The sequence below is a fragment of the Bhargavaea massiliensis genome (assembly GCF_018390575.1).
In the GTDB taxonomy this organism is placed as follows: Bacteria; Bacillota; Bacilli; order Bacillales_A; family Planococcaceae; genus Bhargavaea; species Bhargavaea massiliensis.
Genome location: NZ_JAHBCJ010000004.1, coordinates 188,899 through 246,264 on the forward strand (window position 1 = coordinate 188,899; position 57,366 = coordinate 246,264).

Here is a 57,366-nt window from a genome sequence, read left to right on the forward strand (position 1 = left end):
GATTCCGGCAAATGACCGGAATCGCCTTTTGTCGTCCCCGGGAAACGCCAAGAGAAAGGGCCGGCATGTTTGCCGGCCCTTTGCGGGAATCAGTGAAGTTTTGGCGGGTAGCCCTGGAATGTAATGGTCAGGACGACAAATGCCCCAAATACGACGAATGCAGCCAGATTAAAGAGGATGCTCAAGATATTCCGTTCCTTGAAAGCCTGGACTGTTCCGATTGCTGCGAAAATCGCGATCAGCCCAAAAATAACCATCAATAAGTTCATCGGTGACACTCCTTCTGACAATGAGTCCGATAATGATACAGATCACGTATAAACTCCTCTTCTATTGTAATGAAAGCACCCACATTTGTCGAGCGTTATTCGTGTCGAATATTTGAACACCGGCCCGTTCGGCTGCTCATGCTATAATGGGCACGGGGTGATTCGACATATGATCAAATTCCATACTTATCCGCTCGGCCCGCTTCAGACGAACTGCTATATCGCTGAGGCGGACAATGGCGATTGCCTGATTTTTGATCCCGGAGAGGAAGCCGGGAAGGTGATTGGCGAAATCGAGAAGTTGCAATTGCGTCCAGCCGCAATTTATCTGACCCATGCCCACTTCGACCATATCGGTGCAGTGGAGGCGATCCGGACCCGCTACGGGATTCCCGTCCACCTTCATCTGGAAGAGCAGGAATGGCTCGGAGATCCGATGCTGAACGGTTCCGGCCGGTACGCGGATCTTCCGGATATCCGGACAACAAAGCCGGATAGGCTGATCCGTGAAGACGGCGACCGGAAGGAAGGACCCTTCCGATTCAAAATGCTTCATGTACCCGGTCATTCTCCGGGCAGTGTCGCTTTTTATTTCGAGCAGGAAGGGACCGTGATAGGCGGCGATGCCCTATTCCGTATGAGCATCGGCAGGACTGACCTGCCGGGCGGTGACCATGAAACGCTGCTGAACTCAATCCGGGAAAAGCTGCTTGCCCTGCCTGACAAAACCACCGTGCTGCCTGGCCATATGGGACCAACTACAATCGGTGATGAAAAGGGGATGAACCCGTTTCTGTCCGGGATGTAGCCGCCTCCATTCAAAAGCACATAAAAAAACAGCCGTAGCGGCTGTTTTTTTATGTAGCGATTTTAATTAATGTCCTGCTCCTGGTACGTAAATGAAGTTGGTATAGTAGCTGAACCCTACCATGAAGACCATCAAGTAAGCGCCGAAAAGATATAAGTACATGCGTTCAGTTAACTTCAGGTAACCGAAAAGAATGAAAAATCCGGTGCTGGCCAGCATGAGCAGCGATGGTGTCATCATGTCTCCGATATAGAACATGACCGCGAAAATTCCTGTCCAGAAGCCGCAAAGCTTGAACATATTATCCACGCGTGTTCCCTCCTTTGCAACGGTGCCATAATCATCTCCCATTCATTATATAGTGTTTGTCTGCAGGGTGCAAACTGAATCCGCATCGGTGATTGTGACAAAAACTTGTCCATATTAATCCGGCAAAATCGGATTTTGGCGCTTTCCGGCGTGCAATTTTCAAAAATGACATCGGAAAATGGCCCATTTTGCAAAGTCTGCGAGTTGACTATCATAGGGATTCACTCCGTCCTATACTCGAGAGGACAGGGAAGTGCGGTCCTTTCCTGTCAATCCACTTGGCAGGGAGGCGGCAAAACGGTGGAAAACCTCATCGAACAAAAAGCCGTGGAACTCCTTGGCCGGGCGCTCGGGGAGGGAGCGACGGACCTTCATCTGAACCCATCCGGCCAGAAATATGAAATCCAGCACCGAAAAGGAAGGGGGATCATCACGGCAGCGGAGATCCCGATCGAGCTTGGTGAACGGATCATCTCATTTTATAAATATCTATCATCGCTCGACATCGGAGAACGCAGAAAGCCTCAGAGCGGAGCTTTTTCGCTTGATTTTGGAAGTGCCCGTTACTCGTTCAGAATTTCGACGCTGCCATCCGTAAATCTGAAGGAAAGCGCTGCAATCCGGTTCCAGCCGCATGAGGAGGCGCTGCCTGTCCGCAATTTGACCGATGACCGGCAGGCGGCTTCCCTGCTGTTGGAAGCGGCCGGTATGCGGCAGGGCATGGTCTTTTTCACAGGGCCGACAGGAAGCGGCAAAACAACGACCATGTATTCAGTTACCAGGCACTGTGCGGAGGAACTGGGCAGGCATGTGATCTCCCTTGAGGATCCGGTTGAGCATAGCCAGCGGCACCTGCTCCAGATCCAGGTGAATGAGCGGGCCGGAATCACCTATTCCGCAGGGTTGAAAGCGATTTTGCGTCATTCACCGGATGTGATCATGATCGGGGAAATCAGGGATTCGGATACAGCAAAGGTTGCGGTCCAGGCAGCGCTCACCGGGCACCTCGTCGTCGCAACGGTGCACTCGCGGGATACGGCTGGCAGCCTGTTCAGGATGACGGAATTCGGCATCCAGCTGGAAGAGTTGAGACAGACGGTGTCCATGATCTGTGCGCAGAGGCTGAAGGACGGAGCCGGCGGCCGAAAAGCACTTTTCGAAATCCTGCACGGGGAACTTCTTGCGGAGGCTTTCCGGGCAATCAGGGAAGGACAGCCATTTAACATGCCTGAAAATCTGACCCTTGACCGGAAGGAGGAAATGCAACATGGCGCTGCTCTTTACGCTGCGGCGGGCGAAACGCCGGCTTCACCAGCCGGAACGGTTCCTTTCCCGGGCCGCAGGACTGATGGATGAAGGGTATACGTTTCATGATTCAGTACGCATGCTGCTGCCCCACCATCTTGATGACCCGGACGGGGCCGAACAGGTTTTGGAGCAAAATCTCCGTTCGGGGGAGGGACCTGATGAGATTCTTGAAAATATCGGGTTCTCGCCCGCTCTCCTTATTCCGGTCGGAATCGCAGTCAGCCATGGCAATCTGCCCGAAGCTATCCGGACGGTGTCAGACCGGCTCAAACGCAGGGGAAAAACGTTGGAGAAGCTTCGGAAGGCGACATTGTATCCGGCCGTCCTTTTCGGTTTCATCGCGCTTCTTTTCGTTCTGTTCAGGACCCTGTTCATGCCGAATATGGAGAAAATGCTGGCCGGAAGGGGCGGTGAGGGTGAAGCAATGGCACTGTCTGCATTTTTGCTGAGGATTCCCGATTTCCTCATGGGAGCCGCAGGTGTAATGTCGGCAGGTGCAGTTATCGCTTACCTGGCATGGACCCGGCAGTCCGCGGAAGTAAAACTGCGGGCCGTTCACTCTGTTCCCGTCCTTTCCAGATGGATCCGGATGGGGCACACTTCGGTTTTTGCGCGGGAGATGGGCACGCTTCTGGGTGGAGGAATCCCCCTTCAGCAGGCCATCTCGATTCTTGCAGAGCAGGATGAGCGATCTATGCTCGCTTTTATGACCAGGACGACGGGTCAACGGATACTCATGGGAGACCCGCTCCATGAAGCAGTGCGTCATGCCGGGGGTTTTATGCCGGATTTTCCGTCCTTTATCCGCCACGGAGAAGAGGGCGGCCATCTTCCGAGGGAAATGCTTGTCTACAGTGAATTGATCGACGAGAAAATCGGAGAGGAATCGGAAAAGCTGATTGCCGTCATCCAGCCTGTGCTGTTCGGCATTCTTGCGGTATGCATCATGGGTGCCTACCTTGCCCTGATGCTGCCTGTCTACAGTATGGTCGAATTACAATGAAGGGGGCACCTATGCAAAAGAGACTAAATAACCAATCCGGCTTCACGCTCATTGAAATGATGATCGTCCTTCTCGTAATCTCGGTTCTGATTCTTCTGGCAATCCCGAATGTGACCAAACGGGCCGCCGAGATTGATGAAACGGGATGCGAGGCATTGGAACAGATGGTCGAGGGGCAAGTGCAGGCATACAAACTGAAGCACAAACAGAATCCCGCCACGGCTGCGGCTTTGATGCCGGACTATCTTGAGAGCGAGGATGATCTTAAATGCTCGGACGGGAGGACGATCGTTGTAAACAATGGCGCGGTCAGCATTTCAAACCCTTAATCTGTCCCGCGGGTTCACTTTCACAGAAATGCTTCTTGTCCTGGCGGTAGCGATGGCCGTGACGGGTGTCGGATACGCCGCCGCCACTTCCAAAGCCCTTCAGTTCACAGAGCCGATTCCATTCCAGGACCAGCTAAAACTGGATATCCAGGCCGTTCAGATGCATGCCGTCGTGCACGGGGAATATTCGAAAATCGTTTTTCTTTCTGATGGCACATACGTGGCTTCGGGCGCAGGTTCGGCCGTCCTGTTCAGCCGCCGGTTGCCGAAGGGGGTGTACCTGTCGGAATTCAGTACGCTCAAACAGGTGGAATTCACAAAACTGGGGTCTGCAAGGGCTTTTGGCACCCTGCACTTCCATACTCCGGAAGGCGATATCAGGGTGATTGTCCATATCGGGAAAGGGAGGGTGACGATTGTCCGGTGAGCGGGGTTTTTCATTTCCCGAGTCCCTCCTGTCTCTGCTGATCGTGTATGTGATTTTTACGTCTCTATTCCCATTGACTGACCGGATGATGATGAATCTCGAAGAGCAGAAACTTTCTGTACAGGCCGCTTCTGTCGCATCCGATGCGGTGGACGGGCATTACCTGACCGGAGCCGTTGAAGGCTCACGAACGATTGGAAGTGCGGTATTCGATTGGAGGATGCAGGGAGGGGGAATCTGTGTTTCATATAAGGCAGCCTCCGGCTGGCAGTCGCGCTGCTATGAGCCGGGCGGGTGAGGGGGGATACACATTTATCGAAGCTTTGCTTCACCTGGTCATCCTCTCGGCGTTTTTTATCTTGTTCGCCGGATTCTTCCGGTATTCTGCAGGCATGGCCCACCACATCGGCGATCCATCCTCGGTGGAATGGGAATTGTTCAGGTATGAGCTGGCTGAATATCTGAAGGGCGTGGACGGTGTGCAGGTGGGTGAACAGGGAAATTTGCTAAAGGTGATCCATAAAGACAAAGTAACCGAAATCGGCCATTACCCTGTACAGTCCATGATCCGCAAGCGGGTGAACGCAGAGGGGCATGAGCCGATGCTGACCGGTGTGAGGTCGGTCAACATCTCCGTATCGGAAAACGTACTGTCCATCCGTGCCGTCTTTAACGATGGAACCGAGAGGGGGACGATGCATCATCTTCTTCCGGCTGAAGAATGAAGCAGGAGGGATTCTGCCCGCCGCGCTTCTCCTCCTATTTCTTGTTTCCGGCTTGGTACTTTTCGTTACAAATGCTTATTTGGCACAAATGCAGGCTTATACTTTATTGGAATCTTCCCACGCTCGTGATACGATTAGAAAAATCGAGTCGTATTTTAGCGAAGCGGAACCGCTTTTAGGCAGGTGGGAAGATGAAAAGGGTATACCTGATCGGCTACATGGGATCCGGGAAGTCAGCGATCGGGAAGCGGCTGAGCTACGCGCTGCGCCTTCCGTATTACGATATGGACAGGGAGATCGAGAAGCAGGCTGGCATGAAAATTCCGCAGATTTTTGAGCAATACGGAGAAGAGCATTTCCGCCAGATGGAAACAGACTTTCTGCGGAATTTCCGGGATGAGTGGTGCATCATCTCAACGGGCGGCGGGACACCGATGCGTCCGGAAAACCGGAAACTTCTCCGGCAGACCGGGCTTGTCCTGTTTCTCAATGCCCCGTTTTTCGAAATCTGGAGGCGGATCAGGACCGACAAAAACCGCCCGATCGTCCAGCGTTCGACACGTGAGGATCTTCAGAGGATCTACAACGAGCGCAAAAAGGTCTACAAAAGGACTGCGCATATCACCATCAATACAAAGGGGCGCAGCCTCCGCCAAGCCACAGATTATGCCGCCAGGCAGGTCAGACGGCTGAAAGGCAGAGAAAAGCGCTGAAAAATCACCGGAATCCGAACTTTATCGGGTTCCGGTTTTTATTTCGTTCGTTTTTGATTCTAGTTTTGAAAAGATATTGCCTTTCTCAAAATTCAATGTTAGGATATAGGCAAAGCGACAGAACTTTCGCTTGACTCACAGCTGAATAACCGGCATCTGCCGGGCGGATGAATGTACGGGGAGAGAACGCACAATTGCGTCGCCGAAGGAGCAAGTAACGGGTGTTATGAATCTCTCAGGCAAAAAGACTCGTACAGGACGCATCTCTGGAGAGCGCCGGACCAGCCGGCCACCAACGAGGAAAACCGAGCAGGAAAACTTTCAGGTGACAGGACAGAGGACCCGATTCAAACGGGTCTCTCTGTCCTTTTTTACATCTGGACGAAACGGAGGAGAAGTGCAATGGCGGAAACCACCTTGCAGCGCACCCCGCTCTATGACTTGTACGCCGGTCACGGGGGTAAAACAATCGACTTTGGCGGATGGGATCTTCCCGTCCAGTTTTCCGGCATCAAGTCGGAACATGAAGCGGTACGGACAAGTGCGGGCCTTTTCGATGTTTCCCACATGGGAGAGGTTCTTGTCGAAGGAAAGGACAGCACCGATTTTCTTCAGAAACTCATGACCAACGATGTTTCGAAGCTTACTGCCGGACGCGCACAATATACGATCATGTGCAACGAGCAGGGCGGCACAATCGATGACCTGCTAATCTACAAAATGTCCGATGACAAGTATTTTCTTGTCGTCAACGCTGCCAACACGGAAAAAGATGTGGAGTGGATGAAGAAGCATGTCGACGGTGATGTCACAGTCACTGATGTGTCGGCGGAATATGCACTTTTGGCACTGCAGGGACCGAAAGCGGAGGAAGTTCTGTCCAGGCTGACGGATGAGCCCCTTGCGGACATCAAGTTTTTCCGCTTTAAAGAGAATGTTGGCATCTCCGGCCACCAGGCACTTGTTTCGCGCACCGGATACACCGGAGAAGACGGCTTTGAAATCTACACGTCGCCGGATTCCGCCCATGCACTTTGGGAAGAGATCCTGAAGGAAGGCGAACAAGACGGAATCGTGCCTGCTGGTCTCGGCGCACGCGACACGCTCCGCTTTGAGGCAGGACTGCCGCTGTATGGGCAGGAAATGGATGAGGATATTTCTCCTCTCGAGGCCGGTCTCGGATTTGCCGTAAAGCTCGGTAAGGAAGCCGACTTCATCGGCAAGGATGCACTCGTCCGCCAAAAAGAAGAAGGCGTGCCGCGCAAGCTTGCCGGAATCCGCATGATTGACAAAGGCATCCCGCGTACGGGCTATGCCGTCTATAAAGGTGAGGAAAAGATCGGCGAAGTCACGACCGGCACCCAGTCCCCGACACTCGGGCTGAACATCGGAAACATCCTCGTCGGTACCGAACACGCTGTTTTGGGTGATGAAGTCGAAGTGGAAGTGCGCAAGAAACGCCTCAAGGCTGAAATTGTCGAAACCCCATTTTACAAGCGGGCTAAATCCTAAATCAGAAAGAGGTCCAGAATGATGAAGCACCGTTATTTGCCGATGACCGAATCGGACAAGAAACAAATGCTTGACGCAATCGGCGTCAAATCCATCGATGAACTGTTCAGTGACATTCCAGAGAAAGTCCGTTTTGACCGTCAATATGACCTGAAGCCGGCTCTTTCCGAGACTACTTTGGTGAAGGAACTTTCAGGCCTTGCGGGACGGAACGCCGACAGCAACTCCCATGCGTCTTTTTTGGGAGCGGGTGTCTATGACCACTACAAGCCGATCATCGTCGACCACGTTATTTCTCGCTCCGAGTTTTACACGGCTTATACGCCGTACCAGCCTGAATTCTCACAAGGGGAACTCCAGGCGATCTTTGAGTTCCAATCGATGATCTGCGAACTGACCGGCATGGATATTGCCAACTCTTCCATGTATGACGGAGGCACATCCCTTGCTGAGGCAGGAATGCTCGCTGCCGGCCATACACGGCGGAAAAAGCTTCTGATCTCGGAAGCTGTCCACCCGGAATACCGAGATGTCGTAAAGACATATGCCCTCGGACAGTCGATTGACGTCGTAGAGATTCCGCTGAAGGATGGGCGGACGGATTACGATGCACTCCGCAGCATGATCGACGGTGATACGGCCGGAGTCATGGTCCAGTACCCGAACTTCTTCGGCCAGATTGAAAACATCCAGGAAGCGGCGGATATCGCCCACGAGAACAAGTCGCTGTTTATCGTATCCTCGAACCCGCTCGCCCTTGCGGTTCTTACTCCTCCGGGCAAGCTCGGTGCGGACATTACTGTCGGGGACGCACAGCCGTTTGGGATTCCTGAAGCATTCGGCGGTCCGCATTGCGGCTATTTCGCCGTCACCAAGAAATTGATGCGCAAGGTTCCGGGACGCCTAGTCGGAGAAACAAATGATGAGGAAGGCCGCCGTGGCTACGTACTGACGCTCCAGGCCCGTGAGCAGCACATCCGCCGCGACAAGGCGACGTCCAATATCTGTTCGAACCAGGCACTTAATGCCCTTGCCGCATCCGTCGCGATGTCAGGACTCGGCAAGCAGGGGGTCCGCGAGATGGCCCTGCAGAACATCTCGAAAACGCAGTATGCCATCCGGTCATTTAAAGAAGCCGGCTACGAGGTTCTGTTCGGCGGCCCAAGCTTCAATGAATTCGTCGTGAAGTGCAAGGAGCCGGTCGCCGAACTGAACCGGCGCCTGCTCGACGCCGGAATCATCGGCGGGTATCATCTCGGACTGACGTACCCTGAACTGGAAGGCCACATGCTCATCGCAGTGACCGAACAGCGGACAAAGGAAGAAATCGATGCACTTGTGCAGGAAATGGAGGCCATCCATGCATAAAGAGAATCAGCCGCTCATTTTTGAAATCAGCAAAGAAGGCCGAATCGGATACAGCCTTCCGGAACTCGATGTTCCGGAAACCGACCTTTCCGGCCTGCTTCCGGAAGGTCTTGTCCGTGAAGAACCGGCAGAGCTTCCGGAAGTATCGGAACTGGATATCATGCGCCATTACACGGCACTTTCAACACGGAACCACGGCGTAGACTCCGGCTTCTACCCGCTCGGCTCATGCACGATGAAGTACAATCCAAAAGTCAACGAAGCTGTGGCCCGCCTGTCCGGCTTTGCGAATGTCCACCCGCTCCAGGAAGAGTCTTCCGTCCAGGGCGCAATGGAACTGATGTACGACCTTCAGGAGCATCTGGTCGAGATCACGGGAATGGATGAAGTAACGCTTCAATCCGCAGCGGGAGCGCACGGGGAATGGACGGCACTGATGATGATCCGTGCCTTCCATGAGGCGAACGGTGACTACAACCGGACGAAGGTCATCATTCCGGACTCCGCACACGGAACCAACCCGGCTTCCGCGACTGTGGCCGGCCTTGAGACAATCACGGTCAAATCTGATGAAAACGGACTGGTCGATATCGAGGATCTGAAGCGCGTGGCCGGGGAAGATACGGCCGCCCTCATGCTGACCAACCCGAACACGCTCGGCCTGTTTGAGGAAAACATCCTCGAAATGGCGGAAATCGTCCATGGCGTAGGCGGCAAGCTTTATTATGACGGCGCCAACCTTAATGCCATCATGAGCAAGGTCCGCCCAGGGGATATGGGCTTCGATGCCGTCCACCTGAACCTTCACAAAACGTTCACCGGTCCTCACGGCGGCGGCGGTCCGGGCTCCGGCCCTGTCGGCGTCAAAAAGGAACTCGTCCCGTTCCTGCCAAAGCCGGTCCTTGTGAAAAAAGATGATGTATTCACATTTGACTACGACCGTCCGAAGGCGATCGGCCGGATCAAGCCATTCTACGGGAACTTCGGCATCAACGTGCGCGCGTATGCGTATATCCGCTCTATGGGAGCGGAAGGCCTGAAGCTTGTGTCGGAATATGCCGTGCTGAATGCGAACTACATGATGCGCCGCCTTGCGCCGTACTTCGATCTGCCGTATGACCGCCACTGCAAGCATGAATTCGTACTGAGCGGCCGCCGCCAGAAGCAGCTCGGCGTCCGTACGCTCGATATCGCCAAGCGTCTGCTTGACTTTGGCTTCCATCCGCCGACCATCTACTTCCCGCTTAACGTCGAGGAAGGCATGATGATCGAGCCGACCGAAACGGAATCCAAGGAAACACTGGATGCGTTCATCGATGCGATGATCCAGATCGCCCGCGAGGCGGAAGAGAATCCTGAAATCGTCCAGGAAGCGCCTCACACGACCGTCGTGAGCCGTCTTGACGAGACTCAGGCTGCCCGGAAGCCTGTACTGAAGTACAGCCGTCCTGAAACGGCGGAACCGGTTGCTGTAAACTGACAAGTGCATATCAAAGAAGGCCCGCAATGGTTGCGGGCCTTCCGGCTGCAGACAAAGGGAGCGGTGACTTCTTTGTCTGCAGTTTTTTTCTGTTGCCGGGGAAAATCGTGCCGCTTGGGTGGGCAGCCTGCGGATTCAGCCGGTTTCATCATTGGCCCTGTTTGTTTCGTCATTGGAGCGGCCAATTTCGTCATTGGTCCCGCCGGTTTCGTCATTCATCCGCGAATGCCGAAACCGGGAGCGTGAATGACGAAACCGAACATCTGAATGACGAAACTTAACACCTGAATGCCGAAACCGACACTATTCCCATATGCCCGTCCCGAAATCAAACGCCGCCGTGCAGGAATCCTTGCACGGCGGCGCGATGATTTTACTTTTTCGTCTTGACCTTTCCGGTCCACTGGCGGAAGCCACCCGTCAACATGTAGAGTTGCCCATAGCCGCGTTTTTTAAGGTAAAGTGCGGCACGGCCGCTCCGGGAGCCGTTCTGGTCGTACAGGTAAACCGGCTTGTCCGGACGGATCTCCTTGTAGCGCTGGGAGAATTGCGTAAACGGGATGTTGCGGGCGCCGAGGATATGTCCCGCGTCAAAGTCCTTTTGTTCGCGCACATCGATCAGCTGGGCTTTCCGGTAGCCGGCGATAAACTCCTCCTGACTGAGGGCTGTCACCGCCTTGCGGGTCCTTAGCACGGTCACGAGCAGGTAGATGATCAATCCGAAAAGGATTGCGGAAATGATATAAAGTGATTCCAAAGCCATTTTCCCCTTTCTCTCTCCCTAAGATTATAAAAGAACTCACGCGCTTCGTCCACGGCCGGACAAAATATCGGCCCCGACCGCTCAAAAGAGACAGGGGATTGTGATAAACTAAATCCATTGTGTTTTTTTGAAAGGGGCTGTCGGAAATGACAGAAAAATGGATGTTTATCAACTCCGGTCCGCAGACCGGGTCCTATAATATGGCGATGGACGACGCGCTGCTCGAACTTCACTCGAAAGGCAAGATTCCGCCCGTTGTCCGATTTTATGAATGGAATCCGGCCACGCTGTCGATCGGCTATTTCCAGAAGGCGGCCGAAGCGGTTGACTTAGATCAAGTGAAAGACTCGGGATTCGGGTTCGTCAGGCGGCCAACAGGCGGCCGTGCAGTGCTTCACGACCGTGAGCTGACCTACAGCATCATCATTTCAGAATCTCATCCTGACATGCCGGAAACGGTGACAGAGGCCTACCGGGTCATCAGTGCAGGGCTCCTCGAAGGCTTCCGGAATCTCGGTCTCCGCGCGGAGCTTGCCGTTCCGTCCACCCCGGAGGAACGGAATTCGCTTAAAAACCCGAAAAGCGCTGTCTGCTTTGATGCGCCCAGCTGGTATGAGCTGGTCGTGGAAGGCAGAAAAGCTGCGGGCAGCGCACAGACCCGGCAAAAAGGCGTCATTCTGCAGCACGGCGCCATACCGGTTTCATTGGATCTGGACAAACTCGTTTCCGTTTTCCACTTCCCGACTGAGGACCATCGGCGGAGGATGAAGGAAAAGCTGGAGAAAAAGGCGGTGTCCATCGAGGAATTGTCAGGCCGCAGCGTGAAAATGGACGAAGTGACGGAGGCGTTCCGATCAGGATTTGAGAAAGCACTTGATGTCGAGCTGTTCCAGGCGGAGCCGGATCGGGAAATACTTGAGCTTGTCCGCCGTTTCGAAGAGGAGAAGTATTCGAACGACTCATGGAACTTCAAAAAGTAAATCAGGGACTTTCCGCTCATTTTTGTTTGCCCCGTTTTATGTCGAAACCGGTCGAAGCCAGCAGCCGCATGACATTGTCGCTTATCCGGAAATGTCAAGGCTGAAATTCTGTTCTTGATGCCGAGTTTCAATATGTAGTAGAGTTGGGAAGTACATAATACTAGATATAGTATCTATCATAGAGGACACTCGAGGAGGTCATCGTATTGGTCATCGCATCACACAAAAACCAACCGACGCTGGACATTTCGAAACTGAACAGGGACATTGCCCAATTTCCGCAAGTCCATCCGGTCACGGAAGAGATGCACATCCGGCATAAAGGGGTCTCCCGACTGGTCATGATCGACCGCTACTCGTTCAAAGACACTGAGAAAAAGACACTGGGCGAAGGGGACTTCGTTGTCCTGACCGTCAAAGAAGATCCGAAATTCCCTGCAAGGGGCCTTGGCTATATCCTTTCCCTTGACCGGGAAAAGGGCCTTGCGGACATCTGGATCGAACCGGACTACCGTTCCGCGATCGATGATCCGGCAGAACAGGAGCAGGGAATCGTCACCCGTCCCCTGGAAGTCATCGAAAAGCCGCTTGAAGTCTTTTACGAGCAGATCGCCAAGCGGAACGCGACCGGGCTTTCTTCCGTCGAGAAGGACGAAGCCACCCGCACGGAATCGTTTGAGCGGTTCTACAAAGAGCTTGTCTCACTGAATTTCATCCCGGCAGGCCGTGTCCTTTACGGTGCCGGCGCCGATACGGACGTCACGTACTTTAACTGCTATGTCATGCCGTTTGTCGCCGACTCCCGGGAAGGCATCTCGGACCACCGCAAGCAGGTCATGGAAATCATGAGCCGGGGCGGGGGCGTCGGGACGAACGGTTCCACGCTGCGCCCGCGCAACACCCTTGCACGCGGCGTCAACGGCAAATCATCCGGTTCGGTTTCCTGGCTGGATGACATCGCGAAGCTCACCCATCTCGTGGAGCAGGGCGGTTCCCGCCGCGGCGCACAGATGATCATGCTTGCGGACTGGCACCCGGACATCGTCGAATTCATCATCTCGAAAATGCAGAACCCTCGGATCCTCCGCTATCTGGTCGAGAACACAAACGATGAGCATATCCGGAAACTTGCCAAAGAAAAACTGAAATTCAAGCCGTTCACCCAGCAGGAAGAAGCCATGTACCAGGGCATCGTCAACTACAAGAATATCCCGGGGCATGGCGGCTTCAACGAAGCGATCATCCGTGATGCCGAGCACAAGCTGCGCGACGGCGGCACTTACTCGGTCCATAACCCCGAGTTCCTGACAGGCGCGAACATTTCAGTCACCCTCACATCCGATTTCATGAAGGCGGTTGAGGAAGACGGGGAACACCGTCTCCGCTTCCCTTATGTGGAGCAGTATTCGCCTGAGGAGATGGAGTCGTACAACGAGGAATGGCATCAGGTGGGAGACGTGCGTGAGTGGGAAAAGCGCGGATTCGCCATCCGCACTTACCGTTCCATGCAAGCACGCGAACTATGGAACCTGATCAACATTTGTGCCACGTACTCAGCGGAGCCGGGCATCTTCTTTATCGATAATGCCAACGATATGACGAATGCGAAAGCCTACGGCCAACAAGTGGTGGCGACCAACCCGTGCGGCGAGCAGCCGCTCGCCCCTTATTCCGTCTGCAACCTCGCTGCGGTCAACCTTGCCGAAATGGCAGACAGGGAGACGGGCAAGGTCGACTATGACAAGCTCCGCGAAACGGTTCGGACAGGAGTCCGGATGCAGGACAATGTCATTGACGCAACGCCTTACTTCCTGCCGGAAAACGAGCGCCAGGCACTCGGCGAACGCCGCGTGGGCCTCGGCGTCATGGGTCTCGCGGACTTGCTGATCTACTGCGGCAAGCGCTACGGTTCGGAGGAAGGCAACCAGCTCGTCGACGATGTCTTTGAAGCGATCGCGACGACTGCATACAGGGAGTCAATTGAGCTGGCCAAAGAAAAAGGCAGCTTCCCATTCCTTATCGGGGAAACGGAAGAAAAAACAAAAGATCTCCGTGAGCGGTTCATCAACACCGGCTACATGAAGAGCATGCCGGAAGATATCCGCCAGGGCGTCCTTGAACACGGGATTCGCAACTCTCACTTGCTCACCGTTGCGCCGACCGGATCAACCGGAACCATGGTCGGAGTCAGCACAGGGCTCGAACCATACTTCTCGTTCACTTACTACCGGAGCGGCCGTCTCGGGAAGTTCATTGAGGTGAAGGCAGAGATCGTGGAAGAATACCTGAAAAACAATCCGGATGCTGATCCAAATCAGCTGCCCGACTGGTTCGCCACTTCAATGGACCTGACACCGGAGGAGCATGCGGACGTACAGTGCGTCATCCAGCGCTGGATCGACAGCTCCATCTCCAAGACCGTCAATGCGCCAAAAGGCTACACTGTGGAACAGGTCGAATCGGTATACGAGCGTCTCTACCGCGGCGGAGCAAAGGGCGGCACTGTCTATGTCGACGGTTCCCGCGACTCCCAGGTGCTGACGCTGAAGGCGGAGGAAAATGACCCGGAAGCGGAAATCGAGGAACAGGTCGAAGAAAAACGTCCTGTCGTTCTCGTGGACACCATCCAGGCCCTCCGTTCGACAAATGTCACGATCGGATCGGAAATTGGTGACACGTGCCCGGTCTGCCGGAAAGGGACAGTTGAAGAAATCGGCGGCTGCAACTCCTGCACAAACTGCGGGGCACAGCTGAAATGCGGACTGTAATCATCCTTTCCAACTTTTAATCCAATGTGCGTGCATCCTGTAACAGGATGCACGCATTTTCATGTCTTTTTCGCGAATAATTCCCGGCTTCCTGAATAAACGCCGGTTCCTGGCCCCATCATGTAATGGAGATCCGGGAGGTGGTCATATGTTCAAACAGCTGCCGTTCTGGACGGCGGGGGCAGTGGCGCTGATGCTCGCGGCCGGCCTGAAGTTTCTTCATTATTTTAAATTCATAAAGTGGAATCCGACTGGCTGGGCGGAACGATATGGTCTTTTTGCAGACGGTCCATGGGAAGCCAGATGGCTGCTTTTGTTTATTGCCATCTATGTGATATCGCTCGTTTCATATTATCTCTTCGCGCTTTCCTGGAAATGGAAAGTTTCCATTACGGCCGCCGCAGCAGGCCTCCTGATCGCGGGACTGATCGAGTGGATGATCACAAGGCCGGAGGGCTTTGAGGATTTCCGGAAGTCTTTATCGGTGCCGTTTGCAGCAATGATTCTGATCGCAACACGGTTCATTATGGAAACGGCGGTATTCCATAAAAAACAGCAGGCGGACACGTGAAAAACGTTGTCCGCCTGCTTGCGTATGATAAAATGGGGAAGAATCTGCTGAAAGGAGGGCTGGCGATGAAAATCCTCTGTCTGAATGGCCCGAACCTGAACCGGCTCGGAAAAAGGGAACCCGGTATTTATGGCAGCGAGACACTCTCCGATGTGGAAACCAGACTCCGGCAATTGGCGAACGGGAACGGAGCAGACCTGGAGTTTTATCAGTCCAATCACGAAGGCGCACTTGTCGACAGGATCCAGGAAGCTGCCGAGGATGGAACGGACGGCATCATCTTTAACCCCGCAGCTTATACCCATACTTCCGTCGCGCTGCGTGATGCAATCGCAGACGCCGGGCTGCCGACGATTGAAGTGCACATCTCGAATATACATAAACGGGAAGCCTTCAGGCACCATTCGTATCTTGCACCGGTATGCACCGGCCAGATTGCGGGCTTGGGGACCTACGGATATGACTTGGCGATGCTCGCCCTCCTTCGGATGGGAAAAGGGGAATGATCATGGACAAATTAAAGGCATTCCGGGCTTCATTCGACGTGCTCGGAATCGATGGGTTTCTGGTCACGAATCCGCACAGCCGGCGCTATATGACCGGCTTTACGGGCACTGCGGGCACGGCAGTCATTTCGCGTGATGATGCTGTTTTCATCACAGACTTCCGGTACACGGAACAGGCCGAGGAACAGGTGTCGGGCTTCCGTATCGTAAAGCAGTCCGGCCTGATGAAAAACGCGGTCGCTGAACAGGTCAAAGCGTTGGGGATCCGGAAAATCGGCTTTGAACAAGATACGCTGCCGTATGCCGAGTACGACCAATACAGCAAGGCGACAGAGGCGGAGTGGGTTCCCGTTTCTGATGTGATCGAAAAGCTCAGGATGATCAAAACAGACGACGAGATCCGGACCATCCGAAGAGCCGCCGAGATTGCCGATGAGGCATTTAGCCACATTCTTACGTTCATCAAGCCGGGTGTGACCGAACTGGAAGTCTCCAATGAACTGGAGTTCTTCATGCGCAGGCTCGGTGCATCAGAATCCTCATTCGATACAATCGTGGCTTCCGGCAAGCGTTCGGCCCTTCCCCACGGGGTTGCGACCGGTAAAACGATTGAAAACGGCGACATGGTCACATTGGATTTCGGCGCCCTGTATGATGGCTATGTATCTGACATCACACGGACGGTGGCAGTCGGCGAGCCCACTGAAGAACTCAAAAAGATTTACCATATCGTCCTGGAAGCCCAGATGCGCGCATGTTCCGCGCTTAAACCGGGTATGACAGGAAAAGAGGCGGATGCCGTCGCGCGCGACTACATCAAAGATCACGGTTACGGCGAAGCCTTCGGGCATTCCACCGGACACGGAATCGGACTCGAAGTCCATGAGGGACCGGGACTTTCCTTCCGTTCCGACACGGTTCTCAAGCCGGGCATGGTCGTTACGGTCGAGCCGGGCATTTATGTTCCGGGTCTTGGCGGCGTCCGCATTGAAGACGACGTGCTTATCACGGAAGACGGCTGCGAACTGCTGACGTCATCGCCGAAGCAGCTTATCATCCTATAACATTTGAAAAACGGAGGATCTCACATGATTTCTGTAAACGATTTTAAAACCGGCCTCACCATCGAAGTGGACGGCGACATCTATCGTGTCCTGGATTTCCAGCACGTAAAGCCGGGCAAAGGTGCGGCTTTCGTCCGCTCCAAGCTCCGCAACCTGCGCAACGGAAACACAACGGAAAAAACCTTCCGCGGCGGGGAAAAAGTGGAGCGTGCACAGATCGACAACCGCCGGATGCAGTATTTGTATGCCAACGGTGACCAGCACGTATTCATGGACACGGACAACTACGAGCAGATTGAACTTAACGAAAACCAGATCGAGTATGAGTTGAAGTTTCTTAAAGAAAACATGGAAGTCCATGTGATCCAGTATCAGGGCGAGACGCTCGGCGTCGACCTTCCGGCAACAGTCGAGCTTGAGGTGACAGACACCGAACCGGGCATCAAGGGCGACACGGCAAGCGGCGGCTCCAAGCCGGCAACGATGGAAACCGGTCTTGTCGTACAGGTTCCGTTCTTCGTCAATTCAGGCGACCGCCTGATCATCAATACCTCCGAAGGTGAATACGTCTCCCGCGCGTAAGCGGAAACGCCATAAAACCAAACAGGCTGCAGACAAGCGGATAGACCGCATGTCTGCAGCTTTTTGGTTGCAACAAGGGTTCGCCATATGCAATAAGAGCCAGTCATTTGCACTGGGCCAGCAGTTTGAAACAAGGATCGCCATTTGCACTAAGGGCCAGCCATTTGAATCAATGGATCGTTGTTTGCACTAAGGGCCAGCCATTTGAAACAATGGATCGTTGTTTGCACCAAGGGCCAGCCATTTGAAACAAATGCCCCTTCGGACTCCTTCCGGGCAGGCAGGCCCCCACCCGTTGCTGTCCGCCTGTCTCCCCGAGCCGGCTGCCGCATAACCCCATCAGAAACCGCATACACTCGAAAAAACGGGGGGGCCGCGTGTGGAACTTCAAGATATTCTCCGGGTAGCGGGAGTCGGTCTCGTCATCGCCTTCCTGCATCTGTTTTTCGAGCAGACGGGGAAGAAAGAGTATTCCTTTTTCATATTTTTCATCGCCTATCTGTATATCACGGCAGAGATGCTGCGTTTTCTCCGGATCTTCTTCACGGAAATTTCATCTTTCTTCTCATGGCTTTCGGCGTAGAGGGCACTCATGGAAATTATTCTGTCCGCTGTCATTATGGTGTTTCTGCTGATTATGCTGGACACCTTCCTGCCGAAAATGACGCCGTTTTTTCTTTTGATTTTCTTTTTCCTGCTTCTCGCTCAGCTGACTTTCCGGATGGCCGTACCGCTTCTGCAGGATCTGCCGCTTGCATGGGACGGGCCGGGAGCACGGCAGATCCGCCTCATAGCAGGGTCCGCTTTTCTGTTTTATCTGTCCGTATCTTTCCGGGACATGCTTGGGGAAATCGGCTATGCCCCGATCGGCCGGCTGTCGCATACGGCTGTCCAGCTGCTGCTCGTCGGTATCTGGCTGGGGGAGTTCAGGGAGACGGCCACTGTGCTCACCGGTTTGTTGCCGTGACGGAAAGGGGGCGAATGGGATGTGGGAGCTGATCGCCGCTGTTGCCGGTCCGCCCGCAAAACTGTTTGTTCTGATCATCGTCCTTTCCGCCGCGGCTCTGGCGGCGGATTTTGTCGTTCCGCAATTCCGTGAATGGACAAGGCTGTTTCTTCTTGTCTCCGCCGGAGCGGCGGCAATGGGACCGGCGATTGATGCGGTTCGGATGATGGACGGGCTCGTCGGGAAAATGACGGGGTTATTCCTCGGCATTTATCCCGTGCTGGCGGCTGGAATGGCCGCTGCGGGCGGCGCGTTGTCACTTATCAACTGGAATCCCGCCGTGTTCCTGTTTGTCCAAGGGGCCGTCGTGATCGGGGGCAAGTGGATGGTTCCGCTGCTGATTGTCAGCTTTATCCTGGATTACTTGTCCAGGCTCGTGCCGGAGATTCCGTTTACTCGGATATCGGAGATGATCCGGGTCACCCTCCTCGGCGCGATTTCCGTGATCATCGCTTGCTATTCGCTTTTTATCACGGCGACCGGTGCCATGGCGTGGTCGTCCGGGAGTGCGGCAGCTGAACCGATCAAGGCGCTGTTGCGCCAGCATGTGCCTCTGGTCGGATCGTTTATCACGGATACGATGGGTGTGGTCGGAAAGTATTCTTCCGGCCTCGCCCCGATCGCCGGCAGCTACCTGATCGTGGCACTGCTCGTGACCAGCCTGACGCCCGTCGCTTATGTGCTTCTGACGGCATTTCTCTACAAATGGATCGCTGCACTGTGCGAGCCGTTTGCCCATGAAGACCTTGCGGGACTTTTCGATGATATCGGGAAGACGCTGTTTGTCCTCTGCGGAATCATGCTGATCGTAGCATTCGCGATTTTTTATACGGCTGTATTGTCCATCGTCCTGATTAAAGTCATAGCCGGAGCGGGGTGAGGAAATGTGGGAGTGGATTACGGGGCTCATCTGGCTCATAGGAATTCTTGCTGTCGCAGGGGCCGCCCTCGGGCCCGATGAGCGTGAAAACTTCATGCCGCTTATGAGGCTGGCCGTACTCCTTTACCTACTCGGTCTGATCTCACTTCTGCCCGGGTCATAGCCTGTACGAGCGGTGCATACTATGTCTCAGGATGAATAGCCGGAGATTACGGGACGGCGGTCCCAACCCGCCGGAGCGTCCCAATCGCTCCCTTCTTCCGGATACAGCACTGATTGAAAGGACGGGAAGCGTGGAGATGACATGGAGAAAACCTTTAAGAAGAGCGCCCTGCCGCTCCTGCTCGCCGGCGCCGCCTGTCTGTTCATCCTGGCGCCTGGGCTGACCGGTCTGTTTGCGGGCAGCGGAGGAGAAAGCGCGGTGCCGGGCCCGTCTGATCTGGAGTCGGTCCTTTCCGATATCAAGGGAGTCGGCAAAACCAGGATTTATCGGCAGGGCGGGGACGAGGAGGAGCAGGGAAGCATCCTGATGCCTCTTGACAGTTATTTCGGGCCTGCGTCCGGGGAAGGGAGGGACACGCCCTCCGGAGGGATCCTGGTTGTGGCGGAAGGGGCCGGCGATCCCCGGGTCCGAGCCGAACTGGTCCGCATCCTGTCGGGTGTCCTGCAACTGCCCGAGCATCGGATTGTCGTAGTGGAAATGAAAAATGAGGGGGAAGAGGGATGAGAGTGAAGAAAAAAGGTGTCTGGTTCCTGACGTTGCTCAGCCTTGTGGCGGTAATTGGAGTGTACTATTTGTTCGATCGCAACCCGATGCCATTTGACGGCATTACGATTTTCTCTGACGACACGATCGAAGACACTGAGCTTGGCGAGGCAGGCAGCGACGCGACGCCAGTATTTGCCGAAAGCTATCTGTTCGAAGAACTCCGGATGGAAATGCGCAATGAACGCAGCCAGCAGCGCGAATTGCTTACACAGAAAATCACATCCGATGATCTGACTGCCGAAGAACGCAACCAGGCGTTTGATGAAATGCAGGTCCTTACCAAGCGGGAGACGGCAGAAGCTATGCTTGAAATGCTGATCAAGGATCTGGGTTACGAAGATGCGGTCGTCCGAACTGAAGACGGGGCAGTAAAAGTCAGCGTCATCGCAGATGAACTGTCAGCCGCGCAAGCAGATCAGATTGTCTATACGGTCAAGAGCGAATGGGAAGATTCTTCGACTGTCTCCGTAGATTTCAAATCGGGACAATGAACAAGGCCTCCGCAAGGCCTTTTTCTTTTTGTGAAAAATTCTGTTTATATATTTCTTATCTCGTACTTCAGTACCGGTTTCCTCGCTTTTGTATGATAAGTATTTCAAAAACCTTTACAAACGTCTAAAATGTAAGGGTACACATTTAAAGTCAGAGGAGTCGTCGAAATGCTTAAAATTCAGGAAATCCGTGAAATCATCAAATTGATCGACCAGACAGGAATTGAAGAATTCAAGTACAAGACGGAAGAAGGGGAGATCAAGCTGAAAAAGGGCGGCGCCGTCCAGGTGGTGGAAGCTGCTCCTGCAGCACCTGCAGCGTCTGTATCAGCACCGGCCCCTACAGCACCCGCAGCTCCGGCAACACAGCCTGCGCCTGCCGCCCAGGAAGAGCCAAAGCAACAAGAAGCTGCACCTGCAGCCGATTCCCAGGACGAAAACCTGCTGGAAGTGAAATCCCCGATGGTCGGGACTTTCTATCAGTCGCCATCGCCGGATGCTCCTCCGTTCGTTTCTGTCGGAGACAAAGTCAAGCCGGACAGCGTTGTGTGCATCGTCGAGGCGATGAAACTGTTTAACGAAATCGAAGCGGAAATGAGCGGGGAGATTGCAAAGATCCTCGTTGAAGACGGACAACTCGTCGAGTACGGCCAGCCATTGTTCCTGGTCAAGCCGGAATAAGGGGGTCTGACAAGATGAAAAAAGTCCTCATAGCCAACCGCGGTGAAATCGCGGTCCGAATCATCCGTGCATGCCGGGATCTCGGCATCCAGACGGTCGCCGTTTATTCAGAAGCGGACCGTGAAGCCCTGCACGTCGAAATGGCCGACGAAGCATACTGCATCGGTCCTAAGCAATCCAAAGACAGCTACCTGAACTTTACGAATGTCATCAGTGTCGCCAAGATGACCGGCTGCGACGGCATCCATCCGGGTTATGGATTCCTTGCAGAAAACGCCGATTTCGCAGAACTCTGCGAAGAAGTCAATGTCACGTTCATCGGGCCCTCCGCTGAAGCCATCTCGAAGATGGGGACCAAAGACGTTGCCCGTGAAACGATGCGTGAGGCGGGCGTCCCGATCGTCCCGGGTTCCAAAGGAATCGTCGATGGCCCTGAAGGTGCCCTGGAAGTTGCAAATGAAATCGGATTCCCGGTTATCATCAAGGCGACAGCAGGCGGTGGCGGGAAAGGGATCCGCGTCGCGCGTGACGAAGCCGAGCTGAAAAAGGGCGTCGAGATCACCCAGAAAGAAGCGGCAGCCGCCTTCGGCAATCCTGGCGTTTACATCGAGAAGTTCATCGAGAATTTCCGGCATGTCGAAATCCAGGTGCTCGCCGACCAGTTCGGCAACACGATCCACCTCGGCGAGCGCGACTGCTCGATCCAGCGCCGCATGCAGAAGCTGGTCGAGGAAGCGCCTTCTCCGGCCCTTTCGCAGGAAACACGCGAACAGATGGGACAGGCCGCCGTCCGCGCCGCGCAGGCGGTCGGCTACCGCAGTGCGGGCACAGTGGAGTTTATCTATGACCACATCAACGATAAATTCTATTTCATGGAGATGAACACGCGGATCCAGGTGGAACACCCGGTCACCGAAATGGTTACCGGCATTGATCTGATCGCACAGCAGCTGAAGATTGCCTCGGGTGAGCCGCTTGAGATCAAACAGGAAGATGTGAAGATCAACGGCTGGTCGATCGAATGCCGCATCAACGCGGAAAACCCTGCGCGCAACTTCATGCCGTCCCCTGGGCGCGTAAACATGTACATCGTTCCCGGCGGCAATGGCGTGAGAGTCGACTCGGCGGTTTATCAGGGATATATGATCCCTCCGTTTTATGATTCGATGGTCGCCAAGCTCATCACATTCGCCGACACGCGCGAAGAGGCGGTCGCCCGGATGAAGCGGGCACTGTCAGAGTTTGTTGTGGAGGGCGTCGAAACCACCATCCCGTTCCATCTCAACCTCATGGATCACGAAGTGTTCAAATCCGGAGACTTTGACACCAAGTTCCTTGAAAAATATGATGTAATGGCTGAAACTGAAGAAGCCAGAGAACATTGAGAGAAAGGGATGATCCGGATGGCAGAACAACCGAATTCCTCCCATGAGGCAGCAGCCGCAGCCGGCAAGGAAATGTACGGCAAGGTCGAGCTCGCCCCGGAAGTGCTGGAAGTGATCGTCGGCATCGCCACTGCAGAAGTGGAAGGGGTGGCCGACATGAGAGGGTCCTTCGCAACCGGAGTAGCAGAAAAACTGGGACGCAAAGTGCACGGCAAGGGAGTCAAGATCGACTATAACGATGACGGGCTTTTCATCGATGTCTATTGTTCGGTGGAATACGGCCGTTCGGTCCCTTCCATCGCCCGCGAAATCCAGAAAAACGTCCGCCAGTCGGTCTTCAACATGACCGCGATCGAACCTGAAGAAGTGAACGTCCATATCACAGGCATCCAGTTCGACCAGACGGAAGAACGTGCCTAAAAGGAAAGCCGCCAATTCATGGCGGCTTTTTCCGTACGGATTCATACGGAGCGGTGAAAATATGCTATCATAGTCCAGAACGATGCAAAAAGAGGAGATTGCCCGGATGAAACGACATGAAGCACGAGAAAAAGCCATGCAGACGCTGTTCCAGCTGGACAGCACGGAGATGACGCCGGAAGAGGCCATGGAGCATATTACGGGCGAAGATGAAGCCCGTGACAAGTTTTATGAGACGCTCGTCAACGGCACCTACGGCAAGCGGGAAGAAATCGATGAGTCGCTGAAGTCGAAGCTTGAAAACTGGAAGCTGGAACGGCTCCCGAAGGTCGAGAGGACCGTGCTTCGGATGGCCGTCTATGAACTCCTTCATATGAAGGAAACACCATCCAAAGTCGTGCTGAACGAAGCAATTGAGCTCAGCAAGACATTCGGGGACGAAAAATCAAGCCGCTTCGTGAACGGTGTACTGTCCAAATACACAGACTGAAACCTATACAGCTTGGAGTGAACAGTGTGGAAGGCAAGATCATTGACGGCAAGGAAATCAGCAGGCAAGTAAAAGAAGAAGTAAAACAGGGTGTGGAACGCCTCAAGGCTGAAGGCATGACACCCGGACTCGCGGTCATCCTCGTAGGGGACGATCCGGCATCGTCGGCATACGTCGGCAGCAAAGAGCGCACGACCAACGCGCTCGGCATGCATTCCGAAGTGATCCGGATGGACAAGGACACCAGTGAATCCGCCCTCCTTGAGGAAATCAGAAGGCTTAACGGGGATCCGGCGATTCACGGCATCCTTGTCCAGCTTCCGCTGCCGGAACAGATTGACGAGCAGCGGGTCATCGCAGCCATCCACCCCGACAAGGACGTCGACGGTTTCCACCCTCAAAATGCCGGAAGGCTCATGGCGGGGATGGACGGGTTCGTTCCATGTACGCCACTCGGCATCATGGTCATGCTGGAGCGGACAGGAGTGGATCTGAACGGCAAGCATGCCGTTGTGGTCGGCCGGAGCAACATTGTCGGAAAGCCGATGTCCATGCTTCTTCTTCAGGCAAATGCGACTGTCACGATCTGCCATTCCAGGACGGAAGATTTGCCATCGATGACCCGCCAGGCCGACGTACTGGTCGCCGCGGTCGGACTCGAAGGCATGATCGGCCCTGAGCACGTCAAGGACGGAGCCGTTGTCATCGATGTCGGCATCAACCGGGGCGAAGACGGCAAGCTGCACGGGGACGTCGATTTCGAACGCGTCCTGCCGGCAGCATCCGCCATCACGCCGGTACCTGGCGGAGTTGGCCCGATGACCATAGCGATGCTCATGTCCAATACCCTGAAAAGCGCGGAAAGAGCCCACAGGGCCACGCGCTGACAGGTCTTAATACAAAGCATACCCAACAAGATCAGCAAGCGGAAAGGACGGCAAATTACCTGCGGGAAGCCTGCCGCCCTGCCGCTTATTTGCTGTATTCCGAGAGAGAGGCGGTGCCCGCATGCAAAATCCTTATCTGAGCGTCGGTGCGCTGACCAAGTATATCAAGCGGAAATTCGATGCTGACCTTCATCTGCGAGATGTCTATGTCAAGGGGGAACTGTCTAACGTCAAGCTCCACTCCTCGGGGCATATTTACTTCACATTAAAAGACAGCCGCTCGCGCATTAATGCAGCCATGTTCCGTGCCAACGCGTCCAGGCTGAAATTCCGGCCTGAAGAAGGGATGAACGTGCTGATCCGCGGAGATGTGAATGTCTATGAGGCCGCGGGACAATATCAGCTTTACGTGAATACGATGCAGCCGGACGGAGTGGGTGAGCTGTATATTGCTTTCGAGCAGCTCAAGGAGCGGCTCGGCAAGGAAGGCCTGTTCAACGCTGAGTGGAAGCAGCCGATCCCTTCGTTTCCCGGCAAGGTCGGTGTGATTACAGCACCGACCGGAGCAGCAGTGCGGGATATCTGCACGACGCTGAACCGGCGGTATCCGCTTGCTGAGGTATTGCTGTTTCCCGCCGTCGTCCAAGGACCCAACGCAGTCCCCTCAATTGTCAGTGCCATGCGCCAGGCCAACCGGCATGACGGCATTGATGTGCTGATCGTCGGGCGCGGCGGCGGCTCAATCGAAGACTTGTGGGCGTTCAACGAAGAAGAAGTGGCGAGGGAAATCTTTTCCTCCCGCATTCCCGTCATCAGTGCGGTGGGCCATGAAACCGACACGGTCATTGCAGACTTCGTTGCGGATCTCCGGGCGCCCACCCCGACCGCTGCCGCGGAGCTGGCAGTCCCGGACCGCATAGAAGTGTCCAGGCGCATCCTTGAATCAAGATCCAGGCTTCACCAATCACTCATGACGAGAATCCGGCACGAAGGGAAACGGCTGGAGAGGCTGGAATCGTCCTATCCGATGAGCTATCCCGAACGGCTTTACCGGCCGTTTGCCGAGCGGCTGGAAGGGCTGGACGAGCGGCTTCGCCAGGGAGCGTCACGGATGGTCGGCGACCGGAAACTGGCTGCGTCCAATCTGGACGCGCGCCTCGCTGCCCGTTCGCCTCGCCAGATTATGGCTCATGCCGCCGAGCGCACTGTCCGGCTGAACCGGGAGCTTCAACGCGCGGCGGAAGACAATATCCATCATCACGGCAGGGCACTTGGCTCGGCAGTGCGTACACTCCAGGCACTGAACCCGCTGTCCGTCATGGATCGCGGCTACAGCCTCGTCCGGAGCGGCGACCGGGTCATCAAGTCAGCGGGAGAACTTGAATCAGGTGACCGGGTCTCCATCTCTTTCCGCGACGGCACGGTGGAAGCAGTGGTGGAAAGCCTCTCAGAACGAAAGGACGTGGAACGATAAATGGACGAGCAAAAACAGGAAAACAAGGAAATCCGTTTTGAAGAGGCGATCGGCCGTCTGGAGGAAATTGTCCGCCGGCTGGAATCGGGGGATGTCCCTCTGGAAGATGCCATCGACCTTTACAAAAAAGGGATGGAGCTTTCAGCGGTTTGCCACAGCAAGCTCCAGTCCGCTGAAAAGCAGCTTGTGACGCTGATTGATAAAGAAGGGGAGGCGGCGGCCTTTGATCCGGCTCAAGGAGGAAACCGGGATGAATGAGAAGCTGAAGAATTTCATGGACGGCAGGGTTGAAGATCTCGTGCCTGTTCTTGAGGACGCGGTCCGACGGCTGGATACCGACTCGCTTCTGAAGGAATCGATGCTTTATTCCCTGACGGCCGGCGGTAAGAGAATCCGCCCCCTGCTTATTTCTGCTGTGCTTCACGACCTCGGCCGCGTCCATCCGGCTGAGCTCCACGTGGGCGCCGCACTGGAAATGATCCATACATACTCCCTTATCCATGATGATCTGCCCGCAATGGATGACGACGATCTTCGCCGTGGAAAGCCGACAAACCACAAGGTCTACGGAGAGGCAACCGCAATTCTCGCGGGCGATGCCATGCTGACAGAAAGCTTTTCGGTCATCGGGAAGGCTCCATCGCTGTCCGATTCCGAGAAAATTGAACTTATCCTCCTCCTGTCACGCGCGGCAGGTGCGGAAGGCATGGTCGGCGGCCAGATGCTTGATATGGCTGCCGAGAAAAAGAAGCTGTCGGAACAGGAACTTGAAAACGTCCACCGTCTCAAAACCGGAGCGCTTTTGACTTTCGCCGTGGAAGCAGGCGCAGTGCTTTCGAAAGCAAAAGCTACGGAACGGGAGCAATTAAGACGCTACGCGCGGCATATCGGAATTGCTTTCCAGATCCAGGACGACATTCTGGATGTGGTAGGAGACGAGAAAATTACAGGCAAGAAAACCGGGGCGGATGCGGAGCAGGGCAAAAACACTTATCCGGCAATCCTGATGATGGAAGGCGCGAAGAAAAAGCTGATCCATCACCATACCGAGGCAGTGAAAGCTGTTTCGTTCCTTAAAGATCCCGATCCGATACTGCGCCTTCTTGCGGATTACATCATCCATCGCGTTTCCTGACCGGGGCGTATGGTTTGTGTAAGGGTCGGACACTGCTATAATGGACAAAGAATATTTTTACCTATTTTTTTGATAAAGGTGAGTGATGGCGATGGATTTGACCAAGATTTCCGATCCATCCTTCCTGAAGGAACTCGGCAACGGGGAATTGGAGGCTCTGGCTTCGGATATCCGGTCGTTCCTGATCCGTGAGCTGTCGGCTACCGGCGGCCACATCGGGCCGAATCTCGGAGTCGTTGAGCTGACAATCGCCCTTCACCGGGCCTTTGACAGCCCGCGGGATAAAATCATTTGGGACGTCGGGCATCAGGCCTACGTCCATAAAATCCTGACCGGCCGTGCGTGTGATTTCTCCACGCTAAGGAAGTATAGGGGTCTCTGCGGGTTCCCGAAGAGAATCGAGAGCGAGCATGACGTCTGGGAAACCGGGCACAGCTCGACGTCTCTTTCTGCTGCGATGGGCATGGCGGCTGCGCGTGACATCAAAGACGCGGACAATCATGTGATTCCGGTAATCGGGGACGGCGCGCTGACCGGGGGCATGGCGCTCGAAGCGCTGAACCATATCGGATCCGAGCGCACGAACATGACCGTCATCCTGAATGACAATGAAATGTCTATTGCGCCGAATGTCGGTGCGCTCCACAATGTGCTTGGACGACTGAGGACGGCGGGCAAATACAACAAGGCCAAAGATGAATTGGAGTATCTTCTCAAGAAGATTCCGGCAGTGGGCGGCAAGCTTGCCTCGACTGCGGAGCGGGTAAAGGACAGTCTCAAATACCTGCTCGTCACCGGTGTCTTTTTCGAGGAGCTCGGCTTTACCTATCTGGGACCGGTGGACGGCCACAGTTTCGAAGATCTTGAAGCGAACCTGAACTATGCAAAGAAAATGGAAGGCCCGGTCCTGATTCATGTCCTGACCAAAAAAGGCAAGGGCTTCCGCCCGGCGGAAGAAGACAAGATCGGCACTTGGCACGGCACGGGACCGTACAAGCTTGAAACGGGCGACCTGATCAAATCCAATTCAAAGGCACCGGGCTGGAGCGCACTGATTTCCGAGACGCTCCGCCGCATTGCACGCGAAGACAAGCGGATTGTCGCAATCACTCCCGCCATGCCTGTCGGCTCGAAGCTGGAAGGGTTCGCATCGGAATTTCCGGATCGAATGTTTGACGTCGGCATCGCCGAGCAGCATGCGACGACGATGGCCGCGGGGCTTGCCGTCGAAGAGATGAAGCCGTTCCTCGCCATCTACTCGACCTTCCTCCAGCGAGCCTATGACCAAGTGCTCCATGACATTGCAAGGCAAAACCTGAATGTTTTTATCGGCATCGACCGTTCCGGCCTTGTTGGCGCGGACGGAGAGACCCACCAGGGCGTCTTCGACATTGCATTCCTCAGAAGCATGCCGAACCTGACAATCATGATGCCGAAAGATGAAAATGAGGGCCAGCACATGGTCAGGACAGCCGTCAGCTATGAGGACGGACCGATCGCTCTGCGTTATCCGCGCGGTAACGGTCTCGGGGTACCTCTCGACGAAGAGTTGAGAGAGATTCCGATCGGCTCTTGGGAAATGCTCAAGGAAGGCAGCGACGCGGCCATCCTGACATTTGGCACAACGATTCCGATGGCTCTGTCCGCCGCGGAACGCCTGCGTGAAAAAGGCATCGGTGCTGCTGTCGTCAATGCGCGTTTTATCAAACCATTCGACGAAGAAATGCTGAAAAACCTTCTCGGAAGAAAAATTCCGCTTGTCACCGTCGAAGAGGCGGTACTGGCCGGCGGCTTCGGAAGCGGGGTCATGGAATTTGCGCATGACCACGGCTTCCACAGTTCGATCATTGACCGGATGGGGATTCCGGACAAGTTCATCGAGCATGGAAGCGTTCCCGAGCTGCTTGCGGAAATCGGGATGACAGAAGATGCACTTGTGGAAAAAGTGGAAGAGCTGGTAGGCCTGTCCCGCCAGAAAGGCTTGCAGGCGCTATGACGCAGAAAATGCCGAAGGAACGGATAGATGTCCTTTTGACGGAGCGCGGCTTTTTTGAAACACGCGAACAGGCAAAGCGCGCTGTCATGGCCGGCATCGTTTATTCCGGAGATCGCAGAATGGATAAGCCCGGAGAAAAGATTCCCTCCGATGCCGACATCCGTGTAAAGGGAAGCGCACAAAAGTATGTGAGCCGGGGCGGCCTGAAGCTCGAAAAGGCCCTCGAGGTGTTTGACGTGAGTGTCGAGGGCAAATTGGTCCTGGACATCGGCGCATCAACCGGCGGCTTCACCGACTGTGCGCTGCAGAACGGTGCGCACCACAGTTATGCACTCGACGTCGGCTATAACCAGCTGGCCTTTAAATTGCGTCAGGATCCGAGGGTGACGGTCATGGAACGGGTCAATTTCCGGCACGCCACCCCCGATCTGTTTACGGAAGGCATGCCGGAATTCGCGACGATCGACGTCTCATTCATTTCTCTCAGTCTCATTCTGCCTACCTTGAAGACGGTGCTGATTCCGGACGGCGACGTGATTGCCCTCGTGAAGCCTCAGTTCGAGGCAGGCCGTGAGAATGTCGGGAAGAAAGGGATTGTCCGCGATCCGGCGGTGCATCTTGAAGTTCTGGAACGGACCGCCGGCATGGCGATATCGAACGGCTTTGGTGTCATCAATGCCTCGTTTTCCCCGGTAACTGGCGGTGAAGGCAATATCGAGTTCCTGTTCCATCTCAGATCGACTGACAATCCGGAAATCAGGCTTCCGGAAGGCGCTTTCGCAGAATTGGTGAAAGAAGCCCATAAAACGCTTGATTGACCCCCGAAAGCGGGGGTTTCAGACTGCAGACAAAGTGAGTGAATGACTCCTTTATCTGCAGTTTTTTCTATTCCTGAAAATCCTTCGGTTGCTGATGATGCCGGATACAAAACGCCTCATATCGCAAAGGTCATGATTGGTGACGGAATCCGCCCTTGTCTGCCTTACACCGGGCCGCGTGGTTAAAAAGGATATCTGAGAAAAAGTGAGTTCCATTACGATTCCAAGAAGAATGCCTATATCTGTCCAAACGGACAGGAACTTCGGTATGCGACCACCAATAAGCAAGGCTACCGGAAATACAAGTCCAATGGGGCCAAATGTGCAGGTTGTCCGCTGCTAGCTCAATGCACGCAGAGCCAGAACCATGTAAAAGTCATCACCCGGCATGTCTGGCAGGACTACCTCGATCAGGCAGAGGCCATCCGGCTCACCTTTTACCCTAGGAAGTTTATATAGATTGATTGAAGCGGAGGGTGCTTGACTCCTGCGGGAAAAGCGGGCCAGGCGAGACCCCGCAGGACCTCGCAGAGGACCGAGGAGGCTCGCGGACCGCCCGCGGAAAGCAAGCACCCGCAGCGGAAATCAACCGGATGCCATAGAAATAGCCACCACTCAAATAAACTGAGTGATGGCTATTTCCGCAGACTTTTTCAGTGGGCTCCCCGAAAGCTGGGGTTTTTTGTTGTTGCGAAAATTGGATAATGGTACATTCTTATTAGGAAATATGCATTCTTCGGAGGGAATAGAGTGAGTAAGGGCCAACGGCATATCCGTATACGGGAAATTATCGGACATAATGAAATTGAAACACAAGATGAGCTGGTCGACCGGCTCAAACAGGAAGGATTCAATGTGACACAGGCCACCATCTCCAGGGACATCAAAGAACTTCACCTTGTCAAAGTCCCTCTCAGGGACGGCCGCTATAAATATAGCCTGCCCGCTGAGCGCAGCTTCGACCCTATGCGCAAGCTGAACCGCGCGTTGACCGATGCGTTTGTGAGCATCGACGGGGCAGGTCATTTTCTTGTGATGAAGACGCTTCCGGGCAACGCGCATGCGATCGGCTCACTCATCGACCAGATTGAATGGGAGGAAATCCTCGGCACCATCTGCGGGGACGACACGTGCCTCATCCTTTGCCGGAATGATGAACAGCGGGAAACGGTGAGGGAAAAGCTGCTCGGCATGCTTTGATCAGGGGGTGAATGCCTGTGCTGAGAGAACTGACTATCAAGAATTTTGCCATCATCCGAGACCTGTCAATCAGCTTCGATAACGGGCTGACCGTCCTGACCGGAGAAACGGGTGCCGGCAAATCCATCATCATTGATGCCGTACAGCTTCTGGCTGGCGGCAGGGGTTCAAGTGAATTCATCCGGCACGGGGAGAAAAAAGCCGAGCTGGAAGGAATGTTCGAGGTGTCGCACCGCGCCCATCCGGTATTCCGGAAACTTGAAGAATCCGGCATCCCGTCTGATGACGAGGGGACGGTGATCTTGAGACGGGATATTTCCGCTTCCGGAAAAAGCACATGCCGGGTAAACGGCAAGCTGGTCACCCTTGCGATCCTCCGCGAAGTCGGAGCTGCGCTCATCGATATCCACGGCCAGCATGAAACTCAGGAACTGATGGATGAGCAGCGCCATGTACTTCTCTTGGATCAGTTCGGCTGGGGAACGATCGGAGACGCCAAGGAAAGCTATGCCTCGCTCTACGACCGGTATGTCAAGCTGAAAAGGCGGCTTACGCGGTACGATGAGTCCGAGCAGCAAGTGGCGCACCGGATCGATTTGTATCGGTTCCAAGTGACGGAAATCGATGAAGCCGGCTTCTACGAGGGGGAAGAAGAAGAGCTGGAGGAAGAACGGACACGCCTGAAAAATTTCAACGCGATTTTTGAGCGGGTATCTTCTGCCTATGAGGCGATCCAGGGCGAGTCGAGAGGACTAGACTGGACAGGTGCCGCCATGAGCGATCTTGAACATGCCGCGGAAGTCGACCCGCAGGCCGGGGAATTTGCAACTTCCGTCTCCGATGCATTTTATACCCTGCAGGAAACCGCCTTTTCTCTGAAAAATATGCTGGACGGCATGGAGTTTGATCCGAACCGGCTCGACGAAGTGGAGCACCGGCTCGCGCTGCTTCAGACGATGAAGAGGAAATATGGCGGGACAGTTGGAGAGATTTTGGCATACCGCGATAAAATTGCCGAAGAGCTTGAAAAGCTCCTGAACCGGGACGAGCGGCTCCAGGACGAACGGAAAGAAGTCGAGTCGCTCGAAGCCGATCTCGCTGTTGAAGCGGGAGAGCTGGCCGAACTCAGAAGAGAAGCCGCAGTCCGGCTGGCTGAAGCCATCCACAGCCAGCTGTCCGAGTTGTATATGGAAAAAGCACAGTTTACCGTGGAGTTCAGGAAACGCAGCCAGTTTGACAGGAACGGGTCAGAGGACGTCATTTTCCTCATATCCGCCAACGTCGGGGAGCCGCCCAAGCCGCTCGCCAAAGTCGCATCCGGCGGAGAACTTTCCAGGGTAATGCTGGCGCTCAAAACCATTTTCTCAAAACACCAGGAAGTCACGTCAATCATCTTTGACGAGGTGGATACCGGCGTCAGCGGCCGCGTCGCACAGGCCATCGCCGAAAAAATCGCGATGATCTCAATGAACTCACAGGTGCTTTGCATTTCCCACCTTCCCCAGGTCGCTGCAATGGCGGACCATCACCTGTTTATCCGGAAGGAAGTCGCGGGTGACCGCACGACCACTTCCGTCAAGGAATTGGAAGGAATGGAACGCACCGAAGAATTGAGCAGGATGATGACCGGTGCCGAAATGACCGACCTGACAAAACGGCACGCAGAAGAACTGCTCGTCATGGCGGAAGGCCGGAAAAAAGAAATATGATCTTGGAATAAATAACGGACTCCCCCTGTCCGCAAGCCATTTTTGGCTGCGGACAGGGGGAGTTTTTAAATCCAATGGAAGACGCCGGCTGTTTCGTCATTCATGGAGAAGATTTCGTCATTCCTGCTCCCGATTTCACCATTTGACCCCCGCAATTTCATCCCCCGTCGGGACAGACGGAGTGACAAAACCATCCGGCGGAATGACGAAATCGACTGTCCATCTGTCCGACGGTCAAAAATTTTACTCGAAATTTACGTCACATTTGGCCTTAGTTTGTGCATATTAACCGAAATGCATCAATCTTCATTTTAAATTTCACCAAATCTGCCGGCTTCAAAGATAAAACCGCATGAAGTCGGCACATTTCAGCATACACGGATTCTCATGCTACATTATACCGGACATAAGAAAACCGGCCGGACACATAGTAACGATATAACAGCACGAGGAGGTGAACCATGAGATGGATTAGCCGGAAGCTGATGCTGCCCGCACTGTTCGCCCTTCTGTTTTTATCAGGTGTCTCAGGTGCGGCAGCAGACGGACCGAAGACCCTGATTCCGATGGGGCACTCAATCGGCATCCATCTGGAACTGGGCATGCTCATCGTCACGGATGATGTCCTGGTCGCAGACGGGCAGTGGCTAAAAGCGGGGGATATCGTTAAAACACTCGACGGAAAACCAGTCAGCACGATTCAGGACATCACAAAAGCCGCAAAAGCAACAGGGGGAGCAGAAGCGGTACTTGCAATCGAACGTGAAGGCGCTGAACTGGAAATAGGAGCATCCAAAAAGGAACTCCTTACACTGCATTCCTTTATCCGGGAGAGGACGGAAGGAATCGGCACTCTGACGTATGTGGATCCCGAGACAGGCGAATACGGCGCACTGGGCCACCAGATCATTGACCGGACGCTGGACGGAGCACCGCCATTTTCAGGCGGTTCAATCTTCCTGGCAGATGTTGAACAGATCAAAAAGAGCGAGCCGGGTAAGCCGGGATACAAAATTTCTTCGATTGAATCCGGTCATCAGCTCCTGGGCGACATCCGTCAAAATGAGATCTATGGAATATTCGGCAAATGGTCGTCATCGTTAACAGGAGCATTCCCGAAACCATTGGAGATTATGCGGCCGGCAGAGATCCGTGAAGGGGAAGCGGATATCTATACAACCATCAGAGGCACAGAGATCGACAAGTACAGCATCAAGATAACGGCTGCGGCGGATGACGTGTTCCGATTTACCGTAACGGACAAGAAACTGATTGAAAAGACGGGCGGAATTCTCCAGGGAATGAGCGGAAGCCCGATTATTCAGGAGGGAAAATTCGCAGGTGTCGTGACGCATATGTTTGTCGAGGAACCCCTGAAAGGGGCAGCTCTTCCCGTCGAAGAGATGACAAAACGAAAACCATAGAAAATTATGTTGGCCATACCTACTGAGGTATGGCTTTTTCCTTTTTTTGCATTACAATAAAGGAGGAACTACAATCTTTGGAATTGTGGGATTCCGTCGAAACATGTCGGAAATATCGTTCATGAGTCTCATTTTATGATTTGCTGCAGGTGTAAACGGTAGGATGTCGAACTTTATTCAACAGGCTGCGGATCAGGGTTTGCTTTTTAAAAGGGGGAAATTCACATTGGAAAAAATTAAAGTTGCAGTGGCAGATGATAACCGGGAACTCGTAAGGACAATGCTGATTTATTTCGAGAACCATCCCGAAATCGAAGTGGTTGGCACGGCCGCAAACGGAAAGCTGTGCCTGAACATGCTTGAAGAAACCAAACCGGATGTACTGCTCCTGGACATTATCATGCCGCACTTGGATGGTATTGGAGTCCTGGAGGAACTTCAGGCCAACGGCAGCGCGGGGGATATGAATATTATCATGCTGACAGCGTTCGGCCAGGAGGAGATCATGAAGCAGGCCGCAGATCTCGGCGCTTCCTACTTTATCCTTAAGCCATTTGAATTCGACCGTCTCGTCCACCAAATCCTTCAAATGAAAAATGGGCGTCAGCTGAAATCAAGCTCCCATGCCGTGGAGCCGGGCAAACAGCAGACACTCAGCAAAAAAGCGATTGACACAGCGATCACAGCAATTATTAAAGAAATCGGGGTTCCTGCACACATCAAGGGGTACGCATTTCTGCGGGAAGCCATCACGATGGTGTACCACGACGTCGACCTGCTCGGGTCTGTCACAAAAGTCCTGTATCCGGAAATCGCCGAGAAGTTCAACACGACACCTTCCCGTGTGGAAAGGGCGATCCGCCATGCAATCGAAGTTGCCTGGAACCGTGGGAACTACGAAGTCATTTCGAAAATGTTCGGCTATACGGTCCACCATATGAAGAGCAAACCGACCAATTCGGAATTCATTGCGATGGTCTCTGACCGGCTCCGTCTGGAATTCATGACCGCTTAATAGAAAACCGCATTCATACCGGCACTTGCCGACACGAGCCACCCGGAACATCCGGGTGGCTTTTTCCGTTTTATAGGGATAGCAGGTGCTGCAAGAGGCTGGGCCGTTTTCAATCCTGGCTACAGGGGAAAAGGCTGATAGGATGCCAGAAAGGGTGAAACACATGAGAAAAGTGTATGCGCATAGGGGGGCTTCGGGGTATGCGTTCGAAAACACGCTCAAGGCGTTTGAGAAGGCGGTCGGAATTGGTGCGGACGGCATCGAGACCGATCTCCAGCTGACCAAGGACGGTGTTCCGGTCATCATCCATGATGCTGACCTGTACCGGGTCACCGGAGTGAGAAAGTTCATCACAGAACTGACATTTGAGGAGTTGAGGAAACTGAATGTCGGCAGGAACCGGTGGAAGAGGCTGTTCGGCAAGCCGGTGATGACGTTCCGTGAATTTATGGATTGGGCATATGCCGCCGGCGCCCCTCCTCTCAACATTGAGCTGAAAGAAACATTCCTGGACCAATCTGAAGCTGTCGAACAAGTCGTCATGGCCGTAAAAGGCTACCCGGATCTTCATTTTTCCTCTTTTCACTACCCCCTGCTGATGCGGGTGAAGCAGACCGATCCGGGTGCCGAGACAGCGCTGATTGCGACCAAGAAATCGCGCTGGGATCATCTCGGGGTATACGAAAGCGCAGACGGCTTCCACATTCACAAGCGCCTTTGGTCCGGCAAATACCTAAAAGCCATCGAGCGGGAAGGCAAATTCGCCAGAGTTTATGCAGTCGACGGCACAGAACCGTTTATCCCGAAACCTGAGCCCTTTATCCGCGGGTGGATCACCGACTTCCCGGACGCAGTCAAAAAAGCCATGCAAAAAGGTTCCTGACTCAAAGTCAGGAACCTTTAGTTTTTGCGCTTGAACCGGTCTTTCGGTATTTTACCGTTCCGCTGATCTCTTCTGAACAGGAAACCTGCGAAGAATCCGATGCAAAGAATCAGGATAACGAGTCCGAACAGGAATTGGAGCCAGACGGGGAAACCGGATGCCTGGACGCCAAACAGCGCATCACGCATCAATTTGATTCCCCATGCGGCACCGATGCCCGGAATGAGCAGAACGATGAAGGCGGCGAGCCGCTGCATGATGATCTCTCCCTTTCTGTCGAGTTTATTTTCCTTTTGGAGATGAGGATTGTCAAGGAGACTGCTATCGGGTATGATGAAGTTGATTATGCAAATCATTGCACAAATCTCAAGAAGGGCCTGAAGGATTTTGCAGAATGTACTGGTCGTAGGGGCCGGCGCTGGCGGCACCGCCATTTTAAAGCTTCTTCTGCAACTGGATTATATGAATGTCGCAGGAATCGTTGATCCGAATCCGGAAGCCCCGGGAATCGGGCTGGCAGAGGAAAACGGCATTCCGCACGGCGAAGACTGGCGCCCTTTCATTTCAAATGATCTCCATATGATTTTCGATGTGACGGGCGAGCAGGGCATTTTCGGCGAACTGCTGAAAGCCAGGCCGGCACATGCCGTCCTGATTCCGGGCACAATTGCCAAGCTGCTCGTCAGCCTGCTTGAGGAAAATACCGAGTACATTGAACGGCTCCGATCAGAAACAGCCAGAAACAAAATGATTTTTGATTCGCTCGACGAGGGAATGATCGGCATCGACGGAGACGGGGTAATCCGGTTCTTTAACCGGAGTGCGTCTCTTATTACCGGTACGCCGGTGCGCAGCGCGCTCGACCGCCACATTCTCGATGTCATCCCGGACAGCAATCTGCCCCACGTCGCAAAGACCGGGATTCCGGAGCTGAACCGGGAGCTTACACTTTCAAATGGAACACGGGTCGTGACGTCCAGGCGGCCGCTCAGCGATCCTTCCGGCAACCGGGCCGGTGCTTTTGCCGTTTTCCGTGATATTTCCGGCGTAGTGGAACTCGCAGAGGAAATCACGAACCTGAAAGAGATCCAGTCGATGCTGGAAGCGATCATCCATTCAAGCGACGATGCTATTTCTGTCGTGGATGAAAATGGCCGCGGCATCATGATCAACCCGGCATACACCCGGCTCACCGGCCTTACGGAGGCGGATGTCATCGGGAAGCCGGCCTCGGTCGATATTACCGAGGGCGAGAGTATCCACATGAAAGTGCTTGAAACCGGAAGGCCGATCCGGGGCGTCAGAATGCGTGTCGGTCCCGCCGCCAGGGAAGTCGTCGTGAATGTCGCGCCGATTCTTGTAGGCGACAATCTGAAGGGAAGCATTGGTATTATCCATGACCTGACGGAAATGCGGGAGCTCGCCGATGAACTGGATCACGCGCGCCGGATCATCCGCTCGCTCGAGACCCGGTACACGTTCGAGGACCTGGTCGGCGAATCGCCGGAGATGCAGCTGGCGATCCAGCAGGCGAGGCTTGCGGCAACGCTGCCGCTTCCGATCCTCCTGCGGGGTGAATCCGGGACCGGCAAGGAAGTGTTCGCACAGGCCATCCATCACGAGGCAGGGCGCGGAAATTTCGTCCGTGTCAACTGCGCCGCAATTCCTGAAGAGCGCCTGTCGCGGGAACTCTTCGGTTCCGAGGAGCCCGCGGCGGACGGGACAACGGAAATTACCGAAGGTTTATTTGAAGAAGCGCACGGCGGCACTTTGTTCATCGATGAAATCGGCGAGCTGCCCCAAGATGTACAGCTGACCCTTCTCAGGGTGCTGGAGGAACACGAATTTTACCGGACAGGCGGCAGCCGTCCCGTCCCTGTTTCTGTCAGGGTCATCGCTGCCACCAACCGGAACCTCGAGAAATTTATGAGGGAAGGGAAGTTCCGGGAAGATCTGTTTCACCGTCTGAACCGGATGCCGATTCATATTCCTCCGCTCCGTCAGAGAAGGATCGACATCAAGCTTCTGGCGGAAAAACTTCTTCCGAAGCTGAACCGGGATCTCGGGCGCGCCGTCACGGAGATTTCCGAGGACGCTGCCTTCCTGCTAAGGCAGCATAATTGGCCGGGCAATGTGCGGGAGCTGGAGAACATCATCAGCCGTGCCCTGATCTTTATGCAGCCGGCAGACAAATTACTCGGCAAGCCCGACCTTTCCGCTGTCTTTCAGGCAGAGGGGGGCGGGGCGGCAGGCACTCTGGCCGAACAGCTGGATGCCCATGAAAAATTAATTTTAAAGGAAGCGCTTACAACCTGCGGCGGCAACAAGTCCGATGCAGCAAAGCAGCTTGGGATTTCGGTCCGCACGCTTTACTACAAACTTGAGAAGCACCGGCTCGTGTGAGTCCGGGTACATGACCATAAGGAGGAGAAAGAAGATGGAACTGTTTAAATACCTCGAAGAAAGCGATTATGAACAAGTGGTGTTCTGCCACGACAAAACGTCCGGCCTGAAGGCGATCATCGCCATCCACGACACGACGCTCGGCCCGGCGCTTGGGGGCGCCCGGATGTGGACGTATGCGACGGAAGAGGAAGCAGTCATCGATGCTCTCCGCCTGTCCAAAGGCATGACTTACAAGAACGCGGCGGCCGGCCTGAACCTTGGCGGCGGCAAGACCGTCATCATCGGCAATCCGAAAACAGATAAAAATGAAGAGATGTTCCGCGCATTCGGACGGTACATACAGGGGCTGAACGGGCGCTACATCACGGCAGAGGATGTAGGCACAACTGAAGAAGACATGGACATCATCCACCAGGAAACGGACTTTGTCACCGGCATCTCCCCGACCCACGCCGGTTCTTCGGGGAACCCATCCCCGGTCACGGCCTACGGTGTCTACCGCGGGATGAAAGCCGCTGCAAAGGAAGCATTCGGTGCCGATTCCCTGGAAGGGAAGACGATTGCCGTCCAAGGCGTCGGCAACGTGGCGTTCACACTCTGCCGTCACCTTCATGAGGAAGGCGCAAAGCTGATCGTGACCGACATCAACGAAGAATCCGTCCGGCGAGCAGTGGAAGAATTCGACGCGGAAGCGGTCGGCATCAATGACATCTACGGCGTGGAGTGCGACATCTACGCCCCATGTGCACTCGGCGCGACCATCAACGACGAGACGATCCCTCAGCTCAAGGCGAAAGTCATTGCAGGCTCTGCGAACAACCAGCTGAAGACACCGGAACACGGTGACCGCATCCATGAAATGGGCATCGTTTACGCACCTGACTACATCATCAATGCGGGCGGCGTCATCAATGTGGCCGATGAGCTGGAAGGCTATAACCGCGAGCGGGCGATGAAAAAAGTCGAGAAAATCTACGACACCATTGAAAAGGTCTTTGAAATCTCCAAGCGTGACGGCATCCCGTCCTACGCGGCGGCAGACCGCCTTGCAGAAGAGCGCATCACCAACATCGCGAAGTCGCGCGGACAGTTTCTCCGCAACGGCAAGGACACACTCCACCGCCGCTGATGGCAGATCGATCTTGCAACTCTAAAGGATAAAGGAGGCCATCCAATGGCTCTTGAATATGATGTCGTCATTCTCGGGGGAGGGACCGGCGGCTACGTTGCCGCCATCCGTTCCGCGCAGCTGGGGCTGAAGACAGCGGTGGTTGAAAAAGGCAAGCTGGGCGGCACGTGCCTGCACCGCGGCTGTATCCCGTCCAAGGCGCTGCTTCGCAGTGCCGAAGTCTACCGTCTTGCCAAGGAAGAATCCGAGTCGTTCGGTGTGATGACCGGAGAAGTCTCGCTTGCATTCGACCTGGTGCAAAAGCGCAAGCAGTCGATTGTCGACGGCTTGCACGGCGGCGTGCAAGCGCTCATGAAAAAAGGGAAAATCGATGTCTACGAGGGAATGGGCAGGATTCTGGGACCGTCCATCTTCTCGCCGATGCCCGGCACCATTTCGGTCGAATACGAAGACGGAAGGGAAAATGATATTCTCATTCCCCAGAACGTCATCGTCGCCACCGGCTCCAGGCCGCGCACACTGCCCGGACTGGAAGTCGACGGCACGGACGTCCTTACATCCGACGAGGCGCTTGCCCTCGAAAAACTCCCTGCTTCCATTGTGATCATCGGGGGCGGTGTCATCGGGATCGAGTGGGCTTCGATGCTGAACGATTTCGGTGTAGACGTCACTGTCGTCGAATACGCGGACCGGATTCTGCCGACCGAAGACGCGGACATTTCCCGAGAGATGGAAAAACTTCTGAAAAAACGCGGCATCCGATTTGCCACGTCAGCCGAAGTTCTTCCCGATACCCTGAACAAGCAGGAAGGCTCCGTCTCCATCGAGGCGAAAATCGGTGAAGGGACGGAAACGTTCACCGCAGAAAAAATGCTGGTCAGCGTCGGACGTCAGGCCAACACGGAAGGGATCGGCCTGGAAAACACCGATATCGAGCTTGATCGCGGCTTTATCAAAGTCAAGACCACTTACCAGACAAAAGAGTCCCATATCTATGCGATCGGAGACGTAATCGGCGGCCTCCAGCTGGCCCATGTGGCGTCCCATGAAGGAATCTCTGCGGTCGGGCATATCGCGAGAACGGATGCCCATCCGGTCGACCCTGACATGGTGCCGCGATGCATCTATTCAAGCCCGGAGGCGGCTTCTGTCGGCATCACGGAGCAGCAGGCCAAAGAGCGCGGGTTCGATGTTAAAGTCGGCAAATTCCCGTTCAAGGCGATCGGGAAGGCGCTTGTCCACGGGGAATCCGACGGCTTTGTGAAGATTGTCGCCGACAAGGCCACCGATGATATCCTCGGCATCCACATGATCGGACCGCATGTCACCGACATGATCTCCGAGGCAGGCCTTGCGAAAGTTCTTGACGCCACGCCTTGGGAAGTTGCGTCCCTTGTCCACCCGCATCCTACCTTAAGCGAAGTGATGGGTGAAGCGGCACTTGCCGTCGATGGCAAGGCCATTCATATGTAATCAAAGGGGGAAACCGAAAGATGACCAACAACCGTCATGAACAGCTGGGACTCACGAACGAAGATGCCCTGCGCATGTACGAGACGATGCTGACCGCGCGCCGGCTTGATGAACGGATGTGGCTTTTGAACCGTTCCGGCAAAATCCCGTTCGTCATTTCCTGCCAGGGGCAGGAGGCTGCCCAAGTCGGCGCCGCATTCGCGCTGGATACGGAAAAGGATTATATCGCACCGTACTACCGCGACATGGGCGTCGTCCTCCACTTCGGCATGACGCCAAAAGACCTGATGCTGAGCGCATTCGCCAAAGCCGAAGATCCGAACTCCGGCGGACGGCAGATGCCTGGCCACTTCGGCCAGAAAAAGAACCGCATCCTCACCGGATCTTCTCCGGTGACCACACAGCTGCCGCATGCAGTCGGTGTGGCACTGGCGGGCAAGATCAAGAAAAAAGATTTCATCACATTCGTGACGCTCGGCGAAGGTTCCTCCAACCAGGGCGACTTCCATGAAGGCGCCAACTTTGCGGGAGTCCACAAGCTGCCGACCATCATCATGGTGGAAAACAACAAATATGCCATTTCCGTTCCGGTCGAGAAGCAGCTCGCGTGCGAAAACGTTTCTGACCGCGCACCGGGTTACGGGATGCCGGGGTATACCGTGGACGGCACCGATCCTCTTGCCGTCTATGAAGTCGTCAAGGAGGCTGCTGACCGGGCGCGTTCCGGCCAAGGCCCGACGCTCGTCGAAACGATCTGCTATCGCCTGACCGCCCACTCTTCGGATGATGACCACCGCGCGTACCGCTCGGAGGAAGACCTGAAAGCGGAAAAGGAGAAAGATCCGATTCCGCGCTTCGCGGCTTACCTGAAAGAAGCGGGCGTGCTGGATGACGAGACAGAAAAGGAAATGGAAGACCGTGTCAAGCAGGCCGTCAACGAAGCGACGGATTATGCGGAAGCGGCTCCGTACGCGGAACCGGAAGATGCTTTGAAATACGTTTACGCGGAACAGGGAGGGGATGAATAATGGCGGTACGGTCCTATATCGATGCCATTACGCTCGCGATGAAAGAAGAAATGGAGCGTGACGACAACGTCTTCATCCTCGGCGAGGACGTCGGGAAAAAAGGCGGCGTCTTCAAGGCGACACAGGGTCTCTATGATCAGTTCGGCGAAGAGCGCGTCATCGACACGCCTCTCGCGGAATCGGCGATAGCGGGGGTCGGGATCGGCGCCGCCATGTACGGCATGCGCCCGATCGCAGAAATGCAGTTTGCCGACTTCATCATGCCGGCGGTCAACCAGATCATCTCTGAGGCGGCCCGCATCCGTTACCGGTCGAACAATGACTGGAGCTGCCCGATTGTCGTGCGTGCCCCGTTTGGCGGCGGTGTCCACGGGGCGCTCTACCATTCCCAGTCGGTGGAAGCGATCTTCGCCAACCAGCCGGGTCTGAAAATTGTCATCCCTTCGACGCCATACGACGCCAAGGGGCTTCTGAAGGCAGCCATCCGGGACGACGATCCGGTGCTGTTCTTTGAGCATAAACGCGCCTACCGTCTGCTCAAAGGCGAGGTTCCGGATGAGGATTACACCCTTCCGATCGGGAAGGCGGACATCAAACGCGAGGGTGAAGATATCACAGTCATCACTTACGGCCTTGCGGTTCACTTTGCCCTCCAGGCTGCCGAGCGGCTTGCGGAGGACGGCATTTCCGCACATATCCTGGATCTCCGTACCGTCTACCCGCTTGACCGGGAAGCGATTGTCGAAGCCGCCTCTAAAACCGGCAAAGTGCTCCTCGTCACGGAAGACAACAAGGAAGGCAGCATCATGAGCGAAGTTGCGGCAATCATCGCAGAAGAATGCTTGTTCGATCTGGATGCACCGATCCAGCGCCTCGCCGGGCCTGATGTGCCGGCGATGCCGTACGCACCGACAATGGAAAAGTACTTCATGATCAATCCGGACAAGGTCGAGAAAGCGATGCGCGATCTCGCAGAATTCTGATACGGACGGAGGGCTAACAAGTGGCGAAACAAACCATCACCATGCCCCAGCTGGGCGAAAGTGTGACCGAAGGCACCATTGAACGCTGGCTCGTGAAACCCGGCGATACAGTCGAGAAATACGACCCCCTCGCCGAGGTCAATACAGATAAAGTGACGGCCGAAATCCCGTCTTCCTTCTCGGGAACCATCAAGGAGCTCATCGCCGGTGAAGGAGAGACCCTTGAAGTCGGGGCAGCCGTCTGCACAATCGAAACGGAAGATGCGGCATCCGCAGAGACCGAAGCTGCACCGGCCGAAGGTGGACCCGCCAATGAAATGCCGGCTGCGGGATCCGAAAAACCGGAAAGTCTTTCAGGCCGCTCCGGATCTTCGTCTCCTGCCAAGGCCGAAGGGTCGGGAGCAAGGTATTCACCGGCCGTGCTCCGGCTATCCCAGGAACACGGCATCGACCTTTCGCAGGTGGAAGGATCCGGCCGCGGTGGCCGGATCACCCGCAAAGACCTTACGAAGCTGATCGAATCAGGGACGATCCCGACAGAACCGGCAGCCCGGCAGCCTGAGCCGGCAAGTGTACAGACCGCCGAGCCGAAACCGGAAGCCGCGCCTGCCCAGGCCAAACAATCGGAGCAACAGGCAGCGGGGGTCCAGGCGGCTGCAGGGGACATCGAGATTCCGGTATCCGGCGTGCGCCGCGCAATCGCGAACAACATGCTGCGTTCGAAACACGAAGCGCCGCATGCGTGGACGATGATCGAAGTGGATGTGACCGGCCTGGTCCAATACCGCGATTCCATCAAGAACGAGTTCAAGACCAAAGAAGGCTTCGGCCTGACCTACTTTGCCTTCTTCGTGAAAGCAGTGGCCCAGGCACTGAAGGAATTCCCGATGATGAATTCGATGTGGGCGGGCGACAAGATTATCCAGAAAAAAGCGATCAACATCTCGATTGCCGTCGCGACGGAAGACGCCCTGTTTGTTCCGGTCATCAAGGATGCCGACGAAAAGACAATCAAAGGCATCGCGCGGGAGATCAAGGAACTGGCGGACAAAGTCCGCTCCGGCAAGCTGAAGTCCGAAGAAATGCAGGGCGGCACGTTCACGGTGAACAACACCGGTTCGTTCGGCTCGGTCCAGTCGATGGGCATCATCAACTACCCTCAGGCGGCGATCCTCCAGGTGGAATCGATCGTCAAGCGCCCGGTCATCATGGAAGGCGGCATGTTCGCGGCACGTGACATGGTCAACCTCTGCCTGTCCTTGGACCACCGAGTGCTGGATGGCCTGGTGGCCGGACGGTTCCTGGCGCGGGTGAAGGAGATCCTTGAGAACATTTCCAGTGAGAATACGTCGGTTTACTAATATTGAAACGGCAAGGCGCACCGGAGTGAACCCGGGTGCACCTTGCCGTTTTTCCGTTATGGAGTTTATAGAAATCGTCGGTCTCGGCAACCGTTGGCGGCGGCAGAGATATCAGACACTTTCAGCGGGATATCGAGCAGTTCCGCGCGGATATCGATCACTTTCCGCGGGAAATCACTCACTCCGGCAGTGTGTCATCGTTGCAGCTGCTAAAGCGCATTCGCAACCGTCCGCGTCGATCTGTATGAATCCGGCACGAATTCGCTTGTTCAGTCAGACAACGCGTTTGATTAGCGTTCCATCTTTCAAGCGATCGGGTTCTCCGGTAGAATGAAAATAAGCACTATTCACATTGGGGGAGAGGCAAATGACCATCGACACGATGAAACAGATATCGTTTGAACAGCCCACCGTGGGGGACTGGAGAAAAGCGGCCGAAGCTTCGCTAAAAGGGAAACCGCTTGCATCACTTGAAACCGAGACACCTGAAGGCATCACGCTGAAGCCGCTCTACACGGCGGAGGATGTTCCCGAAGGACAGGAAGACCGGATCCGTGCCATCCGGAACGGAATCGGTAAAACGGACTGGACGATTCTCCAGGAGACAAGAGAGTCGGACCCTGCCAAGTATGTGGAAAAGGTGAAATCCGCGCTGGGCCGGGGCAATGAGGCTGTCGTCTATACTGGCGGATGGGAAAAGGAAGCGGACGCAGGAGTGCTTGATGCCCTGGCAGCACTGATCACGGAAGTGCCTGTTTATGTACGGTGCCGTCCGGACGATCCGTTTCTCGCCGTATTCGGTGCTGTTCCTGAAGACAAGAGGGGGATGGTTGCGGGTTATGCGGATGTGGACCGGTCGGCGGATCTGTCACGGCGCTTCCCGGCCCTCCGGACCATCGCCGTGGACTCGGGTTCGGTACATATGAAAGGGGCGGATGCGGTGACGGAGCTGGCTGCGGCCCTTTCCAGAGCAGCGGAAATCGCGGGGGAAGAAGATGATTTCGGTGCAATGGCCCGGAAGCTATTCTTCGTTTTTAATGTCGACACGCACTTTTTCATGGAGATTGCGAAATTGCGTGCGTTCCGGCTGCTGTTCAAATCGTTTGCAGCCGCTTACGGAGTGGATGAGCCGGTGCATGTCCCGGTCATCGCCCGCACCTCTTTGCGCACCTATTCCCTTGCCGATCCGTATGTCAACCTGCTCAGGAGCGGCAATGAGGCTTTCTCCGCTGCAATCGGCGGCGCCGACGCCATTACGGTCGCACCACTGGATACCCTGACGGGGAGCACGGGCTTTTCCGAGCGCGTCGCGCGGAATGTCCAGCACATCCTCAAGGAAGAAGCCCATGCGGACCGCGTACTTGATCCGTCCGGGGGCTCCTACTATATCGAGTCGCTGACCGAGTCTCTGTACCGGAAAACCTGGGAGCTGTTCCTCCAATTCGAGAAACAGGGCGGCATCTCGGCCACAATTGCGGACGGCACGCTGGACCGGATGCTTGCAGAGAAAAAAGATGCGCGCATCCGCCGTCTCGCCGTGCGGGAAGAGTCCCTGATCGGGACGAACATTTACGCGGATCCGGCAGAGGAAATCCGGAAGCCGGCTGGATCAGACGGAGCGGAAGGCCGTTTCGCCGAGCCGTTCGAAGGACTCCGGTCCTCCCTTCAGGGAAGGGAGGTCCACCTGATCCGTTTCGGCAGCCTGAAGGCCGTCAAGCCGGTGGCCGATTTCACGGCGGGCGTGCTGGCCGTCGGCGGCATCCGTCCGGAGCTGTCTCCGCTATTTGAAACAGCGGAAGAGGCCCTGGGTTATCTGGAGTCGGAACAGCCGCTGTACGCGGTCTTCTGCGCGGCTGCCGGCCAGGCGGAAGAAGCATTGCGGGCAGTTGTTGCCGGCAAGCCCGATAAAACCGTTCTCGATGCGGCAGGGCGTTTCCCGGAAGAAACCGCGGCATCGCTCCGGGAAGCCGGCCTAAACGGATTTTATTACAAAGGCCAGGATATTCTGGACAAGCTGACAGAAGTGAAAGGGATTGTCGAAGGGGGAATGCAGCAATGAACAAACCGGACTTCACGAAAATCGACCCTGAAAAAGTCCTGCAAGGGAGCTCACACCAGTCTGCAGATGGGGCACCTGTAGAATCGTATGAGGGGATCGGCATCCTCCCGTCTTACACCGAAAAAGAACTGGACGGGCTCGGGCATCTGTCCGATATGCCGGGCATCGCACCGAACACACGCGGCCCTTATCCGACGATGTATGTGTCCCGGCCGTGGACTGTCCGCCAATATGCCGGCTTCTCAACGGCCGAAGAAAGCAACGCGTTCTATCGACGGAACCTGGCTATGGGCCAGAAGGGCCTTTCCGTAGCGTTCGACCTCGCAACACACCGCGGATATGATTCGGATCATCCGCGGGTTTCGGGAGATGTCGGGAAGGCCGGGGTTGCCATCGACTCGGTCGAAGACATGAAAATCCTCTTTGACGGCATTCCGCTGGATCAGATGTCGGTGTCGATGACGATGAACGGCGCGGTCATTCCTGTCATGGCTTTTTATATCGTGGCGGCGGAAGAACAGGGCGTCACGCCTGAAAAGCTGTCCGGAACGATCCAGAACGATATCCTGAAGGAATACATGGTCCGGAACACGTACATTTATCCGCCGGAGATGTCGATGCGGATCATCGCAGATATTTTCGAATACACATCGAAGAACATGCCGAAGTTCAACTCGATCTCAATCTCCGGCTATCACATGCAGGAAGCCGGGGCGACGGCCGACATTGAGCTCGCCTATACGCTCGCGGACGGGCTGGAATATGTCCGCACCGGACTCAAGGCCGGAATCGACATCGATTCGTTCGCCCCGCGGCTCAGCTTTTTCTGGGCAATCGGCATGAACTACTTTATGGAAGTCGCGAAGATGCGGGCGGCGCGCCGGATCTGGGCACAGATGATGAAGTCGTTCGATCCGAAAAACCCGAAGTCGCTAGCGCTCCGAACGCATTCCCAGACATCAGGCTGGAGCCTCACCGAGCAGGACCCGTTCAACAACGTCACCCGGACGCTGATCGAAGCGAACGCAGCGGCGATGGGCCATACCCAGTCCCTCCATACCAATGCGCTTGACGAGGCGATTGCCCTCCCGACCGACTTCTCGGCACGCATTGCACGCAACACGCAGCTGTTCCTCCAGGAGGAAACCCAAATGACGAACGTCATCGATCCATGGGGCGGCTCCTACTATGTCGAAAAGCTGACGGATGAACTGATGAAGAAAGCCTGGGACCTGATCGAAGAGATCGAGGAGCTCGGCGGCATGGCAAAAGCGATTGAAACGGGCCTGCCGAAGATGAAGATCGAAGAAGCCGCGGCACGCCGCCAGGCCCAGATCGACTCGGGGTCCGAATCCATCATCGGCGTGAACAAATACCGTCCGGAAGAGGAGGATCCGATCGAGATTCTCGACATCGACAATACCGAAGTGCGGCGCAAGCAGATCGAGCGTCTTGAAAAGATGAAAGCGGAGAGAGATGATGCCGTCGTCCGCATGGCGCTCGACAAGCTGACCGAAGCGGCCCGAACCGGAGAAGGCAACCTCCTGGCCCTCGCAGTGGATGCGGCCCGCGCCCGTGCATCGATCGGGGAAATTTCCGATGCGATCGAAAAAGCGTCCGGCAGGCATAAGGCCGTCATCCGTTCGATCAGCGGCGTCTACAGTTCAAACTTCACCGATGCCGAGGCGATTAATGAAGTCAAGGAAATGACCGGTGAATTCCTGGACAATGAGGGCCGCCGTCCGCGGATCATGGTCGCCAAAATGGGGCAGGACGGACATGACCGCGGCGCCAAGGTCGTCGCGACCGCGTTTGCGGACCTTGGCTTCGATGTCGACATCGGCCCGCTTTTCCAGACACCGGCCGAAACGGCGCTGCAGGCGGCGGAAAACGACGTGCACGCGGTCGGCGTGAGCTCGCTTGCCGCAGGCCACAAAACGCTGATCCCCGAGCTGATCGAAGAGCTCCGGAAAATCGGGCGCGAGGACATCGTCGTGTTTGCTGGCGGCGTCATTCCGGCGAAGGATTATGACTTCCTGTACGATGCGGGCGTTGCTGCCATCTTCGGGCCGGGCACCGTCATCCCGGTTTCCGCGCAGAAAGTCATCGAAGCCATCTACAGCAAGCTTGGCTACGAGGAAGCCTCCGATTGACGGAACGGGAAAAACAGGCCCAAATGCGGACCGAAGGCGGCATTCCGCCGCATGACGGCATGTCCGCGGGCCCCCGGAAGCGGTTCGTCAAAAAGCGCCGGCCTGTCCCTGCGGATGAACTGGCAAAAGGGATCCGGTCCGGCTCCAGGCTCGCGCTGGCAAAAGGAATCACCCTGCTGGAAAGCCGGGCCCCGGAAGACCGGAAAGCCGCACAGGAACTTCTCATCGGCCTGCTTCCCGATGCCGGGAACAGTGTCCGGATCGGCATCACCGGAGTGCCGGGCGCCGGCAAAAGCACGTTCATCGAGTCATTCGGGCTCATGCTCGCAGAAGCCGGCCACAAGGTGGCGGTGCTCGCGATCGACCCGAGTTCGACCGTGACCGGGGGGAGCATTCTCGGCGACAAAACGAGGATGGAGGAACTGTCCCGGCATCCGAACGCGTTTATCCGCCCGTCGCCATCATCGGGAACACTCGGCGGTGTCCACCGGAAAACGAGGGAAACGATGCTTCTTTGCGAGGCTGCGGGATACGATGTCATCCTCATCGAAACGGTCGGCGTCGGCCAAAGTGAGACCGCGGTCAGAGGCATGGCAGACTTTTTCCTGCTTCTCGTCCTGACCGGAGCGGGAGATGAACTTCAGGGAGTCAAGAAAGGCATCATGGAACTGGCGGACGGCATCATCGTCCACAAGGCCGACGGGGACAATATCATTCCTGCGAAGCGGACAGCGAGGGAGTACAAGCAGTTTCTTCGCATGCTGCAGCCGGCCACTCCGGGCTGGCAGACAACCGTCCATCCCGTATCGTCTCTTGCCGGGACAGGGCTGGAAGACGTATGGGAGACGGTTCTCGGCTTCAGGGACAGCATGTCCTCTTCCGGAGAGTGGGACAGAAGGCGCCGGGATCAGCTGAGATCCTGGTTCCGACAGTCGATCGAAGACCACCTGATCGATTCGTTTTATGCATCAGAGGACAGGAAACAGGAAGTCGAACGCCTTGAAGACAGAATTCTTGACGGCCGGCTGACCGTGACGGCGGCTGTAGAGGAATTATTCCGCGGCTGAAACTCGGGTTTTGCAGGAAAGCCCCTGACCTGTTATGATTTTCTTGGATAAACCGAAAGGGGATGCAGTCATGAACATGGATATGAACCTGTTTATGCAAGATATGATCCGCCAGGCGCGGAGCGAAATGGAAGCCTCCGGCTACGAGCAGCTGAAAACTCCGGAAGAAGTGGATTCGGCATTGAAGCGTGAAGGGACAACCCTCTTCATGGTCAACTCGGTCTGCGGTTGCGCGGGCGGGATTGCGCGCCCTGCAGCGATGCACGCTGTCCACTACGACAAGCGTCCCGAGCATCTGGTGACGGTGTTTGCAGGCCAGGACAAGGAAGCGACCGCACAGGCACGCATGCATTTCGGCGATGACCACCTTCCGTCGTCCCCGTCATTCATCCTCGTGAAGGATGGCAAAGTGGTCGGCGAAGTGCCGCGCCACGAAATCGAAGGCCATGACCCGATGTCTGTCGTCGTCAACCTCCAGGGCCTGTTCGAAGAGTATTGCGAAGAAGTTTGAGCCATTAAAAAAATCGCAGCAGCCGTTTTACGGGCGCTGCGATTTTTTGTGTTCGTCCCGGGTCAGATGAACACGCTGAGTCCCATGGCAATTGTCGACAAAAGCATGAGTGCGACCATGGTGTAGATCACGATTTTTTGAATTTTTTTATTGCTCAATTTTATTCTGGCTCCTTCACTGCTGATGGGTTCATTTTAATGATTTTTGGTCGTTTGCGCAATATATAGAGTTTTGCGCCCTGAACCGGTACAATTGTAATCGGATACATGAAAAGGGGGCAAGGGAAATGGAGAAGGTCGACCACATCGGCATCGCGGTAAAAGACCTCGATGCCGTCCTTCCATACTACACGGACACACTTGGCATTCCGCTCATGGGAATCGAGGATGTTCCGACGCAGGGCCTCAGAGTTGCATTTCTTAATGCAGGGAACGTGAAGCTGGAGCTTCTGGAACCTGCATCCGAAACGAGCGCCGTCGCCAAGTTTATCGAAAAGCGGGGGGAGGGCGTCCATCACATCGCATTTGGGGTGACCGGCATCCAAGAAAGGATGGACGACCTGCGCGAAAACGGTGTCCGGCTGCTGTCTGACGGCCCGGTTCCCGGAGCCGGCGGCGCGCAGGTGGCCTTTATGCACCCGAAATCCTCATACGGCGTTCTCTATGAACTGTGCGACAAATCCGGAAGCCAGGAGTGAATAGTGTCATGGATATCTATGAAAAAATCAATGAACTATATGACAGGAAACGAGAAATCGAGCTTGGCGGAGGGGACGACAAAATCGACCGCCAGCACGAAAAGGGGAAGCTGACCGCACGCGAGCGGATTGACCTGCTGCTTGACGAAGGAACGTTTGTCGAACTGAACCCGTTTGTCACTCACCGGACCCAGGACTTCGGCATGGACAAGATGAAGGGACCGGGTGACGGCGTCGTGACCGGATACGGAAAAGTGAATGGCCGTCCCGTCTACCTGTTCTCGCAGGACTTCACGGTCTTCGGGGGTGCACTCGGTGAGATGCATGCGATGAAGATCGCAAATGTAATGGACCTGGCCGCGAAAAATGGCGCGCCGTTTATCGGGCTGAACGATTCCGGCGGCGCGCGGATTCAGGAAGGCGTCGTCTCACTGGACGGCTACGGGGAGATTTTCTACCGGAACGCCGTTTATTCCGGAGTGATTCCGCAAATTTCCGTCATTCTCGGGCCTTGTGCGGGCGGCGCCGTTTATTCGCCGGCCATCACCGACTTTGTTTTCATGACCGACAAAACGAGCCAGATGTTCATCACAGGGCCGAAAGTCATCGAGACGGTCACGGGTGAAAAGATTTCCTCCGAGGATCTCGGCGGTTCCAAAGTACATAACGCCATCAGCGGAAATGCCCATTTCCGCGCTGCCAGCGAAGAGGAAGTTCTTGCGGATGTCCGCAGGCTCCTTTCCTATCTGCCACAAAACAACGAAGAAATGCCGCCGCGGCTTGAGGCAGATTCGGAAAGCGACGACCGGCCGGATCTCGTGGACGTGGTCCCGTTCGAGACAATTCGCCCATATGACGTCCGAAAAGTGATCGACCAGGTCGTCGATGCGGATTCGTTCATGGAAGTCCAGCCGGAATTTGCCCGGAACATCGTGGTCGGCCTTGCCCGCATCAAGGGGGAGACGGTCGGCCTCGTGTGCAACCAGCCGAAAGTCATGGCCGGCGGGCTTGATATCGACTCGTCCGACAAAGCGGCGCGGTTTATCCGCTTCTGCGACTCATTCAACATCCCGATCATCACATTTGAGGACGTGACCGGCTTTTTCCCGGGCATCAAGCAGGAGCACGGCGGCATCATCCGCCACGGCGCGAAAATCCTGTATGCCTATTCGGAGGCGACTGTCCCGAAAATGACGGTCATCCTCCGGAAAGCGTACGGCGGTGCCTATGTCGCACTCAACTCGAAATCCATCGGGGCCGACGTCGTATACGCCTGGCCAAATGCCGAGATTGCGGTCATGGGCCCACAGGGCGCCGCGAACATCATCTTCGCGAGGGAGATCGCCAACAGCGATGACCCGGAAGCGACACGCGCCGCGAAGATCGAGGAATACAAAGAGAAATTCGCCAACCCGTACGTCGCGGCAAGCCACGGCATGGTCGACGATGTCATCGACCCGCGCGAGACCCGCGTCAAGCTGATCCAGGCGCTTGAAATGATGCGCAATAAGAAAGAAGACCGCCCGAAGAAAAAACACGGCAACATTCCGCTATAATGGATATAGGAAGCGCACCGGTTTTTTTGCGGTGCGCTTTCGGATTTGACAGGAGGCATGCTTGATGGAAAACAAACGGCTGATTGATGAATTTATGGAGCTTGTACAGATTGATTCCGAAACGAAGCATGAAGGGGAGATCGTCGGCATCCTGAAGGAGAAAATGGAAGCACTCGGTTTCGACGTTACGGAAGACGACTCCGCCGAGCGCTCCGGTCACGGAGCCGGCAACCTGATTGCAACGAAAACAGGCAGCGCGGAAGGCGCCGACGCCATTTACTTTACCTGCCATATGGACACGGTCGTACCCGGCAAGGGAATCAAACCGCAACTGAAGGAAGACGGCTATATCTATTCGGACGGAACGACGATCCTCGGCGCAGATGACAAAGCAGGCATTGCCGCGCTGTTCGAAATGATGCGCCGCATCAATGAGGAAGGCATCGCGCACGGCGACATCCAATTCATCATCACGGCAGGAGAAGAAAGCGGCCTCCGCGGCGCGAAAGAGCTGGATCCGAAAGCCATCCGGGCGGACTACGGCTACGCGGTCGATTCCGACGGCAAAGTCGGCGGCATCGTGACCGCTGCGCCGTTCCAGGCAAAACTGAATACCGTTATCCGGGGCAAGACTGCCCATGCCGGCGTCGCCCCTGAAAAGGGCGTATCTGCAATCACGATTGCGGCAAAAGCAATTGCCAACATGTCACTCGGCCGGATCGATTCCGAGACGACGGCGAACATCGGCCGATTCGAGGGCGGACAGGCGACAAACATCGTCTGCGACGAAGTGCATATCCTGTCGGAAGCGCGCTCCATCAACAAAGACAAGCTCGACGAACAGACCGCACATATGGTCCGCACATTCGAACGCCAGGCAAGTCTGATGGGCGGCACCGCCGAGACGGACGTCCAGCTGATGTATCCTGGCTTCTCGCTCGGCGAGGAAGACCAGGTCGTGAAAACGGCGATGGACGCGATCCGGCGCATCGGCCGCGGACCGGAGCTCATGACAAGCGGCGGAGGCAGCGACGGCAATATTTTCAACGGCTTCGGCGTCCCGACGGTCACGCTTTCCGTCGGATACGAGGAAATCCACACGACCAGCGAACGGATGCCGGTCGAAGAGCTGGAAAAGTTGGCTGACCTGCTGGTGGAAATCGTGAAAACCGCAGCGAAACAGTAATCTGGCAGACGCGGAAAATCGGACATAGCAGGAGTGGTTGGCATCCTGCTGTGATTTTGGAAGCACTCACATGCCCGTTGGAAGCAGTCATGGATGATTCCGATGCACTCATGTGCCCCTTCGAAGCACTCAATCTTGGAACAAAAAGACGGGCCCTGCGCCCGTCTTTTCCTTTTTCGCCCGGCCGTTGATATAATGAAGTCAGCATTTTACACCGGGGCGATGAACATGATTGAAAGCAGGCCGAAAAAAGGCAGGATCATTTTCCATATTGATATGAACAGCTTTTTCGCGTCCGTCGAGCAGGCGCACGATCCTTCCCTGAAGGGGAAGCCGGTGGCGGTTGCCGGGAATCCGAAAGAGCGAAAAGGAATTGTTGTCACCTGTTCATATGAAGCAAGGGCACACGGGGTCTACACGACCATGCCGGTGTGGGAGGCCCGCCGGAAGTGCCCTAACCTGATTGTCATCCCTCCTGACCATAACCGTTACCGGGACGCATCGGATGCGATGTTCAGCCTGCTCCGGACTTATACCGGACTGGTCGAACCGGTGTCAATCGATGAGGGCTATCTGGATGTGTCGGATGTGGAATGGCCGGGAACGGCTGTCGAGCTGGCGGAAGAGATGCAGCGGAGGATTCTGACGGAACTGGATCTGCCGTGCTCGATCGGGATTGCACCAAATAAATTTCTGGCCAAGACAGCATCCGATATGAAAAAACCGATGGGGATCACGATTCTGAGGAAACGGGATGTGCCGGCCGTCCTCTGGCCGCTTCCGGTGATTGAGATGCACGGCATCGGCAAAAGCACGGAAGACAAACTCCGGTCAATGAAGATCGAAACAATCGGTGATCTTGCGGCCGCAGAAGAAGGTTTTCTGAAAGAGCATCTCGGAAAGCGGGGCATCCACCTAAGAAGGCGGGCGAACGGAATCGATACGCGGCCGGTTGACCCGGAGTCCGTCCACGAACGCAAAAGCGTCGGCGGTTCCGTAACGCTGCCCATCGACGAAACCGACCCTGTTGAGCTCAAGAAAACGCTCCGGAAGCTTGCTGAAAAAGTGGCCTTCCGGCTTGACCGCAGGGAGCTTGCAGGCGACCTCGTGACCATCCAGATCCGGGATGCAGATTGGGTGAACCACTCAAGAAGCCGGACACTCACGAATGCCATATATACAGCCGATGCCATCTTCGGAGAAGCGGAACTGCTGTTTGACCGGCATTACGGCGGGCAGCCGGTGCGCCTTCTGGGGGTGACCGTCGGCCGGATCATCGACCGCTCCGAGACAACGGAACAGCTGTCGATCTTCAACTATGAAAAACACGCAAAACAAGAGCCGGTCCTGAAGATGATCGGCGAGCTGGAATCGAAGTTCGGAAAAGGCGCCATCACGAGAGGCATCTCCGGACCGAAATCCGGCGGAAGGCAGGGTTGACATGCAAATACAATTTTTGGGGACGGGCGCAGGCATGCCGTCCAAGCAGCGGAACACGAGCGCGCTCGCACTAAAGCTTTTGGAGGAGCGGGGCAGCTTCTGGCTGTTTGACTGCGGGGAGGCCACCCAGCACCAGATGCTCCACACCACACTAAAACCGCGAAAGCTTGAGAAAGTCTTTATCACGCATCTCCACGGGGACCATATTTTCGGCCTCCCGGGGATGCTCGGTTCAAGGGGATTCCTGGGAGGGTCCGGACGGCTTGACCTTTACGGCCCCAAAGGACTCCGGGAATGGATTGAAGTCACCCTCCGGATCAGCCGGACCCATCTCAACTATGAGCTGGCCGTCCATGAAGTGGATGAAGGGACCGTTTTTGAGGACGAGTCATTTATCGTCCGGGCGTTGCCTCTTGATCACGTGGTACCGTGCTTTGGCTACCGCGTCGAGCAGAAGCCCCTGCCGGGAAAACTTCTCAGCGACCGTGCCAGAGAAGCGGGCGTGCCGAAGGGACCGCTTCTCCGTGAACTGAAAGAAGGCAGGGACGTCGTTCTCGAAGATGGGACAGCAGTCAAAAGCTCGGATGTCACCGGCCCGCCGCAGCCCGGATTCACAGTGGCAATCCTTGGCGATACCCGGTTCACGGCCAATGCCGTCGAACTGGCGCAGGATGCGGATGTCGTCATCCACGAAGCAACGTTCGACCGGGAATCGGCTCATCTGGCCGGACCATACGGGCACTCGACAATTATTGATGCGGCAAAAACAGCCGTTCTGGCGGGAGCCCGCTCCCTGATCGCCAATCATATCAGTGCACGTTTCCTTCCCGAGGACGCGGAGCACCTGGCGGCGGAAGCGGCAGAGGTTTTCTCTCCTGTGGAAATTGCGGAAGACTTTGCGGAATATGAATGGAAAGACGGAGTACTAAAAAGGATTAATTAATTTCACAGAAAAGCAGTAAGCTTATGGAGTGCTCGATATATTTATGGAAATGCTCGATATCCGGTCGAAAGCGAGCGATATCGCCTCTGCCAAAAAAACACATATGTCTGCGGTAAATTGCGCGAAAACCAGCCCATTCCTGTCCATAAAACCCAAAAACGTGATCCCTGCTGCTTGAGGGATCACGTTTTTTAATCGTCTTCAGTTCCAACCGCGCTCATACTGGACCGGAGCCTGGATGTCCGCACCGAGTTCCTTTGCGGCGCGCCTTGGCCAGTACGGGTCGCGGAGCAGTTCGCGTCCGAGGAGGACAAGGTCGGCGCGCCCGTTTTGCACAATTTCTTCCGCATGCGCCGGCTCCTCGATCAGCCCGACTGCGCCTGTCATGATGTCTGCACCGTTCCGGATGGTCTCGGAAAACGGGACCTGGTAGCCGGGGTAGGGGCTGATCCTCGCCGGAACGACGGCGCCAGAGCTGACATCGATCAGGTCGACGTCCTGTTCCTTCATCCACCCGGCCATCTGCACATAGTCTTCCGGCGTCATGCCGCCGTCGGTGTAGTCGCTTGCGGAAATCCGGACGAATAGGGGACCGTTCCATACGCCGCGGACCGCGTCGATGGTTTCCCTGACGATGCGGTAGCGGTTTTCCGCGTTGCCGCCGTAACGGTCTGTCCGCCTGTTGGACAGCGGAGACAGGAATTCATTGAGCAGATAGCCGTGCGCGCCGTGCAGCTCGATCACGTCAAAGCCTGCTTCCTTGGCCCGCACCGCCGCATCGCGGAAAGCCGAGACGGTTTTTAGGATGTCGTCTTCGGTCATTTCCTTCGGGGTTTTGTAGCGGTCGTTGAAGGCGATGGCGGAAGGGGCGAAAATGTCCCCGTCAGTCTCAGATTTCCGTCCCGCGTGTGCAAGCTGGATACCCGCCGCGGCTCCGTGCTGCCTGATCAGTGCGGTGAGGCGCTTTAGCCCTTCGACATGTTCGTCCTCCCAGATGCCGAGATCCTCATTTGAAATCCGGCCCTCGGGCTGGACCGCGGTCGCCTCGACGATAAGGAGCCCCGCTCCTCCGACGGCGCGCGACGGATAGTGGACAAGATGCCAGTCCTGCACTTTTCCGTCCTGCTCCGGGCAGGAATACATGCACATCGGCGACATGACGATCCGGTTGCGGAAAGTCACGCCCCTGATTTCAATCGGTTCAAACAGCTTCGACAAAACAATCA

General features: G+C 55.4%; 61 protein-coding genes and 1 riboswitch (1 of these 62 only partly in view). Of the genes, 55 read left to right on the forward strand and 6 right to left on the reverse strand.

Translation table 11 applies throughout. The features are described from left to right. Positions 1–15, forward strand: the 3' end of a protein-coding gene (locus tag KHA84_RS07760; protein ID WP_213422960.1) for a YqgU-like beta propeller domain-containing protein. Its footprint begins 1,065 nt before the window's first position; the window shows 15 of its 1,080 coding nt (coding positions 1,066–1,080); its start codon lies off the left edge, out of view; the stop codon is at positions 13–15. Positions 16–89: 74 nt separating this feature from the next. On the opposite strand, the gene KHA84_RS07765 is transcribed toward KHA84_RS07760, so the two are convergent. Continuing rightward, positions 90–269 (reverse strand): DUF2759 domain-containing protein, encoded by a 180-nt coding sequence (locus KHA84_RS07765; RefSeq protein WP_213422961.1) that lies wholly within the window; start codon positions 267–269, stop codon positions 90–92. Between the two features lie 169 nt (positions 270–438). Between KHA84_RS07765 and KHA84_RS07770 the strand changes: the two genes are divergently transcribed. Beyond that, entirely contained in the window at positions 439–1,077 is a 639-nt protein-coding gene (locus KHA84_RS07770; RefSeq protein WP_213422962.1) for an MBL fold metallo-hydrolase, read from the forward strand. A gap of 66 nt (positions 1,078–1,143) precedes the next feature. On the opposite strand, the gene KHA84_RS07775 is transcribed toward KHA84_RS07770, so the two are convergent. Next, positions 1,144–1,377 (reverse strand): DUF2626 family protein, encoded by a 234-nt coding sequence (locus KHA84_RS07775; protein WP_419465589.1) that lies wholly within the window; start codon positions 1,375–1,377, stop codon positions 1,144–1,146. 309 nt (positions 1,378–1,686) lie between these two features. On the opposite strand from KHA84_RS07775, the gene comGA reads away from it, so the two are divergent. From comGA to gcvPB, 10 genes are all read left to right on the forward strand, one after another. Next, entirely contained in the window at positions 1,687–2,742 is a 1,056-nt protein-coding gene (gene comGA / locus KHA84_RS07780; protein WP_213422964.1) for a competence type IV pilus ATPase ComGA, read from the forward strand. Next, entirely contained in the window at positions 2,654–3,697 is a 1,044-nt protein-coding gene (gene comGB / locus KHA84_RS07785; RefSeq protein WP_213422965.1) for a competence type IV pilus assembly protein ComGB, read from the forward strand. Before comGA ends, comGB begins: the two co-directional genes overlap by 89 nt. A gap of 11 nt (positions 3,698–3,708) precedes the next feature. After that, complete coding sequence (gene comGC, locus KHA84_RS07790; RefSeq protein WP_213422966.1) at positions 3,709–4,026, forward strand: competence type IV pilus major pilin ComGC; 318 nt, start codon at positions 3,709–3,711, stop codon at positions 4,024–4,026. Continuing rightward, on the forward strand, positions 3,998–4,453 hold the full coding sequence (locus KHA84_RS07795) for a hypothetical protein (protein WP_213422967.1): 456 nt from the start codon (positions 3,998–4,000) through the stop codon (positions 4,451–4,453). The genes comGC and KHA84_RS07795 overlap by 29 nt, the downstream gene beginning before the upstream one ends. After that, positions 4,443–4,751, forward strand: coding sequence for a hypothetical protein (locus KHA84_RS07800; RefSeq protein WP_213422968.1), 309 nt, complete (start codon positions 4,443–4,445; stop codon positions 4,749–4,751). The genes KHA84_RS07795 and KHA84_RS07800 overlap by 11 nt, the downstream gene beginning before the upstream one ends. Further along, a complete protein-coding gene (comGF, locus tag KHA84_RS07805) occupies positions 4,735–5,178 on the forward strand; it encodes a competence type IV pilus minor pilin ComGF (RefSeq protein WP_213422969.1) in 444 nt (147 codons plus the stop codon). Before KHA84_RS07800 ends, comGF begins: the two co-directional genes overlap by 17 nt. Positions 5,179–5,369: 191 nt before the next feature. Beyond that, entirely contained in the window at positions 5,370–5,891 is a 522-nt protein-coding gene (locus tag KHA84_RS07810) for a shikimate kinase (RefSeq protein ID WP_213422970.1), read from the forward strand. 167 nt (positions 5,892–6,058) lie between these two features. Then, a riboswitch (glycine riboswitch) is annotated at positions 6,059–6,152 on the forward strand. A gap of 141 nt (positions 6,153–6,293) precedes the next feature. Next, positions 6,294–7,403, forward strand: coding sequence for a glycine cleavage system aminomethyltransferase GcvT (gcvT, locus tag KHA84_RS07815; RefSeq protein WP_213422971.1), 1,110 nt, complete (start codon positions 6,294–6,296; stop codon positions 7,401–7,403). A 21-nt stretch (positions 7,404–7,424) separates the two neighbouring features. Then, a complete protein-coding gene (gcvPA, locus tag KHA84_RS07820; protein ID WP_213422972.1) occupies positions 7,425–8,771 on the forward strand; it encodes an aminomethyl-transferring glycine dehydrogenase subunit GcvPA in 1,347 nt (448 codons plus the stop codon). Next, complete coding sequence (gene gcvPB / locus KHA84_RS07825) at positions 8,764–10,251, forward strand: aminomethyl-transferring glycine dehydrogenase subunit GcvPB (RefSeq protein WP_213422973.1); 1,488 nt, start codon at positions 8,764–8,766, stop codon at positions 10,249–10,251. Before gcvPA ends, gcvPB begins: the two co-directional genes overlap by 8 nt. Positions 10,252–10,624: 373 nt before the next feature. Here gcvPB and KHA84_RS07830 read toward each other — a convergent pair whose 3' ends face one another. Continuing rightward, positions 10,625–11,008 (reverse strand): rhodanese-like domain-containing protein, encoded by a 384-nt coding sequence (locus tag KHA84_RS07830; RefSeq protein WP_419465588.1) that lies wholly within the window; start codon positions 11,006–11,008, stop codon positions 10,625–10,627. Positions 11,009–11,160: 152 nt separating this feature from the next. Here KHA84_RS07830 and KHA84_RS07835 point away from each other — a divergent pair, with 152 nt between their 5' ends. The 28 genes from KHA84_RS07835 (at position 11,161) to KHA84_RS07970 (ending at position 36,148) form a co-directional block, all read left to right on the forward strand. After that, positions 11,161–11,994, forward strand: a complete 834-nt coding sequence (locus tag KHA84_RS07835) for a lipoate--protein ligase family protein (protein ID WP_213422975.1) — start codon at positions 11,161–11,163, stop codon at positions 11,992–11,994. Positions 11,995–12,200: 206 nt separating this feature from the next. Further along, a complete protein-coding gene (locus KHA84_RS07840) occupies positions 12,201–14,762 on the forward strand; it encodes a vitamin B12-dependent ribonucleotide reductase (RefSeq protein ID WP_213422976.1) in 2,562 nt (853 codons plus the stop codon). A 148-nt stretch (positions 14,763–14,910) separates the two neighbouring features. Next, complete coding sequence (locus KHA84_RS07845) at positions 14,911–15,333, forward strand: hypothetical protein (RefSeq protein ID WP_213422977.1); 423 nt, start codon at positions 14,911–14,913, stop codon at positions 15,331–15,333. 65 nt (positions 15,334–15,398) lie between these two features. Further along, positions 15,399–15,839: a type II 3-dehydroquinate dehydratase gene (gene aroQ / locus KHA84_RS07850; protein ID WP_213423120.1), complete on the forward strand. Its 441-nt coding sequence runs from the start codon at positions 15,399–15,401 to the stop codon at positions 15,837–15,839. Positions 15,840–15,841: 2 nt separating this feature from the next. Then, a complete protein-coding gene (locus KHA84_RS07855; RefSeq protein WP_213422978.1) occupies positions 15,842–16,903 on the forward strand; it encodes a M24 family metallopeptidase in 1,062 nt (353 codons plus the stop codon). Positions 16,904–16,927: 24 nt separating this feature from the next. Further along, the gene (gene efp / locus KHA84_RS07860; RefSeq protein WP_213422979.1) at positions 16,928–17,485 is read left to right on the forward strand and encodes an elongation factor P; all 558 of its coding nucleotides are present in this window, start codon (positions 16,928–16,930) and stop codon (positions 17,483–17,485) included. A gap of 379 nt (positions 17,486–17,864) precedes the next feature. Further along, positions 17,865–18,068: a SpoIIIAC/SpoIIIAD family protein gene (locus KHA84_RS07865; RefSeq protein WP_008298205.1), complete on the forward strand. Its 204-nt coding sequence runs from the start codon at positions 17,865–17,867 to the stop codon at positions 18,066–18,068. Between the two features lie 9 nt (positions 18,069–18,077). Further along, positions 18,078–18,452, forward strand: coding sequence for a hypothetical protein (locus KHA84_RS07870; RefSeq protein ID WP_213422980.1), 375 nt, complete (start codon positions 18,078–18,080; stop codon positions 18,450–18,452). Between the two features lie 19 nt (positions 18,453–18,471). Continuing rightward, entirely contained in the window at positions 18,472–19,371 is a 900-nt protein-coding gene (locus tag KHA84_RS07875; protein ID WP_213422981.1) for a stage III sporulation protein AE, read from the forward strand. 4 nt (positions 19,372–19,375) lie between these two features. Continuing rightward, positions 19,376–19,534 (forward strand): hypothetical protein, encoded by a 159-nt coding sequence (locus KHA84_RS07880; RefSeq protein ID WP_213422982.1) that lies wholly within the window; start codon positions 19,376–19,378, stop codon positions 19,532–19,534. Positions 19,535–19,675: 141 nt separating this feature from the next. Then, positions 19,676–20,098 (forward strand): hypothetical protein, encoded by a 423-nt coding sequence (locus tag KHA84_RS07885; protein WP_213422983.1) that lies wholly within the window; start codon positions 19,676–19,678, stop codon positions 20,096–20,098. Beyond that, on the forward strand, positions 20,095–20,631 hold the full coding sequence (locus tag KHA84_RS07890; protein ID WP_213422984.1) for a SpoIIIAH-like family protein: 537 nt from the start codon (positions 20,095–20,097) through the stop codon (positions 20,629–20,631). The genes KHA84_RS07885 and KHA84_RS07890 overlap by 4 nt, the downstream gene beginning before the upstream one ends. A gap of 168 nt (positions 20,632–20,799) precedes the next feature. Then, the gene (accB, locus tag KHA84_RS07895; RefSeq protein WP_213422985.1) at positions 20,800–21,312 is read left to right on the forward strand and encodes an acetyl-CoA carboxylase biotin carboxyl carrier protein; all 513 of its coding nucleotides are present in this window, start codon (positions 20,800–20,802) and stop codon (positions 21,310–21,312) included. 14 nt (positions 21,313–21,326) lie between these two features. Further along, complete coding sequence (accC, locus tag KHA84_RS07900; RefSeq protein WP_213422986.1) at positions 21,327–22,697, forward strand: acetyl-CoA carboxylase biotin carboxylase subunit; 1,371 nt, start codon at positions 21,327–21,329, stop codon at positions 22,695–22,697. 18 nt (positions 22,698–22,715) lie between these two features. Beyond that, complete coding sequence (locus KHA84_RS07905) at positions 22,716–23,117, forward strand: Asp23/Gls24 family envelope stress response protein (RefSeq protein WP_213422987.1); 402 nt, start codon at positions 22,716–22,718, stop codon at positions 23,115–23,117. A gap of 106 nt (positions 23,118–23,223) precedes the next feature. Further along, positions 23,224–23,607 (forward strand): transcription antitermination factor NusB, encoded by a 384-nt coding sequence (gene nusB, locus KHA84_RS07910; protein WP_213422988.1) that lies wholly within the window; start codon positions 23,224–23,226, stop codon positions 23,605–23,607. Between the two features lie 26 nt (positions 23,608–23,633). Continuing rightward, complete coding sequence (gene folD / locus KHA84_RS07915) at positions 23,634–24,494, forward strand: bifunctional methylenetetrahydrofolate dehydrogenase/methenyltetrahydrofolate cyclohydrolase FolD (RefSeq protein WP_213422989.1); 861 nt, start codon at positions 23,634–23,636, stop codon at positions 24,492–24,494. Positions 24,495–24,615: 121 nt separating this feature from the next. After that, positions 24,616–25,968 (forward strand): exodeoxyribonuclease VII large subunit, encoded by a 1,353-nt coding sequence (gene xseA / locus KHA84_RS07920; protein WP_213422990.1) that lies wholly within the window; start codon positions 24,616–24,618, stop codon positions 25,966–25,968. Further along, entirely contained in the window at positions 25,969–26,226 is a 258-nt protein-coding gene (gene xseB / locus KHA84_RS07925; protein ID WP_213422991.1) for an exodeoxyribonuclease VII small subunit, read from the forward strand. It begins immediately after the preceding gene. Then, entirely contained in the window at positions 26,219–27,103 is an 885-nt protein-coding gene (locus KHA84_RS07930) for a polyprenyl synthetase family protein (RefSeq protein WP_213422992.1), read from the forward strand. The genes xseB and KHA84_RS07930 overlap by 8 nt, the downstream gene beginning before the upstream one ends. 91 nt (positions 27,104–27,194) lie before the next feature. Then, a complete protein-coding gene (dxs, locus tag KHA84_RS07935; protein WP_213422993.1) occupies positions 27,195–29,099 on the forward strand; it encodes a 1-deoxy-D-xylulose-5-phosphate synthase in 1,905 nt (634 codons plus the stop codon). After that, complete coding sequence (locus KHA84_RS07940; protein ID WP_213422994.1) at positions 29,096–29,917, forward strand: TlyA family RNA methyltransferase; 822 nt, start codon at positions 29,096–29,098, stop codon at positions 29,915–29,917. Before dxs ends, KHA84_RS07940 begins: the two co-directional genes overlap by 4 nt. A 240-nt stretch (positions 29,918–30,157) precedes the next feature. Beyond that, a complete protein-coding gene (locus KHA84_RS15595) occupies positions 30,158–30,376 on the forward strand; it encodes a transposase (protein WP_419465590.1) in 219 nt (72 codons plus the stop codon). 291 nt (positions 30,377–30,667) lie between these two features. Further along, a complete protein-coding gene (gene ahrC / locus KHA84_RS07950; protein WP_213422995.1) occupies positions 30,668–31,117 on the forward strand; it encodes a transcriptional regulator AhrC/ArgR in 450 nt (149 codons plus the stop codon). 17 nt (positions 31,118–31,134) lie between these two features. Continuing rightward, a complete protein-coding gene (gene recN, locus KHA84_RS07955) occupies positions 31,135–32,826 on the forward strand; it encodes a DNA repair protein RecN (protein ID WP_213422996.1) in 1,692 nt (563 codons plus the stop codon). Between the two features lie 461 nt (positions 32,827–33,287). After that, positions 33,288–34,250: a SpoIVB peptidase S55 domain-containing protein gene (locus KHA84_RS07960; RefSeq protein WP_213422997.1), complete on the forward strand. Its 963-nt coding sequence runs from the start codon at positions 33,288–33,290 to the stop codon at positions 34,248–34,250. Positions 34,251–34,476: 226 nt separating this feature from the next. Continuing rightward, positions 34,477–35,265 (forward strand): sporulation transcription factor Spo0A, encoded by a 789-nt coding sequence (gene spo0A, locus KHA84_RS07965; protein ID WP_213422998.1) that lies wholly within the window; start codon positions 34,477–34,479, stop codon positions 35,263–35,265. 163 nt (positions 35,266–35,428) lie between these two features. Further along, the gene (locus tag KHA84_RS07970) at positions 35,429–36,148 is read left to right on the forward strand and encodes a glycerophosphodiester phosphodiesterase (RefSeq protein WP_213422999.1); all 720 of its coding nucleotides are present in this window, start codon (positions 35,429–35,431) and stop codon (positions 36,146–36,148) included. 17 nt (positions 36,149–36,165) lie between these two features. Here the strand turns inward: KHA84_RS07970 and KHA84_RS07975 are convergent, their stop codons facing one another. Further along, entirely contained in the window at positions 36,166–36,405 is a 240-nt protein-coding gene (locus tag KHA84_RS07975; RefSeq protein ID WP_213423000.1) for a DUF2627 family protein, read from the reverse strand. Positions 36,406–36,535: 130 nt separating this feature from the next. Here KHA84_RS07975 and KHA84_RS07980 point away from each other — a divergent pair, with 130 nt between their 5' ends. The 10 genes from KHA84_RS07980 to KHA84_RS08025 all read left to right on the forward strand — a co-directional run bounded on the left by KHA84_RS07980 (position 36,536) and on the right by KHA84_RS08025 (position 50,318). Then, positions 36,536–38,551: a sigma 54-interacting transcriptional regulator gene (locus KHA84_RS07980; RefSeq protein WP_213423001.1), complete on the forward strand. Its 2,016-nt coding sequence runs from the start codon at positions 36,536–36,538 to the stop codon at positions 38,549–38,551. 34 nt (positions 38,552–38,585) lie between these two features. After that, positions 38,586–39,683 carry a branched-chain amino acid dehydrogenase gene (gene bcd / locus KHA84_RS07985; RefSeq protein ID WP_213423002.1) on the forward strand — a complete coding sequence of 366 codons (1,098 nt, stop codon included), beginning with the start codon at positions 38,586–38,588 and terminating at the stop codon, positions 39,681–39,683. A gap of 45 nt (positions 39,684–39,728) precedes the next feature. Next, a complete protein-coding gene (lpdA, locus tag KHA84_RS07990; RefSeq protein WP_213423003.1) occupies positions 39,729–41,156 on the forward strand; it encodes a dihydrolipoyl dehydrogenase in 1,428 nt (475 codons plus the stop codon). Positions 41,157–41,176: 20 nt separating this feature from the next. Then, complete coding sequence (locus tag KHA84_RS07995; RefSeq protein ID WP_213423004.1) at positions 41,177–42,184, forward strand: thiamine pyrophosphate-dependent dehydrogenase E1 component subunit alpha; 1,008 nt, start codon at positions 41,177–41,179, stop codon at positions 42,182–42,184. Beyond that, a complete protein-coding gene (locus KHA84_RS08000) occupies positions 42,184–43,167 on the forward strand; it encodes an alpha-ketoacid dehydrogenase subunit beta (protein WP_213423005.1) in 984 nt (327 codons plus the stop codon). Before KHA84_RS07995 ends, KHA84_RS08000 begins: the two co-directional genes overlap by 1 nt. 20 nt (positions 43,168–43,187) lie before the next feature. Next, on the forward strand, positions 43,188–44,528 hold the full coding sequence (locus tag KHA84_RS08005) for a dihydrolipoamide acetyltransferase family protein (protein WP_213423006.1): 1,341 nt from the start codon (positions 43,188–43,190) through the stop codon (positions 44,526–44,528). Between the two features lie 367 nt (positions 44,529–44,895). Continuing rightward, on the forward strand, positions 44,896–46,587 hold the full coding sequence (locus tag KHA84_RS08010) for a methylmalonyl-CoA mutase family protein (protein WP_213423007.1): 1,692 nt from the start codon (positions 44,896–44,898) through the stop codon (positions 46,585–46,587). After that, a complete protein-coding gene (scpA, locus tag KHA84_RS08015) occupies positions 46,584–48,740 on the forward strand; it encodes a methylmalonyl-CoA mutase (RefSeq protein ID WP_213423008.1) in 2,157 nt (718 codons plus the stop codon). Before KHA84_RS08010 ends, scpA begins: the two co-directional genes overlap by 4 nt. A gap of 23 nt (positions 48,741–48,763) precedes the next feature. Then, positions 48,764–49,807 (forward strand): methylmalonyl Co-A mutase-associated GTPase MeaB, encoded by a 1,044-nt coding sequence (meaB, locus tag KHA84_RS08020; RefSeq protein ID WP_213423122.1) that lies wholly within the window; start codon positions 48,764–48,766, stop codon positions 49,805–49,807. A 70-nt stretch (positions 49,808–49,877) separates the two neighbouring features. Beyond that, positions 49,878–50,318, forward strand: a complete 441-nt coding sequence (locus tag KHA84_RS08025; RefSeq protein ID WP_213423009.1) for a BrxA/BrxB family bacilliredoxin — start codon at positions 49,878–49,880, stop codon at positions 50,316–50,318. Positions 50,319–50,380: 62 nt separating this feature from the next. On the opposite strand, the gene prli42 is transcribed toward KHA84_RS08025, so the two are convergent. Further along, complete coding sequence (gene prli42, locus KHA84_RS08030; protein ID WP_213423010.1) at positions 50,381–50,476, reverse strand: stressosome-associated protein Prli42; 96 nt, start codon at positions 50,474–50,476, stop codon at positions 50,381–50,383. 128 nt (positions 50,477–50,604) lie between these two features. Between prli42 and mce the strand changes: the two genes are divergently transcribed. The 5 genes from mce to rnz all read left to right on the forward strand — a co-directional run bounded on the left by mce (position 50,605) and on the right by rnz (position 56,140). Continuing rightward, the gene (mce, locus tag KHA84_RS08035; protein WP_213423011.1) at positions 50,605–51,015 is read left to right on the forward strand and encodes a methylmalonyl-CoA epimerase; all 411 of its coding nucleotides are present in this window, start codon (positions 50,605–50,607) and stop codon (positions 51,013–51,015) included. Positions 51,016–51,023: 8 nt separating this feature from the next. Next, complete coding sequence (locus KHA84_RS08040; RefSeq protein ID WP_213423012.1) at positions 51,024–52,571, forward strand: acyl-CoA carboxylase subunit beta; 1,548 nt, start codon at positions 51,024–51,026, stop codon at positions 52,569–52,571. A 64-nt stretch (positions 52,572–52,635) separates the two neighbouring features. After that, positions 52,636–53,757 (forward strand): M20/M25/M40 family metallo-hydrolase, encoded by a 1,122-nt coding sequence (locus tag KHA84_RS08045; protein ID WP_213423013.1) that lies wholly within the window; start codon positions 52,636–52,638, stop codon positions 53,755–53,757. Positions 53,758–53,985: 228 nt separating this feature from the next. Next, positions 53,986–55,197, forward strand: a complete 1,212-nt coding sequence (locus KHA84_RS08050) for a DNA polymerase IV (protein WP_213423014.1) — start codon at positions 53,986–53,988, stop codon at positions 55,195–55,197. A 1-nt stretch (position 55,198) separates the two neighbouring features. Further along, positions 55,199–56,140: a ribonuclease Z gene (rnz, locus tag KHA84_RS08055; RefSeq protein ID WP_213423015.1), complete on the forward strand. Its 942-nt coding sequence runs from the start codon at positions 55,199–55,201 to the stop codon at positions 56,138–56,140. A gap of 201 nt (positions 56,141–56,341) precedes the next feature. Here the strand turns inward: rnz and namA are convergent, their stop codons facing one another. Then, on the reverse strand, positions 56,342–57,358 hold the full coding sequence (gene namA, locus KHA84_RS08060; RefSeq protein WP_236823183.1) for an NADPH dehydrogenase NamA: 1,017 nt from the start codon (positions 57,356–57,358) through the stop codon (positions 56,342–56,344). Between the last annotated feature and the right edge of the window lie 8 nt (positions 57,359–57,366).

Bases quoted from the DNA above. Each gene is read 5' to 3' on its own strand.
- KHA84_RS07765 (WP_213422961.1), bottom strand. From the start codon at position 269: ATGAACTTATTGATGGTTATTTTTGGGCTGATCGCGATTTTCGCAGCA.
- KHA84_RS07770 (WP_213422962.1), top strand. From the start codon at position 439: ATGATCAAATTCCATACTTATCCGCTCGGCCCGCTTCAGACGAACTGC.
- KHA84_RS07775 (WP_419465589.1), bottom strand. From the start codon at position 1,377: ATGTTCAAGCTTTGCGGCTTCTGGACAGGAATTTTCGCGGTCATGTTC.
- comGB (WP_213422965.1), top strand. From the start codon at position 2,654: ATGGCGCTGCTCTTTACGCTGCGGCGGGCGAAACGCCGGCTTCACCAG.
- comGC (WP_213422966.1), top strand. From the start codon at position 3,709: ATGCAAAAGAGACTAAATAACCAATCCGGCTTCACGCTCATTGAAATG.
- KHA84_RS07795 (WP_213422967.1), top strand. From the start codon at position 3,998: ATGGCGCGGTCAGCATTTCAAACCCTTAATCTGTCCCGCGGGTTCACT.
- comGF (WP_213422969.1), top strand. From the start codon at position 4,735: ATGAGCCGGGCGGGTGAGGGGGGATACACATTTATCGAAGCTTTGCTT.
- KHA84_RS07810 (WP_213422970.1), top strand. From the start codon at position 5,370: ATGAAAAGGGTATACCTGATCGGCTACATGGGATCCGGGAAGTCAGCG.
- gcvT (WP_213422971.1), top strand. From the start codon at position 6,294: ATGGCGGAAACCACCTTGCAGCGCACCCCGCTCTATGACTTGTACGCC.
- gcvPA (WP_213422972.1), top strand. From the start codon at position 7,425: ATGAAGCACCGTTATTTGCCGATGACCGAATCGGACAAGAAACAAATG.
- gcvPB (WP_213422973.1), top strand. From the start codon at position 8,764: ATGCATAAAGAGAATCAGCCGCTCATTTTTGAAATCAGCAAAGAAGGC.
- KHA84_RS07835 (WP_213422975.1), top strand. From the start codon at position 11,161: ATGACAGAAAAATGGATGTTTATCAACTCCGGTCCGCAGACCGGGTCC.
- KHA84_RS07845 (WP_213422977.1), top strand. From the start codon at position 14,911: ATGTTCAAACAGCTGCCGTTCTGGACGGCGGGGGCAGTGGCGCTGATG.
- aroQ (WP_213423120.1), top strand. From the start codon at position 15,399: ATGAAAATCCTCTGTCTGAATGGCCCGAACCTGAACCGGCTCGGAAAA.
- KHA84_RS07855 (WP_213422978.1), top strand. From the start codon at position 15,842: ATGGACAAATTAAAGGCATTCCGGGCTTCATTCGACGTGCTCGGAATC.
- efp (WP_213422979.1), top strand. From the start codon at position 16,928: ATGATTTCTGTAAACGATTTTAAAACCGGCCTCACCATCGAAGTGGAC.
- KHA84_RS07870 (WP_213422980.1), top strand. From the start codon at position 18,078: ATGGAAATTATTCTGTCCGCTGTCATTATGGTGTTTCTGCTGATTATG.
- KHA84_RS07875 (WP_213422981.1), top strand. From the start codon at position 18,472: ATGTGGGAGCTGATCGCCGCTGTTGCCGGTCCGCCCGCAAAACTGTTT.
- KHA84_RS07880 (WP_213422982.1), top strand. From the start codon at position 19,376: ATGTGGGAGTGGATTACGGGGCTCATCTGGCTCATAGGAATTCTTGCT.
- KHA84_RS07885 (WP_213422983.1), top strand. From the start codon at position 19,676: ATGGAGAAAACCTTTAAGAAGAGCGCCCTGCCGCTCCTGCTCGCCGGC.
- KHA84_RS07890 (WP_213422984.1), top strand. From the start codon at position 20,095: ATGAGAGTGAAGAAAAAAGGTGTCTGGTTCCTGACGTTGCTCAGCCTT.
- accB (WP_213422985.1), top strand. From the start codon at position 20,800: ATGCTTAAAATTCAGGAAATCCGTGAAATCATCAAATTGATCGACCAG.
- accC (WP_213422986.1), top strand. From the start codon at position 21,327: ATGAAAAAAGTCCTCATAGCCAACCGCGGTGAAATCGCGGTCCGAATC.
- KHA84_RS07905 (WP_213422987.1), top strand. From the start codon at position 22,716: ATGGCAGAACAACCGAATTCCTCCCATGAGGCAGCAGCCGCAGCCGGC.
- nusB (WP_213422988.1), top strand. From the start codon at position 23,224: ATGAAACGACATGAAGCACGAGAAAAAGCCATGCAGACGCTGTTCCAG.
- xseA (WP_213422990.1), top strand. From the start codon at position 24,616: ATGCAAAATCCTTATCTGAGCGTCGGTGCGCTGACCAAGTATATCAAG.
- xseB (WP_213422991.1), top strand. From the start codon at position 25,969: ATGGACGAGCAAAAACAGGAAAACAAGGAAATCCGTTTTGAAGAGGCG.
- KHA84_RS07930 (WP_213422992.1), top strand. From the start codon at position 26,219: ATGAATGAGAAGCTGAAGAATTTCATGGACGGCAGGGTTGAAGATCTC.
- dxs (WP_213422993.1), top strand. From the start codon at position 27,195: ATGGATTTGACCAAGATTTCCGATCCATCCTTCCTGAAGGAACTCGGC.
- KHA84_RS07940 (WP_213422994.1), top strand. From the start codon at position 29,096: ATGACGCAGAAAATGCCGAAGGAACGGATAGATGTCCTTTTGACGGAG.
- KHA84_RS07960 (WP_213422997.1), top strand. From the start codon at position 33,288: ATGAGATGGATTAGCCGGAAGCTGATGCTGCCCGCACTGTTCGCCCTT.
- KHA84_RS07970 (WP_213422999.1), top strand. From the start codon at position 35,429: ATGAGAAAAGTGTATGCGCATAGGGGGGCTTCGGGGTATGCGTTCGAA.
- KHA84_RS07975 (WP_213423000.1), bottom strand. From the start codon at position 36,405: ATGCAGCGGCTCGCCGCCTTCATCGTTCTGCTCATTCCGGGCATCGGT.
- bcd (WP_213423002.1), top strand. From the start codon at position 38,586: ATGGAACTGTTTAAATACCTCGAAGAAAGCGATTATGAACAAGTGGTG.
- lpdA (WP_213423003.1), top strand. From the start codon at position 39,729: ATGGCTCTTGAATATGATGTCGTCATTCTCGGGGGAGGGACCGGCGGC.
- KHA84_RS07995 (WP_213423004.1), top strand. From the start codon at position 41,177: ATGACCAACAACCGTCATGAACAGCTGGGACTCACGAACGAAGATGCC.
- KHA84_RS08000 (WP_213423005.1), top strand. From the start codon at position 42,184: ATGGCGGTACGGTCCTATATCGATGCCATTACGCTCGCGATGAAAGAA.
- KHA84_RS08010 (WP_213423007.1), top strand. From the start codon at position 44,896: ATGACCATCGACACGATGAAACAGATATCGTTTGAACAGCCCACCGTG.
- scpA (WP_213423008.1), top strand. From the start codon at position 46,584: ATGAACAAACCGGACTTCACGAAAATCGACCCTGAAAAAGTCCTGCAA.
- meaB (WP_213423122.1), top strand. From the start codon at position 48,764: ATGCGGACCGAAGGCGGCATTCCGCCGCATGACGGCATGTCCGCGGGC.
- KHA84_RS08025 (WP_213423009.1), top strand. From the start codon at position 49,878: ATGAACATGGATATGAACCTGTTTATGCAAGATATGATCCGCCAGGCG.
- mce (WP_213423011.1), top strand. From the start codon at position 50,605: ATGGAGAAGGTCGACCACATCGGCATCGCGGTAAAAGACCTCGATGCC.
- KHA84_RS08040 (WP_213423012.1), top strand. From the start codon at position 51,024: ATGGATATCTATGAAAAAATCAATGAACTATATGACAGGAAACGAGAA.
- KHA84_RS08045 (WP_213423013.1), top strand. From the start codon at position 52,636: ATGGAAAACAAACGGCTGATTGATGAATTTATGGAGCTTGTACAGATT.
- KHA84_RS08050 (WP_213423014.1), top strand. From the start codon at position 53,986: ATGATTGAAAGCAGGCCGAAAAAAGGCAGGATCATTTTCCATATTGAT.
- rnz (WP_213423015.1), top strand. From the start codon at position 55,199: ATGCAAATACAATTTTTGGGGACGGGCGCAGGCATGCCGTCCAAGCAG.